Origin of the sequence: Pseudooceanicola sp. HF7 (assembly GCF_011806405.1) — a bacterium.
In the GTDB taxonomy this organism is placed as follows: Bacteria; Pseudomonadota; Alphaproteobacteria; order Rhodobacterales; family Rhodobacteraceae; genus Pseudooceanicola.
The window spans coordinates 1-56,406 of the sequence record NZ_JAATOW010000015.1 but is presented as its reverse complement, the minus strand read 5'-3'; the positions used below and the strand labels follow the sequence as shown (position 1 = coordinate 56,406).

The following is a 56,406-nucleotide window of genomic DNA, read 5'->3' as shown; positions in this document are numbered from 1 at the left end:
CCTGACCACGGAAAGTGCGCCTGAGCTCAAGATGCGTGCCCGCGAAGCCGGGGCAACGGGCTGGATCGTCAAGCCCTTTGATCCAGCCAAGCTGGTCAAGGCGCTGCAGATGGTAGCCGGATAGGAGGGGCAAGAGATGTCCGATCAGAATGACCCGATGGCGGAAATCCGCGCCTCTTTCTTCATTGAATGCGAAGAACTTCTCGAGGCGTTGCAGGATGGCCTGCAGGAGTTGGACGACGGTTCCGAAGATCCTGAGACGATCAACGTCGTCTTCCGTGCGGTTCACTCCATCAAGGGCGGCGCCGGGGCTTTCGGCCTGGAGGCTCTGGTCCGGTTTGCCCACCGCTACGAAACGGTGATGGATGAGGTCCGCAACGGCAACATGCATCCTGACAGCGAGGCGATGAAACTATTCTTCCTCGCCGCGGACCATCTGTCTGACCTCGTCCGTGCCTGTCGCGATGAAACGCCCCTGCCCGAGGCCACCAGCGAAGAGCTGCTGGAACGTCTGGACGCCTTGCTGGGCGAACATGGCGTGGAAGAAGAGGAAGAGGCAGACGATTTCCAGCCGCTTGGCATGGGTATTTCCCTGGACCTTCCCGACCTCGACGCAGAGCCAGAAAGCTCGCTGGCCCATTACACCATCCGCTTCAAACCGGATCAGGAGCTTTTTGCCACTGGCAATGAGCCACAGCAACTGCTGCGCAATCTCTGCGGCCTCGGCGAAGCGAAAATCAGTTGCGTCACCACGGAGCTTCCCAACCTCGAGAGCCTCGCGCCTGAGACCCCCTATGTCGAATGGCTGATCGAACTGGATACCGAGGCCGCCGAACCTGAAATCCGCGATATCTTCGAGTTTGTCGACGGTCTTTGCACGCTTGAGATCACCTGTGTTTCCGGACCTTCTGCAGAAGATGCCGGGGACACGGGCCCAGACCTTCCGGATGCTCCCAGCCTGGAAGCGACCGCCACTCCGGATGTCTCAACCACGCCTGCAGCCGCGGAAGATACCCGAACCAAACCCGAGGATGCGCCGGATAAGGTCGTTACCCTCAAGAAAGACGATCCAGCAAAGGAACCAGCAGACCCGGAGGCGAAAAAGGCCGCGCCCCCTGCGGCGAAATCCGTCGTGCGAGTAGATCTTGAACGGATTGAGCGTCTGGTGAACCTTGTTGGCGAGCTTGTCATCAATCAGGCCATGCTCTCCCAAAGCCTGGACGAAGCCGGTCTCTCTCCGCATTCCGATGCGATGAACGGACTTGAGGAATTCCAGCGCCTGACCCGCGACATCCAAGACTCGGTCATGATGATCCGGGCACAGCCGGTCAAATCTCTGTTCCAGCGCATGTCTCGCATCGTGCGGGAATCCTCTGCAGCGGTTGAGAAAGAGGTGCGCCTGGTCACGGAGGGCGAGGCAACTGAAGTCGACAAGACGGTGATCGAGCGGCTATCGGATCCACTGACGCACATGATCCGGAATGCCGTCGACCACGGGCTGGAGCCGACGGAGGCCCGCCAGACGGCCGGCAAGTCCAAGGCCGGCACCGTTACCCTGACCGCCGCGCACAGATCAGGGCGCGTGATCATCGAAGTCTCCGATGACGGCGCCGGTATCAACCGCGAGCGTGTCCTGGAGAAAGCCGTGAGCAAGGGGCTCGTCGCACCGGATGCAAATCTATCGGACGGCGAAATTGATAACCTCCTATTCTTGCCAGGCTTTTCTACGGCAGCTCAGGTTTCCAGCCTTTCCGGACGCGGCGTCGGCATGGACGTCGTCAAGACATCGATCCAGTCGCTCGGTGGGCGGATTTCCATCACATCCGAAAAGGGAAAGGGTACGACCTTCTCCATCTCCCTTCCCCTGACCCTCGCGGTACTGGACGGGATGGTGGTCAACGTCGCCGGCGAGACCCTGGTGCTGCCGCTCAATGTCGTCGTGGAGACCCTCTCTCTCGGCCCGGACGATGTGCAGATGCTTCGCCCCGGCTCCTACGTTGTCCGGGTGCGAGGAGGCTTCGTGCCGCTCTACGATCTTGGCGTCATGCTTGGATACCGGGCGCATCGCAAAACGGATGCTGGTGCCATTGTCCTTCTGATCTCCCTGGAGGATGGCAGCCGCGCGGCCTTGGTGATCGACGGCATCCAGGATCAGCGACAAGTCGTGATCAAAGGGCTTGACGACAGCTTCTACCGTGCGCCCGGCATTGCCGCAGCCACGATCCTGGGCGACGGACAGATCGCCCTCATTCTCGACCCGGCCGACATTATTGCAGGAAGCGGCCATCCGCGCGGTGCGGATCTCATGCTCTCGGAAAGGAAGATCGCAAATGAGTGATCAGGCACAAACCAATGACCTGGAGCTGCTTACGTTTCGAGTGGCAGACCAGGAATATTCGCTCGACATCATGTCCGTACGCGAGATCCGCGGCTGGACAAGGACAACCCCCATGCCGCATGCGCCCGATTTCATGCGGGGCGTGATCAACCTTCGTGGCACTGTCCTGCCGGTGATGGACCTGGCCCGCCGCCTCAATCTGCCGTCCCAGGAAACCAACGACCGCAATGTCATCATCGTCGTCAAGCTGCAGGGAACATTGACCGGACTGCTCGTCGACGCCGTGTCAGACATCGTGGCAATCACCGAAGATGATCTGCAGATTCCGCCCGATATCTCCTCCGACCCCTCGCTTTCTGTCGTCCGGGCTCTGACCGTCATTGATGACCGCATGATCCGTGTTCTGGATCTTGCAGCTGTCGTCCCTAATACCAGCGACGAGGCTGCATGACCACGAGCGCAAGCGATACTGCGGGGCAGGTAATGGACAAGAAGTCCTTTGCCGCCATCGCTGCCCTGGCGAAGGAGGAAGCCGGACTTGTCCTGCCGGAAGGCAAGATGACGATGGTGCAGTCGCGCCTTCGCAAGAGGCTGCTGGCTACCGGCCAGGCAAATTATGACAGCTACTATCGCTTCGTCTCTTCTGCGGACGGCGCGTCGGAACGGCGGCTCATGATCTCGGCCCTGACCACCAACGTGTCCCATTTCTTCCGCGAGTCACATCACTTCGACATGCTGAGGACTAAGGTGGTGCCCCTGCTCTTGCAAAAGGCCCGGAACGGGCAGCGGGTAAGGATATGGTCCGCCGGCTGCTCTAGCGGTCAGGAACCTTATTCAATCTCCATGTGCCTGCACGAGGCGGCGCCGGAACTGACCAGCCGCGACGTTCTGATCCTGGGCACGGATATCGATCCGGCGATCCTGGAAAAGGCCGAAGCGGCGACTTACAATGACCAGCAAGTAAGCGGAATACCCAATGAAATGCGCTCTAAGTACCTTGAGCCGGATGGCCGCGGCCAACATCGGGTGAATGCAGAGATCAAGCGCATTGTCCGGTTCCGGGAACTCAACCTCCTGAGAGACTGGCCCATGAAAGGGCAATTCGACGCGATCTTCTGCCGGAATGTCGTCATCTACTTCGATGCCGCCACACAGGCTTCCCTGTGGCCCCGCTTCCGGCAGCACATCACCAAAGAGGGCTGGATCTTCCTAGGCCATTCGGAGCGGATTTCCGATTCCGCCCTCCACCTCTTCGAACCAAACGGAATGACGGCATATCGAGCAGCCGGTTCCGGATCGTCTGCAATCAAAAAGGATTGAGTGAATGGCCCTGAGAGACCAGATCAGAATCATGGTTGTGGACGATATGTCCACAAGCCGCGGGTTGATCACCCAGGCGCTGGACGCATTCGGCATCCGAAATGTTGCCTCCACCTCGGACGGACCATCTGCGCTGAAAGCGCTGGAAAGCACACCGGTCCACCTGGTAATTTCAGACTTCAACATGCCCGAGATGGATGGGCTTCAGCTGCTTCACCAACTGCGCAGTGGGGCCAAGACCAAGGGTGTTGGCTTCATTCTGATCACCGGCAAGGCCGACAAGGCGATCATCGACAAGGGCAAGCAGCTGGGCATGAACAATTTCCTCAAGAAGCCGTTTGAGCCGAATGATCTGCGTGCTTGTATCGAGGCAGTCGTCGGGCGGCTCTGACATGGTTGAAGGCAAGCCCCAAGAAGGCCCAGAACCAGGGGTCGATCGAATAGAGATAACCGCCCCAGAAATGGTGACGGTTCTGGCAGGCCAGGTCTCCAACCTCCGTGGACTGACCACAGGCTTGGAAGAGGCATTGTCTTCCTCCCTATGCTCCTGCAGCCCGCTCACGGAGGGAGCCTTCGTAACCTTTCAGAGGATTGATTACCTCCGTCAGGCCCTCAAGGATATCGAGGGGCTATTGAACCAGTTCGGGCCAAACATGGACTGGCGGAACAAGGACGCCATAACCTACGACGCCTTTGCCCAATCAGTGGATATGGGCGATTCCATTGAAGGCTTTGTCGGCAAGGGACGCCCCCCCCAACTGCGAGACATGGCGCCACCGCCGGAACCCGACACCGACGCCGGCGAACCCGACCTCTGGTAGTTCATCGTCTTCCGCGTCCCCTGCGCGGCAGACGAGATGATATACTAAACGTGCCAGCTGCCTTTCGGCTTCAGGTCCCGAACGCACTTACCGTTCCAGGTCTTGCATAGGTTGGCTCCACAGAAACAGTTGGGCTAAAACTCCCCACTAGTAGCCTACTGGATCTCAGCATTTCGAGTATCGTCACCCTCAGCTCTCCCGCACGCTACCGATGTCCAATTAACCCCCAAAACATCAGGCCAAGCTAAACCGCTATTGATACCTACATGTGCCCTCCAGCCGCGCCATCTTAAGAGTATAGCATAACTCCACCTCAGCCCTGGTTAGCCTTTCGCTCGACAAACAGGCATCTAAAGGTCTACATCACACCCGGTGGATAAAATGCTAAATTCCGTTAACAGATGGCTCCGCGCCAGTAAGGCGCGCGACGGCGAAGTGTTGATCGTTTCTTCGGGAGGGTCCGCGTCATGATGCGGCGCGAATACCTAGAAAAATTGACCAATGCGCAAAGCATTGAAGAGCTCTGGACAATCCATTGCGCGAAGATGGCCGACTATGGTTTCGACCGGCTTCTCTATGGATTCACCCGCTATCGCACTGCCACCTCCCTTGGTGACCCGGAAGATTTCGTCATCCTGACCAATCACCAGCAGGAGTACCGCGACGCCTTCCTTGGCAAAGGGCTGTATTTCCACGCCCCAATGGTCAAATGGGCGCTTGAAAACGAAGGCGCTTGCTCTTGGCGTATCCTAGCGGAAATGACCGCAAGCGGTGCGATCACGGAGTCCGAACGCCGCGTGATAGACTTCAACCGCTCCATGAACGTCACTGCCGGCTATTCGATCTCTTTCAAGTCGATCTCGCCACGGACCAAGGGCGCCATCGCCCTGACGGCACGCCCCGGCCTCAGCCAGGACTCGGTGGATGCCATGTGGGCGGAGAATGGGCGCGACATCGTCATCATGAACAATGTCGCCCACCTGAAAATCCTGACCCTACCCTACTCTGGGCCAACACGTGAATTGACACGTCGCCAGCGCGAGGCCCTGCATTGGGTCGGGGATGGCAAGACAACCCAGGACATCGCGCTTCTCATGGGCCTCACGGCTGCGACTGTTGAAAAGCACCTGCGCCTGGCGCGGGAAACCCTGAACGTCGAGACGACCGCTCAGGCCGTTCTGAAGGCTGCCTTCCTGAATCAGATGTACGTCCTGGACGCTTGATCGGGCGACCGTCTGCAAAGCACTCTTGTAAACTTCTGTCAAAAACAGCCCCGCGCTTGAAAGTTCTGCGCACTTCAGGGCTGTTTCGACACAACTATTTTCGAGCAATGCCCGAAAAGGTTAGGAAAACCTTACTTTTTGGCCTGATTTTCACCCAAGGTAAGGATTCCCATACTTTCGGTCAGACGCAAGAAATTACATTCTAAGGATGTTCCGTGAGTGGTGGCATTTAGGCCATGGAACAGCGGCCCGGACCCCTGGCGATTAGCAGGCAATCCGCGGTCGACCGGGTAACCGGACGCCGACCTGTCGATGTATTTCTCCATCGTCGGGTCGGTACTCAGGACAAAAGTCTTTCCATCCCCAACTGAAGGGCTTTTCGTTCTTCGGCGGTGTCAGTTGTCCCGGCTGGCACCGCCCCCCTTCCTTCACCTATTCGGACCCACGCCAACCAGGCCTTTGCCAGGGCACCTGCTCAGCACTTTTGGGCGGCGGGAAATGAGCTTGGGAGCCAAGACAAATACCCACGCGGGCGACCGACCCCGCCGATAGGCGTGCTGACTTTCGCCGCTTCCCTGCACCCGCCCTCCTTTGGCCAGCTTCGTCCATAGAGGGCTCGACTCTCAGACACAGCGCCACCGTCAAACCGGCTGCCGAGACTGGCACCTAAAGATCCCAGAACCCACTGACCCACTGACCCACACGAAAAAAGGGCCGGGAAAATCCCGGCCCTTTCAAAACGAATAGGTTGAGAAAACTCAGCCCTGAGCGGCTTTTGCCACTTCAGCTGCGAAGTCTTCCTGAACCTTTTCAATGCCTTCGCCCACTTCAAGACGCACGTATCCGACGATTTCGACCCCGGCTTCCTTGGCGGCGGCTTCCACCGTCAGATCGGGGTTGATGACGAAGGCCTGGCCCAGAAGCGTGACTTCGGACAGGAACTTCTTCATCCGGCCCTTGATCATGTTCTCGATGATGTTCTCGGGCTTGCCGGATTCACGAGCTTGCTCGGTCAGGACGGAACGCTCACGCTCCACCAGCGCCGGGTCCAGATCGGCTTCGCCGAGGGAGGCTGGGTTGGCAGCGGCGATGTGCATCGCAACCTGGCGACCGAAGGCTTCGTTGTCGCCTTTCAGAGCAACCAGAACACCGATCTTGCCCATGTTGTCGGCCGCGGCGTTGTGCACGTAGGCCACAACCTGGTCGCCTTCGATGGAAGCCATCCGGCGCAGGGTCATGTTCTCGCCGATGGTGGCGATCTTGTCGGTGATCAGGGTCTCGACGGTTTTGCCGTTGACCTCGGTGGTCTTCAGCGCGTCCAGGTCGTCAGCGCCGAGTGCGGCCTGAGCGATACCGGCAACCATTTCCTGGAACTCGGCGTTCTTGCCGACGAAGTCGGTTTCCGAGTTCACTTCCACGGCAACGCCCTTGCCACCTTCCACTGCGACGGCAACAAGGCCCTCTGCGGCGGTACGGCCAGCTTTCTTGGCGGCTTTCGCCAAGCCCTTGGTGCGCAGCCAGTCAACGGCGGCTTCGATGTTGCCATCGGTTTCCGTCAGGGCTTTCTTGGCATCCATCATGCCTGCGCCGGTCATCTCGCGCAGTTCTTTAACCTGTGCAGCAGTGATCGCCATGGGGGATCTCCTTCGGTCTGAAATAGGGTCCGGCCGCGCCTAGCACGCAGCCGGTGACATTTCTGTAACGCGATCCCCTAAGCCGGGGATCGCATCGCAAGCTCCGGGCCTCAGGCCTGGGCGGGGGCTTCTTCTGCGACGGCTTCTTCTTCGATGCCGTCAACCAGTTCACCCACGTCGACGCCTGCGGCGCCGAGCTGCGCGGTCATGCCGTCGATTGCTGCGCGCGAAGCCAGGTCGGTGTAGAGAGAGATGGCGCGCGCCGCGTCATCGTTGCCCGGGATGATGTAATCGATGCCGTCGGGCGAGCAGTTGGTGTCGACGATGGCGACAACCGGGATGCCCAGCTTCTTGGCTTCTGCGATGGCCAGCTGCTCTTTCTTGACGTCGATGACGAAGAGCAGGTCGGGAATGCCGCCCATTTCACGGATGCCGCCCAGGGAAGCCTGCAGCTTGGCCTGTTCGCGTTCCATCCCAAGACGCTCTTTCTTGGTCAGGCCTTCGGCGCCGCCTTCGAGCTTCTCATCGATTTCCTTCAGACGGTTGATCGACTGGGAAACGGTTTTCCAGTTGGTCAGCGTGCCGCCCAGCCAACGGTGGTTCATGTAGTACTGCGCGCATTTCTCGGCGGCTTCGGCGACGGGCGCGGAGGCCTGACGCTTGGTGCCGACGAAGAGCACACGGCCGCCCTTGGCGACGGTGTCGCGGATGACGGTCAGAGCCTGGTCCAGCATCGGGACGGTCTGCGTCAGGTCAAGGATGTGAATGCCGTTGCGCGCGCCGTAGATGAACTCGCCCATGCGGGGGTTCCAGCGTTGCGTCTGGTGGCCGAAGTGAACGCCAGCTTCAAGCAGCTGACGCATGGAGAACTCGGGAAGAGCCATGGTCTTTTACCTTTCCGGTTTACGCCTCGGCGGGGGTGAGAAACGAGTGTTTCAACCGGTGGACGCATGAGGATGTCTCCCCCATAGGCCCGAACCCCACCTGCGGATTGAATGGCGGTCCTTTATAGGCGGGTTGCGGGGAATGCAAGCGACTTTGCCAAAATAGGTAGAATTGGCCGGGCAAGGCAGATCACCCTTCGCCATCGTCCGGCGGCTGGTGGCAGCGTTGAAGCACGCGTGGCCCGATGGTTACAGCCCGGACGTCCCTTGTTGAAGGCAAAGTGTTCCGGCGCACGCTGCGCAGACAGAGCCAAGGTCGCATTTTTGTTGCGCCGGTGGGCGCTTCGGTCAAAAAGACCTCATGGAAAAAGACAACAAGATCCTTTGTATCGGCGCGGTGCTCTGGGACATCATCGGACGCTCGGCCAGTCATATGCGGCAGGGCTCCGACGTGCCGGGCCGCATCACCCGCCTGCCCGGTGGCGTGGCGATGAACATTGCCATGACGCTCGCCAATTTCGGCATGAAGCCCGTCCTACTGACGGCTATCGGCCAGGACCCGGAGGGCGATGAGCTGGTCAATGCATGTGCCGACCTGGGCATGGACGTCGGACATATCTATCGCTCCGAGGATCTGCCGACGGATCGCTACATGGCCGTCGAGGGCGCCAACGGCTTGATTGCCGCCATAGCGGACGCCCATTCCTTGGAGGCGGCGGGACGCAAGATCCTGCGCCCGCTCATGGACGGGTCGCTGGGCAGCGAAGCGGCCCCCTATCAGGGGCTGGTGGCCCTGGACGGCAACCTGACCCGCCCCCTGCTGGAAGAGATCGCCGCCGCGCCCGCCTTTGCCCGAGCCGATCTGCGCGTGGCCCCGGCCTCTCCGGGCAAGGCAGAGCGCCTGATCCCCTTCCTCGCCCATGGTCGCGCCCTGCTTTACGTGAACCTGGAAGAGGCCGGCTTGCTTTGCCAGAAGGAATTCGCCACCTCTGAAGAGGCCGCAGAGGGCCTTCTGGAACGCGGCGCCTCACGCGCCCTGGTCACCGCTGGGTCGGGCCCGGCCTGCGACGGCTCTGCAGAGGGCTTGATCTGTCTTGCGCCGCAAGAAGTCCTGGTGACCCGCGTGACCGGCGCCGGGGATACCTTCATGGCCGCCCACATCGTAGCCGAAGCCCAGGGAGCCGGGCGCGAAGAGGCCCTGTCCCGCGCCCTGCGCGCCGCTGCACGATATGTCTCCGGAGAAACCGCGCTTTAAGACCATGAAGGTCTGATGGCCCCATGAAAGAGATGACGAAATCCGAAAGTCGCGTCATTGGCCGTCAGGGACGGCCCAAGGCCGGCGCGGCTTACCTGACGCGAACCGTCTCCGGGTCGCCCGACGGGCGCAAGTTGACCACCCTTGGGACTCCGCCCTAAACATGGTGCGACCTGCGGCAGATATGGACAGAGACCTAGCCTGATCCGTGCGTTGCGCGGAAATCCCTTCCTTCTGCCATTGCCGGAGAGACCCGCCGCGCCTACCTTCCAAACGCACATGATCTGAACAGGACCAAGGATGAACGACCCCTTGCAGGACACTTCCAGCCATCAGAGACCCGGCGTTTTTGCCCGGCTGCGATCGTCCTTTCTGACGGGGATCGTCGTTATTCTGCCGGTCAGCCTGACCCTGTGGCTGTTCTGGACCGTCCTTGGCTGGTTCGACGGCTTCGTCCTGCCGCTGGTGCCCGAACGCTTCAAGCCGGAGCAATACATCGGGATCAACCTGCGCGGCGTCGGGATCATCTTCTTCCTTGTCTTCACCATCCTCGTCGGCTGGCTTGCCAAGGGTCTGATCGGACGCTCGCTGATCCGCTACGTGGAAAGCGTGGTGGACCGGATGCCCTTCATCCGCTCCGTCTATTCCGGGGCCAAGCAGATCGCAGAAACGGTCTTTGCCCAACAGGACCGCAGTTTCGACCAGGCCTGCATGGTTGAATATCCGCGCAAGGGGATCTGGGCCGTCGGTTTCATCTCGACCGAGGCCAAGGGCGAGATCGATTCACGCGCACAGACCGGGTCCCGCCTGCTGTCGGTCTTTGTGCCAACCACGCCCAATCCCACCTCAGGCTTCCTGCTGTTCTTCCCGGAAGAGGACGTCATTCCGCTTGATATGTCGATCGAGGACGCGGCGAAGCTGGTGATCTCCGCCGGGCTTGTCTATCCGCCGCACAAGGGTGTGACGCCCCTGCCCGACCAGCCGGAAAGCGCACCGGACCACGCCGCGCAATAGGCGATCAGCTGAACATCTCTACCATGTCCAGCGTCGACCGCTGGCCCAGGTCCGCCTTGTGATCGGTCAGGAACTTCTCTGCCGAGGCGCGGCCCGCCTGTTTCAGGGAATTGAGCAAAAAGCCGTTGGGGAACATCTTTGTCACCATGCTCAGGTCCAGCATGACTTCATCGTCAGAGATCATGTGGATCAGGACCTTCTTCTTTTCATGGGACGTGACCCGGCCTTCGTCGATCAGGCGCTGGACGTATTCGATCGCGCGCAGCTCGCGCAGGAGCGATGAGTTGAAGCTGATCTCGTTGATCCGGTTGTGGATCTCGTTGGGCAGCATTGGCAGTTCGTCTCGCTCCAAAGGGTTGATGCTGACGATCAGCACGTCATTGGGCAGGTCGCTGCGGAACAGCGGGAAGATGGCCGGGTTGCCACTGTAGCCCCCGTCCCAGAAGGCTTCCTTGCGGCCTGAGCGCTCATCGTAGAACTCGACCGCGGTGAAGACAGTGGGCAGGCAGGCCGAGGCCAGCAAAACATCGGTGGTGACTTCCGCGTTGTCGAAAACGCGGATCTTGCCGTCCCGGACCTTCGTCGCGCAGATGAACAGGTCCGGCCCGTCAGAGCTGCAGACCGAATCGAAGTCGAACTTCTCGACAATGGGGCGCAGCGGGTTGCGGTAGAAGGCGCCAAGCGCATAGGGCGTGGTCATGAGGCTCAGCATGTCAGAGACCGTCCCGGCGTAGGACAGCTCCATCGAGCGGCTCACGTGCCAGGGCATCGCGCCTGGGAAAGTCGCGGTCATCCAGCGCAGCATGTTGCTGTCCTCCACCGCGCCCATCTGCGCCCAGAAGTCATCCAGCGCGTCGCGCGCGCCCTGGCGGCCATCCTTCACCCAGCCGGCCTTGAGCGCCGCGGCGTTCATTGCGCCGGCAGAGGTGCCGCTCATGGCGGCGATCTCTAGATCCTCTTCCTCAAGCAGGCGGTCCAGCACGCCCCAGGTATAGGCCCCATGCGCGCCGCCGCCCTGAAGCGCCAGGTTGATCCGGGTCACCGCCTTTGCATCCGCGGCCTTCGCGGGCTTGCTGCCTGCGCCAGGCAAGACCGCATCCTGCGCGGGTTTTCCCTTGGCGTCGGCACCGGGGATGGGGGTGGGATCCACCACCGGGTCCACGTCGCGCCCTGCATCCGATGAGCCGTCCGATTTGTCAGCTGCCATGGTACTTCCCCGCAAGATTTCAAAGAATGGCCCGGCCCCCAGGCGGGGCCGGGTCCGGGATCATTCTGCCGTCCAGCCGCCATCGGCGCTGAGCGTCGTGCCAGTGATCTGCGAGGCCGCATCCGAGCACAGGAAAATCGCCATGCCGCCGATCTGCTCCACGGTCACGAATTCCTTGGAGGGCTGCTTGGCCAGGATCACCTTCTCGATCACCTCGTCCTCGGACATGTCGTATTCCTTGGCGGTATCGGGGATCTGCGCCTCCACCAGCGGGGTCAGCACGTAGCCGGGGCAGATCGCATTGGCGGTGATGTTCTCTTTCGCGGTCTCAAGCCCGACCGTCTTGGTCATGCCGACGATCCCGTGCTTGGCGCTGATGTAGGCGGATTTGAAGGGGCTGGCGCGCAGACCATGGGCAGAGGAGATGTTGATCACCCGGCCCCAGCCCGCCTTGCGCATCATCGGCAGGGCCGCGGCGGTGGTGTGGAAGGCAGAGCTCAGATTGATCGCGATGATCGCATCCCATTTCTCTACCGGGAATTCGTCGATCGGGGCCACGTGCTGGATCCCGGCGTTGTTCACCAGGATGTCACAGGCGCCGGCCTTCTCGATCAGGGCCCGGCACTGATCGCCCTTGGACATGTCCGCCTGGATGTAGCGCACCTCTGTGCCGAATTCCTTGGCCATATCCGAAGCCAGCTTGTGATCTTCCTCGTTGTCGGTGAAGGAGTTCAGGATGACCTTCGCCCCCGCCTTCGCCAGTTCCCGCGCCACGCCGAGCCCGATGCCCGAATTCGATCCCGTCACGATGGCCGTCTTGCCGCTCACACTCATGGTCACTCTCCTTCTCACGCCCGGACTGCCCGGGTTTCCCGGCGGGCCATTGTCCCCCGCCAGTGACATGTAGACCGTAAGACAGAATTCGCCGCAGTGCAGCGCAGATTTTTGATCTTAAGTGAGAAAGCGCGACTGGTCTTTGCCCGCGCCGTTGTGCATGTCCGGCAAACACGATTCCGTGACCGATTCTCAATACAGCGGCGCATTGTTTCAAGGGCAGGAAAATGGCGCGATAGCCCGAAAAAAAACGCCGGCACGAAGCCGGCGTTCAGTTATTGAGGCAGGTTTCATACAGGCAAGAAACCTATCGAGCAGTGCCTTCCTTATAAGCCTTTCGCGGCTCTCATGAAAGCTAAAAGTTTGAAATAGCGTGAATCCGTGGTTAGGGTTCCTGCCAAGAAAACAAGGTCAGAGCAGGAAAAGAGGACCGATGAAGCAGGAAATGAAGCGCCCTAAACGGCGCAGGACGCTGCCCCTTGCACTCTCGGCAAGCCTGCTGCTTGGGGTCTCGATTCTCACACAATCGGCTGCGGCAGAGCCTTCTCATGGCATCTCTATGTATGGAGAGCCTGCCTTGCCACCGGATTTTGTGTCCCTGCCCTACGCCAATCCCAAAGCGCCCATTGGCGGCACGCTGGTGGATGGCAATACCGGCGGCTTCGACAGCCTCAATCCCTTCATCCAGAAAGGCACCCCGCCCTGGCAATTGCGCTTCCTGACCCACGAAAGCCTGATGGTGCGCAATTACGATGAACCCTTCGCGCTTTACGGGCTGTTGGCCGAATCGATTGAGACCGATCCGGACCGCACCTGGGTGGAATTCACCCTGCGCCCGGAGGCCAGGTTCTCGGATGGCAGCCCTGTCACCGTGGAAGACGTGATCTGGTCCTACGAGACGCTCGGAACCGACGGCAATGCCCGCTACCTGAGTCTTTGGCAGCAGATCGAGAGCATCGAACAGACCGGTGAGCGAAAGCTGCGCATCACCTTCAAGACAGAGAACCGTGAACTTGCGCTGATCGCCGGCCTGCGCCCGATCCTCCAGAAGGCGCAATGGCAGGACAAGGAGTTTACCGACTCCGGCCTGACCACCGTGCCCATCGGCTCCGGCCCCTACGTGATCGACAGTTTCACCGCCGGGCGCAACGTCGTGCTCAAGCGCAATCCCGATTACTGGGGCAAGGACCTGCCCGTGCGCCAGGGTACCAGTAACGCCGAAACCTACCGGATCGAGTTCTACGGCGATCAGAGCGTGCTGTTCGAGGCTTTCAAGGCCGGTGGCCTGTCCTACCTGCGCGAATTCAACGCAGAGAAATGGGCGCGGGATTACGATTTCCCGGCGGTCGAGCGCGGCGATATCATCAAGACAGAGATCCCCTCGGAGCGGCCCTCGGGCATGACGGGCTTCGTGATGAACACCCGCCGCGCGCCCTTTGACGATATCCGCGTCCGGGATGCGCTGCTCTGGGCGTTCAACTTCGAATACGTCAACGAAACGGTTACCGGCGGACGCCAGCCGAGGATCAGCTCCTACTTCTCTGGCTCGCAACTGGCGATGCAGCCAGGTCCCGCCGAAGGCCGGGTCAAGGCGCTGCTTGAGCCCTTTGCCGACAGCCTTCCCCCCGCCGCGCTGGATGGCTACACGCTGCCCGAAGGCGACGGATCGGCGCGCAACCGGCGCAACGTGGGCCGGGCGGCGGAGCTGCTAGCAGAGGCCGACTGGACCGTTCAGGGCGGCACGCTGAAGAACGCCGAGGGCCAGCCCTTCCGGATGGAAATCCTGCTGTCCCAAGGGGATCGGCAGAACCAGTCGATTATCGATATCTACCTCAACGCGCTCTCCAGGCTGGGCATCACCCCGACGATCACCACCGTGGACAATGCCCAGTACGAGATGCGCCTTGTCGATTTCGACTTCGACATGACCGTCATCCGCCGCCAGCTCTCTCTTTCGCCCGGCAACGAGCAAAAGCTCTACTGGGGCTCGGAGCAGGCCGACCAGCCGGGATCGCGCAACCTGATGGGCATGAAGAGCCCGGCTGCGGATGCCATGATCGACGCCATGCTGACCGCCCGCAGCTCGGAAGATTTCACCGCCGCCGCCCGGGCGCTGGATCGCGTGCTGACCACCGGTCGCTACGTGATCCCGCTGTTCACCTATGACGTCGGCCGGATTGCCCATGTGAAGGACCTGACCTGGTCCGGCAAAGTGCCGATCTACGGCGACGGGGTCTACTTCATGCCGGAAACCTGGTGGTTCTCCAGCGCGGAATGAGAGGCACGACATGCGCGGTGCAAATTGTTCGGCGCAGATTAATCCCTTGAGCAGGCAGAGGCAGGGAACAAGCACCCGCCCCTGCCCGTTGACCTTTCAGGAATGAAAGGAGACCGCCATGCAATGGAGCGCAATCACACGCTACTGGAGCGCCTATGTCCCGGCCGTCATGCAACGCTGGCCCGAGACCAGCGAGGAAGACCTGCTGAGCCTTGATGGATCGGAAGATGCGCTGACCGGCTATCTCATCAAGTTGACGGGCCGCCCGGCCGAGGACATCCGCGATGAGATCGCCGAGTGGCGCACAGGCGCAACCCCCGCAGATATCCGCATGGATGAAGCCGAGGATATGCGCAATATCGAGGCCTCCGGCCGCTACCTGCCTGAAGGCGAAGACGTCTATGATGACGACCGGAGCTTTGGGGATGACGCGCCGGCGGATCCGCCCGTGGGGCGGAGCGGCTGAGAGACGGATCTGGCCAACGCGCGGGCTGAGAGGGTCCGATGCCTCCGGCGGGAGTTTTTCGGCAAGAAGAAGGAGAGACCGTGCGCCTGGATTTCGGCGCGCGGTTTTTTCTTTTGATGGGAGGGGGGCTCAGGCGAGCGAGGTCACCCAGAGGATGGTCGCGTCATCTTCGCTGACCGAGATCACGTTGTGGCCCATGGAGGCGTCGTAATAGGCGCTGTCGCCGCGCCGCATCTCGATCGACTCGTAGAATTCCGTGTAGAGCCTTATCACGCCGGTCAGCACGTAGAGGAACTCTTCCCCGTCGTGGCGTACCCAGCCGTCGAATTCCTCCATCGAGCGGGCCCGGATGCGGGCGCGGTAGGGAAGCATCTGCTTGCGAGTGAGGTTGGCGGCGAGGAGGTCGTGTTCGTAGGTCGCGGTTGCATGTGCCTGCCCATCGCCCGCGAGCGTGAGGCTGAGGCGCCCGGTCACCTGGTTGGCGCGGGGCGGCGTGAAGAGCTGGGGAATGGAAATATCGAGCCCCGTGGCCAGTTTCTTCAGCGCCTCGTAAGTGGGCGACATCTGCCCGTTCTCGATCTTGGAGAGGGTCGAGCGGGCCAGGCCCGCTTTTGCCGCGGCCTGTTCAAGCGTCCAGTCGCGCGCGCGGCGCAAATCGCGTACGCGCGAGCCGAGGTCCAGGGGCTGGGCCTCTGGCGTTTCGCCTGTTTCGCGGGCGATGCGGATCAGCTGGCGGGGGTCGGTCTCGCTCATGGTGAATGGCTATAGGCAGAGGCGTGGGCAGGCGCAACTGCTGCCTGCCTTGCCCATGGGGCGCCGGGGGCTTAGCAAGGGGGAATGCTGTCCGTGACCGAACCTGGCCCCAACGCGCCCTGCCCCCGCCCCTTCAACCTGGCCGCTCATGTGCTGGCCGGGGCGCAGGGGCGTGCGGACAAGGTGGCACTGGCGGTCCTTGGCCTGTCGCGGGCGGAACGCTGGTCCTACGGGCGGCTTGAGGGGGCGGTGCGCGGGACCGCCACGGGGCTTTTGCAGGCGGGCTTCCGGCCCGGAGACATCCTGCTGATGCGCCTGGGAAACCGGGTGGATTTTCCCATCGCCTTCCTGGGTGCGATCGCGGCGGGCCTTGTGCCGGTGCCCAGCTCTGCCCAGCTGACAGCGCCGGAGGTGGCCGGGATGATCGCCCAGATCGCTCCCGCCGGGATCCTGCTGGGAGAGGGCATCGCCTGCCCCGCGACGGAGCTGCCGGTGCTGGACCAGTCCCGCCTGGCCGGGATGCGCGACATGCCCCCCGCCGATTACCACATGGGCGATCCGGATCGGCCCGGCTACATCGTCTTTACCTCTGGCACCTCCGGCCGGCCCCGCGCGGTGGTGCATGCCCATCGGGCCATCTGGGCGCGTCGGATGATGATCTCGGACTGGTACGACATGGGCGAGAGCGACCGCATCCTGCATGCGGGAGCCTTCAACTGGACCTTCACGCTGGGCACCGGGCTGATGGATCCCTGGACCTGCGGTGCCACCGCCTTGATCCCAGCAGAGGGCCTGGGGCCAGAGGCGCTGCCGCTGCTTCTGAAGCGCCATGAAGCGACGTTGTTTGCCGCGGTGCCCGGCGTTTTTCGCAAGATCCTGCAGGCCCATCCCCGCATCGACCTGCCCCGGTTGCGCCATGGGCTGACCGCCGGGGAAACCCTGCCGGAAGGCCTGCGCGAGGCCTGGAAGGACGCCAGCGGCACGGAGCTGCATGAGGCCTTCGGCATGTCCGAATGTTCCACCTTCATCAGCAGTTCGCCGCAAAGGGCCGCACGGCCCGGCTATATCGGCGCGCCGCAGCCCGGACGGCGGCTGGCCCTGCTGGATCCTGATGACCCCACCCGCGGCCCCGTGGCGCGCGGAGACGAGGGGATCATTGCCGTGGGGCGCGACGACCCCGGCCTGATGCTGGGCTATCACGGCGCAGAGGCGGAAACGCAGGCGCGCCTCTGCGCCGGTTGGTTCCTGACCGGGGACCTGGGCTGCATGGCACTGGACGGGCAGATCGCCTACCGCGGGCGGGTGGATGACATGATGAACGCCGGCGGTTACCGGGTCTCTCCGCTTGAAGTCGAGCAGGCGCTCTGCGATCTGCCGGGGATCACGGAGCTGGCCGTCACCGATATCGAGGTGAAGCCCGGCGTGCGCGTGATCATGGCCTTTTACACCGGGCCTGCCGCACTGGAGGAAGCCCCCCTGCGGGAGGCAGCCGCGGCGCGGCTGGCCCGCTACAAGCAACCCCGCGCCTGGCATCACCTGCCGGATCTGCCGCGGAACCCGAATGGTAAACTCAAACGCGGAGCGCTCAGGGCGTTCCGGGAGCCTCTTGATGACCGTCAAACTTGATATCCTTTCCGATCCGATCTGCCCCTGGTGCTATATCGGCAAGACCCAGCTGGATCGCGCCCTGGCGCAACGGCCCGCGCATCCCTTCGTGGTCGAATGGCATCCCTTCCAGCTGAACCCCGAGATGCCGCGCGAGGGCATGGGGCGGCGCGAATACCTGGTTGCCAAGTTCGGCGAAGACGGGGCCGACACGACCTACGGGCAGATCGCCGACCATGCCCGGAGCCTGGGGATCGAAGCCGATTTCGACGCGATCACCCGCACGCCGAACACGCTGGACGCCCACCGGCTGATCCACTGGGCGGGGCTGGAGGCGGTCCAGGGGCCGGTCGTCGACGGGCTGTTCCGGGCCAATTTCGTCGAGGGGCGCGATATCAGCCAGCATGACGTGCTGGCCGATGTGGCCGACCAGGCGGGGATGGATGCCTCTGTCGTACTGCGCCTTCTGGCGACCTCGGAAGACGAGCAGATGATCCGGGACCGCGATGCGCATTCGCGCAAGATGGGCGTGACCTCCGTTCCGACCTTCATCGTGGCGCAGAAACATGCCGTGCCCGGGGCGCAGCCGGTCGATCTTTGGCTGAAAGTGATGGATGAGATCATCGCCCAGCTGGCCGAGGAAGAGGCGGCGGGCGAGGAGGCGGCGCCGAAGGAGTGAGGGCGCGCCAGGCCCTGAGCGGGGCCTCCGGCGGGAGTTTTCAGGCAAGAAGAATGAGCTGGTGCCGCCTTTGTTCCAGAGCTGGGGCGCCGGCTTCGCCTGTCTGCAGGGGGTGGCGGGCGGTGCAGAAACGCACAGACGGTTCCGCGGGGCGCGGGCGCGCGGCGATATGGTCTTGAATCGAAAAAGCTGCTAGCGGCAGGCAATTCTTTCGAAAGGACCCTTCATGACGCGGAAATTGCATCCGGTGGAATTTGTTGCCCTGATGGCGATGATGATGGCGACCGTGGCCTTTTCCATCGACTCGATGCTTCCCGCGCTTGGCGACATGGCCGAAGAGCTTTCGCCGGACAATTTCAACAATATCCAGCTGGTCCTGTCCTCTTTCATGATCGGCATGGGGGCGGGCACGCTGTTCACCGGCCCGCTGTCGGACCGGCTGGGCCGAAAGTCCGTGATGCTGGGCGGGGCCGCGATCTATATCGCCGGGGCCCTGCTGGCCTGGCGGGCGGAGACGCTGGAGATGCTGATCATGGGGCGGGCCCTGCAGGGGCTGGGGGCCGCCGGTCCGCGGGTCGTGGCCATTGCCATCATCCGGGATCTTTATGCCGGGCGCGAAATGGCGCGGCTGGTCTCTTTCGTGATGATGGTCTTCACGATCTTTCCCGCCCTGGCGCCGCTGCTGGGCAGCTTCATCATCAGCCACGGCGGCTGGCGCGGGCTGTTCCTGGCTTTCTTCGCCTTCTCCGCGATCTCTTCGCTCTGGTTGATCTTCCGGCTGCCGGAATCCCTGCCCAGGGAGCGCCGCCAGCCCTTCCGCCTGTCCGGCTTCCGCCATGCCATCCGCGAGATGTACGCGATCCCGATTGTCCGGTCCTCCATCCTTGTGCAGATCATGGTCTTTTCCATGATGTTCATCACCATCAGCTTGATCGAACCTGCCTTCGAGCAGGTCTTCGACCGGGGCGAGCAGTTCCCCTACTGGTTCTTCGGGCTGGGCCTGATGGCGGCGAGCTCTTCCATGGTGAACGCGATTTTCGTGGGCAAATACGGGATGCGCAAGATCATCACCCTGGCGGTCGGGGTCTTCCTGGTCTTCAGCCTGGCCATGCTGGCGGTGATCCTGTCGGGCTACAGGGGGCCGGCCTATTTCTATATCTACCTGGCCTGGCAGGCGACCGTCTATTACCAGATCGGCCTGACCGCCGGGAACCTGAACGCCCTGGCGATGGAACCCCTGGGCCATATCGCGGGTTTCGCGGCCTCCGTGATCGGGGCGGTCTCGACCGTCTCCGCAGCCGTCCTGTCCACGCTGATCGCGCAGACCTTCAACGGATCCCTCCTGCCGCAGGTGCTGTCATCCACCGTGCTGGCCGCGCTGGCCTTCGTGCTGATGCTGCACATGAGAAAGCTGGACCGCGTCCGCGACCAGTAAGGACCGTAACCGGGCTGAAGAGTGAGGCGCGTTCCGCCGGGAGCGCGCCTTTTTCGTGCAGCGCCCCTGCCCCGGGTCCAAAATGCCGCAGGTTTTTTCGGTATACAATTGTATGCACCCTATTGTGCTAACTCTTGGTTAGTCTATGCAGGGGCAGAACATCCCCATCCCCGCGATTCCCGGCCTGTGCCGGCGTGACCCTCGAAGGAGGCCCCATGACCAAGATCAAGGTAGAGAACCCGATCGTCGACATCGACGGCGACGAGATGACCCGCATCATCTGGGATTTTATCAAGAAAAAGCTTATCGAACCTTACCTGGACATCGACCTGCTTTATTACGACCTTGGGATCGAGGAACGCGATCGCACGGATGACCAGATCACCGTGGACGCGGCCGAGAAGATCAAGGAAGTGGGCGTGGGCGTGAAATGCGCCACGATCACCCCGGATGAGGCGCGGGTGGAGGAATTCGGCCTCAAGAAGATGTGGAAATCGCCCAACGGCACCATCCGCAACATCCTGGGCGGCGTGGTCTTCCGCCAGCCGATCATCTGCCGCAACGTGCCCCGCCTGGTACCCGGCTGGACCTCTCCGATCGTGGTGGGGCGCCATGCCTTCGGGGACCAGTACAAGGCCACCGACTTTACCTTCCCCGGTGCCGGCACGCTGACGATGAAGTTCGTCGGCGAAGACGGCACCCTGATCGAGAAGGAGGTCTACCAGGCCCCCTCTGCCGGGGTGTACCAGGCGATGTACAACCTGGACGAGTCGATCATCGACTTCGCACGGGCCTCCCTCAACTACGGGCTGAACCTGGGCTGGCCGGTTTACCTGTCGACCAAGAACACCATCCTCAAGGCCTATGACGGCCGCTTCAAGGACCTGTTCCAGAAGGTCTACGAGGAGGAATTTGCAGAGAAATTCAAGGACGCGGGCATCTGGTACGAACACCGGCTGATCGATGACATGGTCGCCTGCGCGATGAAGTGGAACGGCAAGTTCGTCTGGGCCTGCAAGAACTACGACGGCGACGTGCAGTCCGATACGGTCGCGCAGGGCTTTGGCAGCCTGGGGCTGATGACCTCTCAGCTGATGACGCCGGATGGCAAGATCGTGGAGGCAGAGGCAGCCCATGGCACCGTCACGCGCCACTACCGTCAGCACCAGGAAGGCAAGGCGACCTCGACCAACTCCATCGCCTCTATCTACGCCTGGACCGGCGGGCTGAAGCACCGCGCGAAGCTGGATGAGAACACCGCGCTGATGGGTTTTGCCACCACGCTTGAGAAGGTCGTGGTGGAGACGGTTGAGAGCGGCTCCATGACCAAGGACCTGGCGCTGCTGGTGGGCCCCGACCAGGGTTGGCTGACCACGATGGGCTTCCTTGAGAAGGTGGACGAGAACCTGAACAAGGCACTGCGGGGCTGAGCGAGCCACCTGGCAAAATGCACGAAGGGCGCGATGGATCGCGCCCTTTTTCGTTTGGCTGGCAGGGTCTTGGCGGCGCGCCTCAGTGCAGGCTGGTCTTGGAAAAGACCTGGATCACGATGATGCCGCCCATGATCATCCCCATCCCCAGCAGGGCCGCCAGGTCAAGCTTCTGGCCGAAGACGATGAAGGCGATGAGCGCGATGAAGACGATGCCCATGCCGCTCCAGAGCGCGTAGACCACGCCCACGGGCATGGAGCGCAGCGTCATCGAGAGCAGATAGAACGAGGCGCCATAGGCCAGCACCACCAGCACGGAGGGCCAGAGCCGCGTGAACTGCTGGCTGGCCTGCAGCGCCGTGGTGCCGATCGTCTCTGCGATGACGGCGAGAACGAGGGAGATATAGACTGGCATTTCAGACCCTTGCGAATTGATCTTCAGGTTGCGACGTACCAATCCTTGCGGTGATTGATGGCGATGACAAGGTTCACGATCACGGCGCCCAGCAGGGACCAGATCAGCATGTCGAAGGGAAGCACGAAATAGGCCGCCACGAAGAGGCAGGCATCGAAGCTGAGCTGCGTCCAGCCGGCGCGGAAGCCCGTCTTTTCCTGCAGGTAGAGCGCCAGGATGCCGATCCCGCCCAGGGAGGCCCCGTGCCGGAACAGCGCCAGCAGGCCCGATCCGGTGATCGTGCCGAAAATCACGGCGCCGGTCCAGGGCGTCAGGAAATCAAAGGAAACCTGGGTCTTGAGCCAGTTGGACAGGACGGACAGCAGCGCCACGGCGATGAAGGTCTTGACCGTGAAGCGCCAGCCCATGCGGCGATAGCCGAGCCAGTAGAAGGGGATGTTGACCACGAAGAAGATCGGTCCGAAGTCCCAGCCCGTGACGTAGGAGATCAGCACGGCCAGCCCGGCGGTCTGGCCGGTGATCAGGCCAAGGTGGGTCAGGATGACGATGCCGAAACCGGCCATGAAGGTCCCGAAGAACAGGCCCTGCGCATCTTCTAACGGGGAGTGGCCCGCCTTGGGCGCAACGGTATCTTTCATGGGGAAACCCTTGGAAAACTTGGCGTTTCGGATGCTCTATCCGGGCCAATAGACAGGGTCAATCTGCGATGTAGCGATCCGGGCGGTGGTTGAAGGCGATCACCCCGTTCAGGATCACGGCCCCGAACAGCGAATAGAGCACGACGCGGGTGTCGAACAGGAAATAGGCCAGCGCGAAGAGCACCGCATCCACGAGGAGCTGCACGTAGCCCGCGCGAAAGCCGGTCTTGTCCTGGATCAGCAGCGCCACCACGCCCAGGCCCCCCAGGCTGCCCTTGTGGCGGAAACAGCCGAGCAGGCCGAAGCCCGTCAGCACGCCGAAGATCACCACCCCCAGGACCGGGTTGAGGTATTCAAAGGCCATGCCCAGCGGAATGTAATCCACCGCAACGGAAAGGACCGTGACGCAGAAGATTGATTTCAGGGTGAATTCCGCCCCCAGCCGTTTCCAGGCCAGGACGTAGAACGGCATGTTGATCACGAAGAAGACCGGCCCGAAGGCCCAGCCCGTCGCGTAGGAAATGATCAGCGCCAGCCCCGCGGTCTGCCCGGTGATAAATCCCAGGGAGGTCAGGAAGACCAGCCCGACAGAGGCCGTGAGCAAGGCGATGAAGAAGCCCTGCACGTCCTCCCATGGCGTATGGCTCTGGCGGAATTCGCTTGGGATCGTGAAGGGGGATGGCATTGGCCGCTCCATTTTGGGTCAGCATTGCTTACATTCTAACCCGCGCTTCAGGCGGGGGCCAGCGGTTTCACCGAGTGGGGCAAGGCGGCGTGGCATTTGGCGCCTGGTTAAGCGGATCTTGCCACGGCGGGCGGGCAAATGGCGTGCCAATTCTACGAATCGGCGCCGGAACCCCAGGTTAACAAGGGCCGGAGGTCAAAAATCCGACGTCTGTATCGCGTCGGTTTTACGTCGGTATCACGTCGGTACTCGTGTCGGTATTTGCCCCGATTAACGCTGCGTGCGGCGACCGGCCCCGTGCAGGCGTGCCCACGCTCATCGCCGGAGTGCGCGCGAAACCGTGATGGAACATCCCGGCGGGGGGCGTCGTTTGGGCTGCAACGGGGTCAGAGACTGGCCCCCGACACTCAAACACAAGCGAAAGGAGTCTCTCATGGCTGATATCGCACAAGCCCGTATCCTGATCATGTCCACCAACGGTTTCGAACAAAGCGAGCTGGAAGTGCCCCGCGACAAGCTGCGCGGCACCGGCGCGACCGTTCACGTCGCCACCCCGGACGGCAAGGCCATCCGCGGTTGGGATGACGGCAACTGGGGCCAGGAGGCCGAGGCCGACCTGCGCATCGCGGACGTCGACGTTGCCGATTACGACGCCGTCGTCCTGCCGGGCGGGCAGATCAACCCCGACATCCTGCGGACCTTCCCCGAGGCCGTCGAAGCGGTGAAGAAGTTCCACAACGAGGGCAAGGTGCTGGCCGCCATCTGCCACGGTCCCTGGATGCTGGTGGAAGCCGGCGTCGTGGACGGGCGCGAGGTGACCTCCTACCCCTCCATCAAGACGGACGTGATCAATGCCGGCGGCAAGTGGCGCGATGAGACGGTCGTCTGCGACCGGGGCATCGTGACCTCGCGCAACCCCGGTGACCTTGAGGCCTTTGTCGAGAAGATCATCGAAGAGGTCACGGAAGGCCGCCACAAGCGCGACGCTGCCTGAGGCTGGCGTTTGGCCCGGTCCGAAAGGACCGACGCCGAAACGAACCGGGCCTGACTGGTCTGAAAAAGGAAAGCCCCGCCATGCACTGGCGGGGCTTTTTCTTATCCGGATCGAGTTAGTCGCAGGTCGCGCCGACAGCGCGGGGCACACCCAGCGCCCCTGCCCGGCTTACGTCAGCCGCTTGATCAGGCTGGAGGTATCCCAGCGCTGGCCGCCCAGTTTCTGCACGTCCTTGTAGAACTGGTCCACCAGCGCAGTGACCGGCAGGCTGGCGCCGATCTCATCCCCGGTGGAAAGGCAGATGCCAAGATCCTTGCGCATCCAGTCGACGGCGAACCCATGGTCGAACTCATCGGCCAGCATGGTCTTGTGCCGGTTGGCCATCTGCCAGGAGCCCGCGGCCCCCTGGGAGATCACGTCGACAACCGCTTCCCCGTCCAGGCCCGCCTTCTGGCAGAAATGCAGCGCTTCGCTGAGGCCCTGCACGAGGCCCGCGATAGCGATCTGGTTGCACATCTTGGTCAGCTGGCCCGCGCCGCTTTCGCCGAGGCGCCGGCAGATCTTGGAATAGGCGGCCATGATCGGCTCCGCGGCGGCATAATCGGCCTCATCCCCGCCACACATGACGGAGAGCACGCCGTTTTCCGCCCCTGCCTGCCCACCGGAGACCGGCGCATCCACGAAGCCCAGCGCGGCCTCCTTGGCGGCAGCGTAAAGCTCTTCCGTGACCTTGGCGGAGACGGTGGTGTGATCGACCAGGCAGGCGCCGGCCTTCATGCCGGAAAAGGCGCCGTCCGGGCCGGTGCAGACCTGGCGCAGGTCATCATCGTTGCCGACGCAGGTCATGACGAAATCCGCCCCTGCCACGGCTTCGGCGGGTGTCTTGGCGAAGGCGCCGCCGTGCTCTGCCACCCAGGCTTCTGCCTTGGCGGTGGTGCGGTTGTAGACCGTCACCTCATGGCCGGCCTTCACGAGGTGGCCCGCCATCGGTGCCCCCATCACTCCCAATCCCAGAAACGCGACTTTCGCCATGGCTCAATCCCTTGTATTGCTGCAAACGCAAGACCTTGTGGGCGCCAGAACGGCGAAACGCAAGGGCACGGGGCTAGAAGGAAATCGAAATGCGCACCATCTTCCGCTGGCTTCTCCGGGTTGCCGGAGGAATGGTCATACTGGCCGTGATCGCGACGACGGGCGTGTATTTCCTGGCTGCGAGGTCCCTGCCCGACTATGACCGCGAGGTCGAGGTGGCCGGTCTTGGCGCCCCGGTCGAGATCATCCGCGACAATGCCAATGTGCCCCATATCTTCGGCGCGCGGGACCGCGATGTCTTCTTCGGGCTGGGCTATGCCCACGCGCAGGACCGCCTGTGGCAGATGATCACCCTGCGCCGTACCGTGCAGGGCCGCCTGTCGGAGCTTTTCGGGCTGCGCACCGTGGAAGTCGACAAGCTGATGCGGCGCTATGATCTTTATACCGCTGCCATTGCCTCTGTTCAGGATCAGACGCCGCAGGCCAGCCGGGCGCTGGAAGCCTATGCAGAGGGCGTGAATGCCCGCCTGAACGAGATCAACCGCGACAGCCTGGGCCGGGGTGCGCCAGAGATGTTCCTGTTCGATGTCCCCGTGGCCCCCTGGCAGCCCGCCGATTCCATTGCCATTGCCAAGCTGCTGGCCGTGCAGCTCTCCGGCCAGCTTTCCACCGAGGTCGAGCGCGCGCGGGTGTCCCTCGCGCTGCCCGATCCCAAGATGATCGCCGATATCCTGCCCGATGCGCCGGGCAGTGCGATCCTGGACCTGCCGGAATATGCCGCGCTGATGGATCGCCCCATGAGCCACCGCTCTGCCCGGGTGCTGCCGGGCTTCACGCACTCGGGTCTGCCGGACACCGGGCTGGACCCCTTCCCGGAGCCGGGCATGGCCGGGGCCTCCAACGCCTGGGCGGCGGCGCCGACGCGCTCTGCCTCCGGGGGGACGCTGCTGGCCAATGATCCCCACCTGGGCTTCACCGCCCCCACGGCCTGGTACCTGGCGCGGCTGCAGCTGCAACAGGGCGGCGTGATCGGCGGAACCATTCCGGGGATGCCGCTGGTGCTGGCTGGGCGGTCGCAGTTCGTCGGCTGGGGGCTGACCTCTTCCTACCTGGATGACCTGGATGTCTACATGGAAGAGATCAACCCGGCCAACCCGGAGCAGTATCGCGGCCCCGATGGCTGGGAGACCTTCCGCACGCGGCGCTCGATCATCACGGTCAAGGATGGCGATCCGCTGACCATGACCCTGCGCTGGACCGACAATGGCCCGGTGCTGCCGGGCAGCCATTACCACCTGGAGACGGTGACCCCCCCGGGGCATGTTGCCTCTATCGCCTGGACGGCGCTGTCGCCCGATGACACCTCGGTCTCGGCCGGGCTGGGGCTGATGTATGCGCGGTCTGTCGATCAGGCGATCCGGGCCGGGCGGCTGCATGTTGCCCCGTCCCAGAACCTGATGCTGGCGGATGCGGGCACCATCGGGTTCAAGATGATCGGCAAGGTGCCGGACCGCGACGCCGCCCATGACAGCCAGGGGCGCATGCCCAGCCTTGGCTGGCGGCAGGAGAACCGCTGGAAGGGCTTCCAGCCCTATGAGAACAACGTAGAGTCCGTTGCCCCCGTTGGCGGCATCCTGGGCAATACCAACAACAAGATCACCGATCGCCCCTTCCCCGACAATGTCAGCGCCTCCTGGGGGGATACCCAGCGCATCCACCGCTGGCGGCGCCTGATGCAAAGCCGGGAGGTTCATACCCGCGACAGCTTCATCGAGGCGCAGCTGGACACGGTGTCCTTCACCGCGCGCTCGCTGCTGCCGCTGATCGCGCGCGACCTGTGGTTCACCGGCGATCCCGCGCCCGAGGGCACGCAGGAGCGCCTGCGCCAGGATGCGCTGACCCTGCTGGCCGAGTGGAACGGGGAGATGAACCAGCACCTGCCCGAGCCGCTGATCTATGCCGCCTGGCTCTCTGCGCTGCAGGACCGGCTGATCCGGGACGAGCTGGGCCCGCTGGCGGATGATTTCACCCACGTGGATCCGGTCTTTATCGAGCGCGTCTTCCGCGACATCGACGGCGCCGGGCGCTGGTGCAACGTGATCCAGTCCGCCGCGACGGAGAGCTGCACGGATATCGCCCGCCAAAGCCTGGACGCGGCGCTGATCTGGATCTCTGAACGCTACGGCGAGAACCTGGAAAGCCTGCGCTGGGGCGATGTGCACCAGGCGGCCCAGGATCACCCGGTGCTGGGGGATATCCCGATCCTGCGCTACTTCGTGAACATCCGCCAGGATACCTCTGGCGGGGACAACACTCTGATGCGCGGGCTGACCAAGGGCTATGGGTCCAATCCCTTCCTGAACGTCCATGGCGCGGGCTATCGCGGGGTCTATGATTTCGCCGATCCCGACAGCTCTGTCTTCATCATATCCACCGGGCAGAGCGGGCATCCGCTGTCGCGCCACTACGATGACCTGGCCCAGCTGTGGAGGCGGGGCGAATACATCCCCATGTCGCTGGACACCGCCCTGGCCCGTGCCGCTGCCGTCGGTATCACCCGCCTCACGCCCGCCGGGCGCTAGGGGCGCGAAAAGCGCGATCACGCCCGTGCCCGGGACCGTGACTTGCCAAGCGCCCTCACAGCGACAGATGCTGTGGGGGCGATTTTTCCATCCGGGCACCGGGCCTCTGGCTTCCCTCATGGGCGGCCTGCCCGCACCACCTGCCCAGACACGGCGCCCAGCGAGCATCAACAGAAGGACCAGATCCATGCAGACACTTCCCCTTGGCCGCAGCGGCCTGACGACCTCGGCCGTGGTCTTCGGCGGCAATGTGCTGGGCTGGACCGCGGATGAGGCCATGTCTTTTCGCCTGCTGGACCGCATGTACGAGGCCGGGCTGCGCACCATCGACACGGCGGATGTCTATTCCCGCTGGGTGGACGGCCACCAGGGCGGCGAAAGCGAGACCGTGATCGGCAAGTGGTTCGCTGCCAACCCGTCAAAGCGCGACGGCGTGACGCTGATCACCAAGGTCGGCTCCGACATGGGCCAGGGTCACAAGGACCTGAGCGCGGGCTGGATCGCCAAGGCGGCAGAGGACTCTCTTGCGCGGCTCCAGACAGAGGTGATCGATCTTTACCTTTCCCACTGGCCCGACGAGCGCACCAGCGATGAAGAGACCCTTGGCGCCTTCGAGAGCCTCCTGAAGGCCGGCAAGATCCGCGCCATCGGCACGTCGAACCGGGACCTGTCCCAGATGAAGCGCGCCGCCCAGGCCGCGCAGGAGGCCGGGCTGCCCCGCTACGAGGTGCTGCAGAACGAATACAACCTGCATGAGCGCGCCGGCTTCGAGGGCGAGCTGGCCGATTGGTGCCAGGCAAACGAGGTGGGCGTGATCACCTATTTCTCCCTCGCGTCTGGCTTCCTGACCGGCAAATACCGCGACCCGCAGGCGGTCAGCGGCAGCCGCGCCGGGATGGTCAAGCGCTACATGGACGATCGCGGCATGGCGATCCTGTCCGCCATGGACGGCGTGGCCGAAGAGACCGGCGCCAGCCATGCAGAGATCGCCCTGGCCTGGCTGCGCCAGAAACCCGGGGTCAGCGCCCCCATCGCCTCTGCCACCAGCGAGGCGCAGCTGGAAAGCCTGATCCGCGCCGCCGACCTTGTCCTGCCGGATGAGGCCATGGCGCGGCTTGACGCCGCCTCTGCCGGTCAAACAGCCGAAGGCTGAGCCCCGGGCGCGGCATTTTCCCGGCGCGCCAGCCGCGCCGGGGAATTGAATTGACCCCCCTTTCCTCCTCTGCCATGCAGGGCTTTCAAGAACAGCAGGATCTCTGGCATGAAGGTCATCATCTGCGGCGCCGGGCAAGTCGGGTGGCAAATCGCAAGGCACCTTTCGGGCGAAAAGAACGATGTCACGGTCGTGGACAACAACCCCGACCTCGTCCGCCGCGCCACCGATACGCTTGATGTGCAGGGCATTGCCGGCTTTGCCTCATACCCCGACATCCTGGACCGCGCGGGCGCACGGGACGCGGACATGATCATTGCCGCGACCTTCTCTGACGAGGTCAACATGGTCACCTGCCAGGTGGCGCATTCGGTCTTTTCCGTCCCCCGCAAGATCGCCCGGCTGCGTGCGCGCAGCTACCTGGAAGCGATCTATTCCGATCTTTACCGGCGCGATCACATGCCCATCGACGTGGTGATCAGCCCCGAGCTCGAGGTGGCCGAGGCCGCCCTGCGCCGTCTGGCCGCGCCCGCCGCCTTCGACGTGGAGCAATTCCTGGGCGGACAGGCGCAGCTGCTGGGCATCCAGATCGATGACGACTGCCCGGTGGTGAACACCCCCCTGCGCCAGCTGACAGACCTGTTTTCCACCCTGCGCGCCATCGTCGTGGGCGTGCGCCGCGACGGGCGGCTCTTTGCGCCCGAACCCGGCGACCAGATCTTTGCCGGGGACGATTGCTATGTCTGCGTCCATACCGAGGACGTGTCGCGCACGCTGGAGGTTTTCGGCAAGACCAACCGCATGCAGGAGCGTGTCGTGGTCGTGGGCGGGGGCAACGTGGGCCTGACCGTCGCCAAGACGCTGGAAGAAAAGGCCCGCCGGGTCCGCACCAAGGTGATCGAGAAGAACCGCAAGGTGGCCGAACGCGCCGCCGATGCGCTGGAGCGGACCATCGTGCTGAACGGCGACGGGCTGGACAGCGCGCTGCTGGCGGAGGCCGGGATCGGCCGGGCGGATGCCATCCTGTGCGTCACCGATGACGACAAGACCAACATGCTGACCGCCGTACGCGCCAAGTCGCTGGGCTGCCCCATGGCGATCGCGCTGATCAACGATCCGACGCTGATCCCCCTGCTGGGGCCGCTGGGCATCGACGCCTATATCAACCCGCGCGCCACGACCGTGTCCTCGATCCTGCGCCACGTGCGCCATGGCCGGGTGCGCGGCGTCTATTCCATCGGCGATGCCGAGGCCGAGGTGATCGAGGCCGAGGTCCTGTCGACTTCTCCCATGGCGGGCAAGCCGATCCGCGACATCGACTTCCCCGAGGGTGTGCTTGTGGGCGCCGTGATGCGCGAGGGCGAGGTCAAGCGCCCCTCCGGCAACATGGTCATCGAACAGGGCGACACGGTGGTCCTGTTCGCGCTCAGCGACGATGTCCCCGAGGTGGAGCGCCTGTTGCAGGTCTCCATCGATTACTTCTAGGATCCTCGCGGGATGGCCAGGTCCTCTCCCCTGCACAAGCGCCTGGAAGGGATGCCGCTGTTCCTGGTCCTGTTCCTGGGATTGTCGCTGTCCATGATGGTGCCCGCCCTGGTGGCGGTGGTGCAGGAGCATTTCTCCATCGCGCGCAGCTTCTTCTACACGTCGATCCTGGGCACCACGCTGGGGGTGCTGGTAACGCTGGCGCGCGGCACGCGGCCGGTGCTGCTGACCGGGCGCGCGGATCTTTACGCGCTGCTGTCGCTTTTCGGGGCCTTCCTGCTGCTGCCGCTGCTGCTGGCAGTGCCCTTTTCCGAAAGCCTGCCCGATACGCGCTACCTCAATGCCTATGCCGAGATGGTGTCGAGCTTCACCACAACGGGCATGTCCTTCTATGAGCCGCAACGCCTGGCCGCGCCCCTGCATCTGTGGCGGGCGCAGGTGGCCTGGATGGGCGGCTTCCTGATCTGGGTGGCGGCGGCCGCCGTCATGGCCCCCCTGTCCCTGGGCGGCTTCGAGGTCACGGCCGCGGGGCGCGAGATGGGCGAAACCCGGATCGACCGTTTCCAGCGCGCCGGCGTCATCCGCCGCATGATCCGCGGGGCCGAGCAGCTGGGCTTGGTCTACGTGGGCCTGACGGGCACGCTCTGGCTGCTGCTGCTGGTCGCGGGGGATACCCCGCTGGTGGCGCTGATCCACGCTATGTCCACCCTGTCGACCTCTGGCATCTCGCCCGGCGTGGGCACCCATGTGGCAGCCTCTGGCGTGGTGGGGGAAATGGCGATCGCGCTGTTCCTGATCTTCGCCATCTCGCGCGTGACCTTCTCTTCGGACACGGTGACGGCCAAGATCGGCCTGCACCGCGATCCCGAGATCCGCATGGGCGCGGCGCTGGTGCTGGTGGTGCCGGTGCTGCTGTTCCTGCGCCACTGGATCGGGGCCTTCGACGTCAAGGCGGGCGAGGATTTCGCCATGGCGCTTTCGGCCTTCTGGGGCGCGCTGTTCACGGTGCTGTCCTTCCTGACCACGACGGGCTGGGAATCCATGCACTGGGACACGGCGCAGGATTGGTCGGGCCTGGCGACACCGGGGATGATCCTGATGGGCGTGGCGATGATCGGCGGCGGCGTGGCGACCACGGCGGGTGGCGTGAAGCTGCTGCGGGTCTATGCGCTTTACCTCAATGGCCGCAGGGAGCTGGACCGGCTGGTCCATCCCTCTTCCGTCTCCGGCTCAGGCACGGCGGGACGGCGCATCCGGCGGCACGGGGCGTTTCACGCCTGGGTCTTCTTCATGCTCTTCGCCATCTGCCTGGCCGCGGCCATGTCCCTGCTGGCCCTCTTCGGGATCAATTTCGAGGATGCCACCGTGCTGGCCGTCGCCGCGCTGTCCAACACGGGGCCGCTGACCGTGCATGGCGCGGTGGACCCGATCGACCTGTCGCTGATCGACGGGCCGGCCAAGCTGGTGCTCTGCGCCTTCATGATCCTGGGCCGGCTGGAGCTGCTGGCGATCATTGCCCTGTTCAATCCCGATCTGTGGCGGGATTGACCTAATCCCCCTGCAAATCCGCGGAATGCGCATATCGGGGGTGGAAGTTTCGCCTTAGGACTTTCATATTGGCTTTCAAGACCCGATGGAACAAAGCCGCAGCTGGCAAGAAGAAGAAAAAAAGGCATAACAAGAATGGCTTCCGACAGACAGAACCTTCAGGACGCATTTCTCAATCACGTGCGGAAGACAAAGGTCCCGGTGACCATCTTCCTGATCAACGGCGTGAAGCTTCAGGGTGTCATCACCTGGTTCGACAATTTCTGTGTCCTCTTGCGCCGTGATGGCCAGGCACAGCTGGTCTACAAACACGCCATCTCGACAATCATGCCATCTCAGCCTATTTCGCTATATGAAGGCGAAGAAAACAACTGAGAGAGATAGGCCCCGAAATTGATAGGCCATGAGGCTGCGCCAACGCGCGCCTTTGTCATACACCCCGATCTGCGGCGCCAGGAACGGCGCCATGCCCCGGAATATGCGCTGGAAGAGGCCAAGAGCCTTGCCCTGGCGCTGCCGGGGCTGGAAGTCGTGGGGGCAAAGGTCATCCCGCTGTCCAAACCCGTGCCGGCGACCCTGTTCGGGTCCGGCAAGGTGGACGAACTGAAGGAAATGTTCCACGACGCGGAGGCAGAGCTGGTCCTGGTGGACGGCCCGCTGACCCCCGTGCAGCAACGGAACCTGGAAAAGAAATGGAAGGTCAAGATCCTGGACCGGACCGGGCTGATCCTTGAGATCTTCTCGGATCGGGCGCGCACCCGTGAAGGTGTGCTCCAGGTCGAGATGGCCGCACTTGGCTACCAGCGGACCCGGCTGGTCCGCGCCTGGACCCACCTGGAACGTCAGCGTGGCGGTCTTGGCTTTGTCGGCGGTCCCGGCGAAACCCAGATCGAGGCCGACCGGCGTGCCATCGACGAACAGCTCGTGCGCCTGCGGCGCCAGCTTGAGCGCGTGGTCAAGACCCGCGAGCTGCACCGCTCTGCCCGGGCCAAGGTGCCCTTCCCGATCGTGGCGCTGGTGGGCTACACCAACGCCGGGAAATCGACGCTGTTCAACCACCTGACCGGGGCCGACGTGCTGGCCAAGGACATGCTGTTCGCCACGCTCGATCCCACCATGCGGCGGGTCAAGCTGGACACCGGCGCAGAGGTGATCATGTCCGATACGGTGGGCTTCATCTCTGACCTGCCGACGCAGCTTGTCGCGGCCTTCCGCGCCACGCTGGAAGAGGTGCTGGAAGCGGATGTGGTGCTGCATGTGCGCGACATCGCCCATCCCGAGAGCGCAGAGCAGAAGGCCGACGTGGAAGACATCCTGTCCGACCTGGGCCTGCCCGAGGACGTGCCGGTGATCGAGGTCTGGAACAAGATCGACCTGCTTGATCCCGAGGACAGCGCCGCCATGCATCTGCGCGCCGAGCGCGAAGAGCATATCCGCGCCATCTCTGCCGTGACCGGCGAGGGGCTGGAGGCACTGGTGACGGAGATCACCCAGACGCTGGACAGCGCACGCCACCGCGAGACGGTGACCCTGCCGTTCAGCGACGGCAAGCGGCGCGCCTGGGCCTACAAGGAAGGCATCGTCCTGGACGAGCGTCAGACAGAGGACGGCGTAGAGCTGGACCTGCTGTGGACGGCCACGCAAGCATCGCGTTTCGCCCACCTGTGATCGCGCTTACGCGCTGACAAAAAGCCCCCGCCGGAGCAATCCTGCGGGGGCTTTTTTATTTTATAAGAATGGGTTGCTATGCATTCTTAATTCAACGCATTAGCTCGCCTTGCTCTCGGCCTTCTTTTCCCAGCGCCCGCTTTCCTCTGACCAATAGACCGCTGCGCAGCCGGCATCGGTCAGCCCCTTCCACTGGGTCCGGGCATGGGCCGTGGCCTGGGTGTCATTGCCATCGAAGAAGATGCAGGCGCGGTTCAGCGGCGCGATTTCTGCCGGGGTCAGCTCTGCCCCGTCGATGGACATCAGGCACTGGGGATCATTGGCCGGCTGGCCCAGCGTCAGCAGGATCGGCTGAAGTTCGGGATGGGGGTTCTTGTCCTGGCCATGGGGCAGGAAATCCTCTTCCCGGCCCTGCCAGAGCTTCAGGTCCAGATCGTCCAGGCGGTCCGCCTGCCGGCCCCGCACGGCCACCCGCCAGCCGGCTTGCAGCGCGCGGGGAAGAAGCGCGCGCAGCGCCTCTTCCGTGGTGGAGCGCGTGAGGTGGTAGAAATAGACCTCGGCCATGTGTCGATCAGCCCTCGAAGCCGTCGGCGATGAGCCGGTTCAGCGCCATGACGCCCCAGCCCGTGGCACCGGCCGGCGCAGTGGCCGTTTCAGTCTTGACCGAGGCGACGCCGGCGATGTCGAGGTGAATCCAGGGCGTTTCCTCCTTGACGAAGCGCTTGAGGTATTGCGCGGCGGTGATCGAGCCCGCGGGCCGCCCACCGACGTTCTTGAGATCCGCGATCCGGCTTTTCAGCTGGTCGTCGTAGGCCTGGCCCATGGGCAGGCGCCAGGCGCCCTCGCTTTCTGCTTCTGCGGCCTTGAGGAAGGCGTTGCACAGCGGATCGGAGTTGGAGAAGACGGCGGCGTTCTCATGGCCAAGCGCGATGATGCAGGCCCCGGTCAGGGTGGCCAGGTCGATCATCGCCTTGGGCTGGAAGCGTTCCTGCGTGTACCACATGACGTCGCAGAGCACGAGGCGGCCTTCGGCATCGGTATTGATCACCTCCACCAGGTCGCCCTTCATGGATTTGACCACGTCGCCGGGGCGCACGGCATTGCCCGAGGGCATGTTTTCCACCAGCCCGACAAGGCCGACGACATTGGCCTGGGCCTTGCGCAGCGCGAGGGTCTTCATCACGCCGGAGACGGTGCCGGCGCCGCCCATGTCCATGGTCATGTCTTCCATGCCGGCAGCGGGCTTGAGGGAAATACCGCCGGTGTCAAAGACGACGCCCTTGCCGACCAGCGCCAGCGGGGCATCGCCCGCATTGCCGCCGTTCCACTGCATGACGACCACCTTGGAGGGGCTGTCAGAGCCCTGCCCGACGCAGAGCAGCGCGCCCATGCCCAGCTCTTCCAGCTTGTCCTCGTCCAGTACCTCGACATCGACGCCGAGCTCCTTGAGGGCCAGCAGTTCATCGGCAAAGGCGGTGGTGGTCAGCACGTTGGCAGGCGCATTGACCAGGTCACGGGTGAAGAGCACGCCCTGCACAACGGCGTCCAGCGCGGCAATATCCGCCGGGGGCTTGGCGCACATGACGGTGACGGCCCCCTTGGGCTTGGCCTTTTCGGTCTTCTGCGCGTCGTAGTCATAGGCGCGCAGCTTGAGGCCCAGCGCCAGCTCTGCCGGGGCGTTCAGGTTGGCGGTGAGCAGCAGCAGCCCCTCTTCGCCCAGCAGCTTGGCAAGCTTCGCGCCGGTCTTGCGCAGCAAGGCGCTGTCGGCGCGGCGCGGCAGCAGCACCACGTCCAGCGCCTCGGCCGCCAGGCCCTGGGGCATGGCCAGGGTCACGATGTCACCGGCCTTGCGCTTGTCAAAGCTGTCAGCCTCCACCAGGCGGGCAAGCGCCCCCTTGGTCAGGCGGTTGACACGCCGGGCCACCGCCGAGAGGCTGCCTTCGGGATCGACGACGACGGCCACGCGGCCCGCCTGGGCGGGGATCTGCTCAAGATCGGTTTCGGCAAACGAGAGGGCGACGGGATCGGTCACGGGCAAGCTCCTATAGTCACGACGCAAAATGGCGTCTCATGCAGCGGGGCCACGCGGGCCCCGGATTTGCGCGAAGGCTATCCTCCTGTCCGGAGTTTGACCAGATTGCAGTTTTTTCCCGCGCATAGAGCCGCTAGACTTGTCCGAACGTCCGGCCCGGTGCAGGAGAGGGCCAAATCACGAAGGGGAACAGATGGCGCGATTCGACAGATACCTGCTGTCGCAACTCCTGATGCTCTTCGGCTTCTTCGCGCTGGTGCTGGTGGCGATCTACTGGATCAACAGCGCCGTCCGGCTGTTCGACCAGCTGATCGCGGACGGCCAGTCCGCCTGGGTCTTCCTGGAGTTCACAGCCCTTACCCTGCCCAACGTCATCCGCATCACCCTGCCGCTGGCGGGGTTCGCGGCGGCGGTCTATGCCACCAACCGGCTGATGTCGGACAGTGAATTCGTGGTCATGCAGGCAACGGGCTTTTCGCCCTGGCGGCTGGCGCGCCCGGCGCTGGTCTTCGGGCTGATCACGGCGGCGATCATGTCTGCCATGACCAATTTCCTGGTTCCGCTCAGCCAGGAGCAGATCGTGCTGCGCAACCGCGATATCGCCGCCAATGTTACCGCGCGCCTGCTGACGGAGGGCAGTTTCCTGCATCCCGTGAGCGGCATCACCGTCTACATCCGCCAGATCGACGAGGACGGCACGCTGAACGACCTGTTCCTGTCCGATCGCCGGGTGGCCGACCAGCCGCAGACCTATACCGCCGCCCAGGCCTATATCGTGAATGCCAACGAGGATCCCGAGGGCCGCCCGCAGCCCAAGCTGGTCATGGTCAACGGGCTGGCCCAGGACCTGGACCAGGAGACGGGCCTGCTGTTCACCACCCATTTCCAGAACTTCTCCTACGATCTGGGCAGCCTGGTCGATACCTCCGACTTCCGCGTGGTCTCCATCCGCAACCTGCCCACCTGGACGCTGCTGGCCCATCCAAAGGCCGCCGCCGAGCTGACCGGAGAGCGCCTGGGCTGGGTCGTGCAGGAGGGCCACGGGCGGATCACCCAAGCGCTGCTGTGCGTCGTGGCCGCGCTGATCGGCTTTGCCGGCTTGCAGGTGGGCGGCTACAGCCGCTTCGGGGTCTGGCGCCAGATCGGCATGGCGGTGCTGCTGCTGGTGGCGGTCAAGTTCATCGAGGGGCTGGTGATCGACCCCGTGCGCAAGGACCCGGTGCTCTGGACCCTGCTCTACCTGCCGGCCGCCCTTGGGATGGCCGTCTCAGGCGTGCTGCTGTGGTGGGCGAGCCGCGCGCGGCGGGTCCGTGACCGGGCCTTCCCGACCGATCCGGGCGATGGCGCGGAGGCCCCTGCATGATCCTGGATTTCTATTTCGCGCGCCGTTTCCTGCGCAGCTTCTTCGGCCTGCTGACGGTGCTGTTCATCTTCACCGCGCTGCTCGACATGGTCGAACAGATGCGCAAGCTCTCCACCGTCGACGTGCCGCTACCCCGGATCCTGGGGCTGGTGATGCTGAACGTGCCCAAGGGGCTGTACGACATCCTGCCGCTGGTCATGATCCTGGGCTCCATCGGGCTGTTCATGGGGCTGTCGCGCAGCTCTGAACTGGTGGTCACGCGGGCCTCTGGCCGGGCCACGCTGCGCACGCTGCTGTCGCCCGTGGTCATGGCCTTCCTGCTGGGGGTGCTTTGCGTCACCATGCTGAACCCGATCGTGGCGGCGACCTCCAAGCGCTACGTGGACCTGTTTGAAACCTACCGCTCCGGCGGGGCCGACAGTTTCTCTGTCTCTGCCGAGGGGCTCTGGCTGCGCCAGGGCGGCGCCGACGGGCAGACGGTGATCCGCGCCGCCCGTGCCAACCCGCAAGCCACGGAACTTTACGACGTGACGATGATTCCCTACGGGCCCGAGCGCGGCGGCCCCACCCGCCGGATCGAGGCTGCGACGGCCCAGTTGATCCGTGGTGCCTGGGCGCTGGAACAGGTCAAGATCTGGCCGCTGGACGATGGCATCAACCCCGAGGCCGGGGCGCGCCGCTTGGCCGCCTATTCGCTGCCCTCTTCCCTGACGGAGGAAAGCATCCGGGATTCCTTCGGGGATCCGTCTGCCATCCCGATCTGGGAACTGCCCGCCTATATCCGCGATCTGGGCGAGGCCGGCTTTTCCGCGCGCCGCCACGCGGTCTGGTTCCAGATGGAGCTGGCCCGGCCCATCTTCCTGGTGGCCATGGTGCTGCTGGCGGCGGCCTTCAACATGCGCCATGCGCGCTCCGGCAAGACCGGGCAGTCGGTGCTGGCAACGATCCTGCTGGGCTTCACGCTTTACTACATCCGCAATTTCGCCCAGGTGCTGGGGGAATCCGGCCAGATCCCGGTGATGCTGGCCGCCTGGGCCCCGCCGGTGGCTTCGGTCCTGCTGGCCCTGGGCCTGGTCCTACAGATGGAGGGCAGCTGAATGCACCCGCTACGTCCCCTCCGCCGCCCGATCCTGGCGCTTGCCCTGGCCGGCCTGGTCCCGCTGAGCCCGGCGGCCCTGGCCCAGACCAATGGCGCAGAGACCACGCAGAGCCAGCTGCAGGGCACCGCCGCGCCGGCCATGCTGATCGCGGATCGCGTCTACCTGGACGGGCCGGGCAAGCTGGTCGCCGAGGGCAATGTGGAGGCGCTGCGCGATGACCTGCGCATCCGCGCGCGGCGCATCAGCTATGACCAGGCCACCGGTGCGCTGAGCATCGAGGGGCCGATCACCCTGACCGGCACCGGCGAACAGGCAGAGGCCATCGTGCTGGCCGACAGCGCCCAGCTGGACGGCGATTTCCGCAACGGGATCCTGACCAGCGCGCGCATGATGCTGGGCACCCAGGTCCAGCTGGCCGCGCGGCAGATGGCGCGGGTGGATGACCGCTACAACCAGCTTTACAAAACCACGGTGTCCTCCTGCAAAGTCTGCAATGACGGCAAGCCGCCGCTCTGGCAGATCCGCGCGCAGCGCGTGGTGCATGACGAGGACGCCCGGCAGCTTTACTTCGATCACGCCACCTTCGAGATCTACGGGCTGCCGGTCTTCTACCTGCCCTACCTGCGCCTGCCCGATCCCACGCAGGAGCGGGTGACGGGCTTCCTGTTCCCCACGATCAAGCGCAATTCGCAGCTGGGGACCGGGCTGAAGATGCCCTATTTCATCACCCTGGGTGAGACCCGAGACCTTCTGCTGACGCCCTATGTCTCTGGCGTGACGAAGACGCTGGAGTATCGCTACAGGCAGGCTTTCGGCAATGGCGCGCTGTCCTTCTCTGGTGCGTTTTCCAAGGACACGCTGGATGATCGCGACCTGCGCGGCTACGTGCAGACCGCCGGCACCTTTTTCCTGGACCGGGACCTGGTGCTGCGGTTCAACATCGCCGCGATCAGCGACGATGCCTACCTGTCCGATTACGGCTATTCCGACACCGACCGCCTGAAGAGCGAGATCGCGCTGAGCCGCGCCAAGCGCGATGAATGGATGCGCGGCGCCCTGGTGCATTACCACACCCTGCGCGAGACCGAGGAAAACGCCACCATCCCATCGATCATCGGCGAGGTGGAATACGAACGGCGCTTCTTCCCCGAAACCATGGGCGGCGAGTTCCGCCTGGGCCTGCAGGCGCATTCGCATTTCCGCTACTCGGACGACAACACGGACGGCAGTGATCCCGACGACATCACCGACGGCCGCGATGTCAGCCGGCTGAACGTCATGGCGGACTGGCGGCGCAGTTACACCCTGCTCGCGGGCCTGCGGGCCGAGGCCATGGCCGGTCTTGCCATCGACAGTTTCCACACCGTGCAGGACAGCGTGCTGCCGGAGCGCCAGACCGGCGTCGTGCCGATGACCGCCGTGACCCTGCGCTGGCCGCTGCAGCGCGTGGACGGGCGCGGCGCGGTCACCATCATCGAGCCGGTGGCCCAGCTGGCCTGGTCCGGCGGAACCGCGCTGAACGTGGCCAACGACGAAAGCACGCGCACGGAGTTCGACGAGGGCAACCTGCTGGGGCTGACGCGCTTTGCCTCTCCGGACCGACGCGAACATGGCTGGCGCGCGGCCTATGGCGCGACGATCAGCCAGTACGATCCCTCTGGCTGGAGCTCGCGGCTGGTGCTGGGCCAGATCGTGCAGGATGATCCCGACCCCTCCTTCAACCAGTCCTCCGGACTGACGGGCACCTATTCCAACCTGCTGGTCGCCGGCCAGATCCAGGCCCCCAACGGCTGGTCCCTGAGCGGGCGCGGCCTGTTCGACAACGGCCTTTCCGTCACCAAGACCTCTGCCCGGGCGGGCTGGGTGAACGAGCGCGCGGCCTTCGGGGCGACCTATGTCTGGCTGGGCCCGGACGAGGCGGTGGACCGTGCTTCGGTCATCTCCGAATGGACCGTGGATGGCAGCTATCGCTTCAACGAGAACTGGGAAGTGGACGGCAACATCCGTTACGACGTCGCCTCGGATTCGCCGGCCACGGCCGGGCTGGGCGTGACCTGGTCGAACGAATGCGTGGACGTGACCATCGCGGCCTCCAAGAACTTCACCTCCTCTTCGGTGGTCACGCCCTCCACCGATATCAGCTTCACCATCGGGTTGCGGGGCTTTTCCGCGCAGACAAGCTCTGCCAGCTACGCGGGCGGTTGCAGGAACTGATTGAGACCGCGGGGCAATCGGACTAGACAGGAAACGATCCCCCGCCCGCGCCGCCATGCAGGCCATGGCGCGCACCCCCGGGGCAAGACCGCGAATGCGTCAAAGAACCAAGGGATGCCGGCCAGGGCATCCGAAGACAGGCAACTGGATTAGGCAGAGAAGATGACCGTGACGATCCGTCCGAATTCCCGCACGACCGGAGCCGCCGGCCCGACCCTGCGGCGCACCCTTACCGCCCTCACCCTCGTGCTGACGCCTCTTGCCCCGGTGCTTGGCCCCGTGCTGGTTCCGGCGACCGCGGTGGCAGTGCTGCACCCGCAGGCCGCGGCGGCGCAAAGCTTTTCCCCGGTGATCCGCGTCAATGACGAGGTCATCACCGCCTATGAGCTGGACCAGCGCACAAGGCTGCTGAGCGTGCTGGGCGGCACGGGCGATCCGGCAGAGCTGGCGCGCGAGCAACTGATCGACGACCGCCTGAAGCTGGCCGCGGCGCGCAGCGCCGGGATCAATCCGGGCCCTGACGAGGTCGAGGCCGGCATGGCTGAATTCGCCGGGCGCGGCGGCATGGGCACCGAGGAATTCGTCGCCGCCCTGGCCCAGGCTGGCGTGGCGCGCGAGACCTTCCGCGATTTCGTTACCGCCGGCACGGCCTGGCGGCAGGTCGTCCAGGGCCGTTTCGGCAGCAAGGTCCAGATCTCTGAAGACGAGGTCGACCGCGCGATCGAAACCCAATCCCGCCCTGGCGGCGTCAGCGTCCTGCTGTCCGAGATCTTCATTCCGCTGCAGCCCGATCCGGCCCGGGCCGAGGCATTGGCGCAGCAGATTTCGCAGATCAGCACGACCGGTGCCTTTTCGGAGGCCGCCGCGCAATATTCCGCCGCCCCGACCCGCACTTTGGGCGGGCGCGTGGACTGGATGGATCTTTCGACCCTGCCCGGCCCGCTGCAAAGCACGCTGATGTCCATGGCACCGGGGGACGTGACCGCTCCGCTGCCCGTCGAAGGCGCCTTTGCGCTGTTCCAGCTGCGCGCCATCCAGGAAACCGGCGCGCCGCAGGTGACCTATTCGGCGGTGGATTACGCGATGTACTACGTGGATGGGGCGAACACCGAAGCCGGCCTGAAGCGCATGGCCCAGGTCACCCAGGAGGTCGACACCTGCGATGACCTTTACGGCGTGGCCCATGGCCAGCCGCCGGCGGTGCTGGATCGCCAGACCGTACCCACCGGCCAGGTGCCGCGCGACGTAGCGCTGGAGCTTGCCAAGCTGGACAAGGACGAGGTCTCCACCAACCTGCGCCGCAATGGCGGGCAGACCGGCGTGGTGCTGATGCTCTGTGGCCGGGTGCCCAGCGGCGCCCCCTCCGCAGACGAGATCGACCGCGCGCAGATCGTCTCTGGCCTGCAGAACCGTCGCCTGGCCTCCTATGCGGATGGTTACCTGGCGCAGCTGCGCTCCGAAGCGCGGATCCTGGAGTAATCATGGCCGGTATAGATGGCCTGCCCCCGCTGCGTGAGGTCATCACCCAGCACGGTCTGTCCGCCCGCAAGTCACTGGGCCAGAACTTCCTTCTGGACCTGAACCTGACGGCGAAGATCGCCCGTCAGGCCGGGGATCTGACAGGCTGCGACGTGCTTGAGATCGGCCCGGGTCCGGGCGGTCTGACCCGTGGCCTGCTGGCCGAGGGCGCGCGCAAGGTGCTGGCAATCGAAAAGGACCACCGCTGCCTGGCGATCCTGGAAGAGGTCGCCGCCGCCTACCCCGGCCGGCTTGAGGTGATAGAGGGCGACGCGCTGGAGGTGGACCCGCTGGCCCACCTGACGCCACCGATCCGCATTGCCGCCAACCTGCCCTATAACGTCGGCACGGAGTTGCTGGTGCGCTGGCTGACGCCGCCGGAATGGCCGCCCTTCTGGGAAAGCCTGACGCTGATGTTCCAGCGCGAGGTGGCAGAGCGGATCGTGGCCACGCCCGGATCCAAGGCCTATGGCCGGCTGGCGCTGCTGGCCTCCTGGCGGACAGAGGCGCGGATCGCGATCTCTCTTCCGCCCGAGGCCTTCACCCCGCCGCCCAAGGTCAGCTCTGCCGTGGTCCATCTGACCGCCCTTGCAGAGCCGCGCTATCCCGCCGATCCCCTCGTGCTGGAGCGCGTCGTTGCCAAGGCCTTCAACCAGCGGCGCAAGATGCTGCGCTCTGCGCTGAAGGGCATTGCGCCGGATCTTGAGGATCGCCTGCTGGCCTCTGGTATCCAGCCGACCGACCGTGCCGAGACCGTGGGGCTTGAGCAGTTCTGCGCCCTCGCGCGCAATATCGCCGCCGGCTGAGGCTTTTTCCAACCCGTGACATTTGGCGCCCGGGGGGCCTTGCCCCCCGAGGCAAGGCGGGGTCTCGATGGCCCCCCCGTCTTGCCTGCCCGCCGGGAGATTACCCCGAAGGCAGAGGCGGTGAAAAGAAAGACCGAGAGAAAAGAGAAAGGGCGGCCCCGGGGCCGCCCTTTTCGCATCTTGTCCCGCCTGTCTGGGCCCGGGTGTCTGAACCGGGGCCCGTTCAGGCCGGAATCTTATTCCGCAGCGGTCTGGGGCGCGCCATCGCCGGAAGGGGCCTCGCCAGAGGCGTCATCCTTGGCGGCTGCGGGCTCTTTCTTGCGGGGCGCGCGTTTGCGCGGCGCGGGCTTCGGCTTGGCCTCTTGCTGGTCGGCGGATTTGCTTTCCGGCGTATCCACCAGCATGGAGTCCTCTTCGCCCGAGGTCGTGTCGATCACATCATCGGTCGGGGCCTGCTTGGCGCGCGACTGGCGCTTGGGCTTGGGGGCCATGGCGTCATCGCCGGAGCCTTCGGCATTGCGGCGCGCGCGGGGTTTGCGCGGCTGATCGCCGGAGCCATCCGCGGGCTTGTCATCGGACTTGTGGCCCGATGCGGCCTGCGCGGGCTGGTTCTGGCCGTTGTTGCCACCGCCGTTACCACCGTTGCCGTTATTCTGATGGCCGTTGTTCGAGCTGCCATTGTTCTGGCCGCCGTTACCGCCGTTGCCATTGTTCTGGTTGCGGGATTGATCGCCCTGGCCATCGTTGCCATTGCCGCCGTTGTTGTCCTGGCGCGCGGCGCGCTCCCGGTCCCGTTCGGCCTGACGCTGGCGGTTTTCCTGTTCCTGCTGCTCGCGGTGACGGTCCTGTTCCCGCTGGGCTTCGCCCAGGAGGCGCAGGTAGTGCTCCGCATGCTGCTGGAAGTTCTCCGTGGCCACGCGGTCCCCGGAAAGCTGCGCATCGCGAGCGAGCTGGTTGTACTTGTCGATGATCTGCTGCGGCGTGCCGCGCACCTTGCCCTCCGGCCCCGACGAATCGAAGACGCGGTTGATGATGTTACCGACGGACCGGTTGCGGGACTTGTTCCGCGAACGTGATTTCGAAGATCTCATAAGGTCTGCTGTCCAGCCTTGTTAGCATGATTGCCGTCGTACCCCAGCGGCGCCTCATTGCGCCTTGTGCGTAATCGCCTAGAGCGGGTCTTTTCGCCTTGAGCGAGGGGTCGGCTCCTGTCTGGCTTGGTATCCGGGGGGAGCGCTGTATATCGAGCATCCGCGTCCCGGATACCTCGAATAAACATGTCACCAGGCGAATGACAAGGGATATCTGACAGTTTTAACCAGATTGCCCTGTTTTCGCGCCGATCCGCGCCTTGCGGCCACGGACCACCCGGTCCCTTCCATCAAGGTCGTGACGGATGGAGACATCTTCAAGCCCATGCTGGCGGAATATTTCGCTGACGGCGGGTCCCTGCTGCCAGCCGATCTCTACCATGAGCCAGCCACCGGGGGTCAGGTGATCGGCGGCGCCGGCGGCGATCTCTCGGTATGCAGAGAGCCCGTCCCCACCGGGGGTCAGGGCCATCTGCGGCTCCCAATCGCGGACCTCGGGGCTGAGCGCGTCCATCTCGCTGGCGCTGATATAGGGCGGGTTGGAGACGATCAGGTCGAACTGCCCGTCAATGGCGCAGAACCAGTTGGACTGGCAAAGCTCTAGCCGTTCCAGGACGCCGGTGGCGGCCGCATTGCGGCGGGCAACCTCAAGCGCCGGGGCGGAAAGGTCGCTGGCCAGGCCCTTTGCCTGCGGACGCTCGGCCAGCAGGGAAATCGCGATGGCCCCGGAGCCGGTGCCAAGGTCCAACAGCCGCGTGAAGGGTTCTTCCAGCGCCTGCGCGACAAGGGTCTCTGTGTCCGGCCGTGGGTCGAGCACATCCGGCGTGACGATGAAATCATGCCGCCAGAAGGCGCGCCGGCCGATGATCTGGCTGACGGGCTGGCGGGTCAGGCGGGCGGCGATGGCGGCTTCGAAACGCGCGGCGACATCCTCTGGCAGCGGATCCTTCAGGACGCCCATCAGGGCGTAGCGCGGGACACGATCCCCGAAGGCATAGGCGATCAGGGCCTTGGCATCGCCCCGCCCGTTGTCGATCCCGGCATCTTCCAGCTGGCGGCCGGCGTCCGACATCCGGGCAAAGCCCGTCTCCGGCGTGCTCATCCCTCGGCCTCCGCCAGGAGGGCCGCCTGGTGATCGGCGGTCAGCGCGTCGATGATCTCGTCCAGGTCGCCCTGCATCACCTGGTCCAGCTTGTAGAGCGTCAGGGTGATGCGGTGATCGGTCATGCGGCCCTGGGGGAAGTTGTAGGTGCGGATCCGTTCGCTGCGATCGCCCGAGCCGACCTGCGCCTTGCGGTCCGCCGCGCGCGCGCTGTCTGCGCGCTGGCGCTCCAGGTCGAACAGCCGGTTGCGCAGCACCTGCATGGCGATGGCGCGGTTCTGGTGCTGGGATTTCTCTGACGAGGTCACGACGATCCCGGTGGGAATATGGGTGATCCGCACGGCGCTGTCGGTGGTGTTCACGTGCTGCCCGCCCGCGCCCGAGGCCCGCATGGTGTCGATGCGCAGGTCATTTGGATCAATGCGGATATCCACATCTTCTGCCTCCGGCAGCACGGCCACGGTGGCGGCAGAGGTGTGGATCCGCCCGCCGCTTTCCGTGCTGGGCACCCGCTGGACCCGATGCACGCCGCTTTCGTACTTGAGCCGGGCGAAGACGTTGTCGCCCTTCACCGCCGCGGTGACTTCCTTGATGCCGCCAAGCTCGGTCAGCTGCTGTTCGACGATCTCCAGCTTCCAGCCGCGTGCTTCGGCGTAGCGCTGGTACATGCGCAGCAGGTCGCCGGCGAAAAGCGCGGCCTCGTCGCCCCCCGTTCCGGGGCGGATCTCTATCATGGCGGGGCGCGCATCGGCGGCATCGCGCGGCAGCAGCGCCAGTTGCAGGGCGTGCTCCAGCTTCGGCAGGCGGGCGCGCAGCTGCGGCAGCTCTTCCTCTGCCAGGGCCGCCATTTCGGGATCCTCGAGCATCGCCTCGGCCTCTGCCAGGTCCCCCTGGAGGGCCTGCCAGTCGCGCACGACCTCTACCACGGGTTTGAGTTCGGCATATTCGCGCGCCAGGGCAGCGTAATCGCCGCTGGCCTCGGCCATCGCGGCCTCGAGGTATTCGTATCGGCCCGTGATGCGGGCAAGCCGGTCTTCTGAGATCATGCGTTCCTGTCTCTCATCAGAAGGCTTTGGTCAAGGCCGCCGCCATGATAGGCTGGGCCATGGACCTGAAATGCCTTGCCATCCTGTTCCTGATCCTGCCTGGCGCGAGCCGCGCGCAAGACGGCGCCGTGCCGGTCGAGGTCCAGGCCAACCAGTCCGGCCCGCTTTACCCGCATCTGCCCGGGGTCGAGTGCTACTGCACGGATCGTGACGGCGCACGGGTGGAAATGGGTGAGATCCGCTGCCTGGATGTGGGCGGCCGGCAGTTCGCCGCACAATGCCAGATGTCGCTGAACGTGCCGATGTGGCGCGAGGTGGAGGGGACCTGCGTCGGGATGTGAGCGGGTGGAGGGGGCCAGCCCCCTCGGGCCTGCGGCCCTCACCCCCGAAGTATTTTCGGCCAGATGAAGAGGGTCCCTGTCGTGGGGCATGCGCCCGCCCCAGAGCGCGTCGCGGGTTGGGCGGGTGCACGCCGTGCTCGGGACGCGGGCTGCCTAGCCCCGGCGCGTCCAGGCCCAGAGGCAGAGGATCTCCATCGCCACATGGGCCCCGGCCACGGCGGTGGCGCCGGTAGTATCGAAGGGTGGAGAGACCTCCACGATGTCGCCGCCCTGGAGGTTCACGCCGGCAATGCCGCGCAGGATAGCCGCGGCCTGGGCAGAGGTCAGACCGCCCCAGACAGGCGTTCCGGTGCCGGGCGCATAGGCCGGGTCGAGGCAGTCGATATCGAAGCTGAGGTAGGCCGGGCGGTCACCGACGATCTGGCGGATCTTCGCGGCCACGGCGGCATTGCCGGTCTCATGCACCTCTGGCGCGTCGATGATGTTCATCCCCATGTCGCCGTCGAGGTTCACCGTGCGGATGCCCACCTGAACGGAGGTCTTGGGGTCGATCAGCCCCAGCTTGATCGCCTTGTAGAACATCGTCCCGTGGTCGATCCGCTCCATGTCGTCATCGACCCAAGTATCGCTGTGCGCATCGAAGTGGATCAGCGACATCGGCCCGAACTTTTCGGCGTAAGCCTTTATAATCGGGAAGGAAATATAATGATCCCCGCCAAGCGCGATGGACGCCGCGCCTTGGTCGAGGATGCTGCGGATGTGCTGTGTCAGGGTTTCGGGGAAGTCGGAGACCTTGGCATAGTCGAAGGCCAGGTCGCCGTAATCGGCCACGGCGAATTCGCCCAGCGGATCGAAGCCCCAGCCATAGGGCGGATCATAGGGCTGCAGGGTCGAGGCCTCTCTGATCGCGCGCGGGCCCAGGCGGGTGCCGGTGCGGTTGGTGACCGCCTGGTCGAAGGGAATGCCGGTCACGGCCACGTCGATCCCGGACAGGTCCTTGGTATAGCGTCGCCGCAGGAAGCTGGTGGCGCCACCGAAGGCGTTCTCGAAGCTGGCGCCTTTTACATCGTCCCGGGTAAAGGCCTGATCCACCTGGGTTTTCGCGTCTTCCAATGCCATGTCAGCTCTCCTCTTGCCCGGTCTTCAGGGGCTGTGCGGTTTCGACCAGTCGGGCAAAGAAGGAGGCGCCGACCGGGGCGATACTGTCGTTGAAATCATATTCGGGGTGATGGACCGGCGCGGTTGCGCCCTGGCCCAGGAACAGGAAGGCCCCGGGGCGGGCGTTCAGCATGAAGGAGAAATCCTCGGCCCCCATTTCCTTGCCATCGTCCCAGAGGACCTCTCCCGAGATCGTGCGGGCGACGTCTGCGGCGAAGGCGGCCTTTTCGGGGTTGTTCACCGTGGCCGGGTACCAGCGTTCATAGATCAGCTCTGCCTCGACCCCGTAGGCGGCGGCCTGGCCGGCGACGATGGCGCGCAGGCGCTCTTCCACAAGGTCCTGAACGGCGGGGTCGAAGGTGCGCACGGTGCCGTTGATATAGGCGGTCTCGGGCACGACGTTTTCCGCGCTGCCGGTGTGGATCTGGGTGACGGAGATCACCAGGTCATCCAGAGGATCGGCATTGCGCGTGCCGATGGTCTGGATCGCGGAGACGATGCCGATCACCGCCGGGATGGGATCGCGGGTAACATGGGGCGTGGCCGCGTGGCCGCCGACCCCGCGGATGTGGACATGCAGCGTATCGACGGCGGCCATCAGGGGGCCGGGCACGGTGCGGAAGGTGCCCTCTGGCAGGCCCGGCGCGTTGTGCAGCGCATAGACCTGGGTGATGTCGAAGCGGTCCATGATGCCCTCTTCAACCATGCGCCCGCCACCGCCGCCGTCTTCCTCTGCCGGCTGGAAGATCAGCGCCACGCTGCCGGAAAAGTTACGCGTTTCCGATAGGTAGCGGGCCGCGCCCAGCAGCATGGTGGAATGGCCGTCATGCCCGCAGGCATGCATGCGCCCCACCGCGCGCGAGGCATGATCGACCCCGCTGCGTTCCTGCATCGGCAGCGCGTCCATGTCCGCGCGCAGGCCGATCGTCGGCCCCGGGGCGCGGCCGCGGATCAGTGCGACGATCCCGCTGGTGGCGATGCCCTCGTGGATCTCGTCCACGCCGAAATTGCGCAGGCGGTCGGCAATGAAGTTGGCGGTCTTGTGGCATTCGAAGCCCAGTTCCGGGTGGGCGTGCAGGTGGCGGCGCCAGCCGGTCATGTCCGCTTCGAAGGCGGCTATTCGATTGATGACAGGCATCGTCATTTCCTTGCTGAGCATCGGGTCCGGATCCCGGGGGTCAGCGCACTTTGCTGAGAAGCCCGCGAGGTTGCAAGGGATCGCGCGTGGGCAGCCGCTGCGGAAACCGGTCCTTTTTGCAGGCGGGGAACTGAGACGTGAGCACTGGACGGGCTGTGGACCTGATCTGACTGATGTGGTGCCTTGCGTGGTCACAGGCTGCGAGAGATCCGATTGGTTAGATCACGCCCCGGGAGACTCGAAACGACCTATATTCAGATACTTATGTCGTTCTCTTAACGGAAAGGTATCTGCAAGTTCGCGCGCTGAGCCTATCCACGATGGAAGCCGGCGCAGCGAGAACGCCGCAAAAGTTCCCGAAGCACACCGATGGCGAGCAACTCAAGGGGCTTTTTCGTTGCCGCCCGCTCCCAGCGTTGCTAGCGCTTGCACATGAGTGACCTGCTTGATGACACCCGCCCCGAGGCCCAGATGGGCCGCCTTCTGGAAATCATGCGCCGGCTGCGCGATCCGCAGAGCGGCTGCCCCTGGGATATCGAGCAGGATTTCGCCTCCATCGCACCGCATACGATTGAGGAAGCCTACGAGGTCGACGATGCGATCAAGCGGGAAGCCTGGGGCGAGCTGGAGGGCGAGCTGGGCGACCTGCTGTTCCAGGTGGTGTTTCACGCCCAGATGGCCGGAGAGGCCGGGCATTTCGATTTTCAGTCCGTCGCGGGCACCGTGGCGCAGAAGATGATCGACCGGCATCCGCATATCTTCGGCGATGAAAGCCGCGACAAGAGCCCTGAACAGCAGACCGCGGATTGGGAGACGATCAAGGCCGCCGAACGGGCGGCAAAGTCCGAAAACCGGGTTCTGGACGGTGTGGCGCTTGGGCTGCCGGCGCTGATGCGGGCGGTGAAGCTGCAGAAGCGCGCCGCGCGGGTCGGCTTTGACTGGCCGGAGATCGGCATGGTTGTCGACAAGATCGCAGAGGAATCCGCCGAGCTGATCGAGGCGCGCGATACGCTCACCCAAAAGGAAGTGGCCGAAGAATACGGCGATCTGCTGTTCGTGATGGCCAACCTCGGGCGTCACCTGAAGGTCGATCCGGAAGAGGCGCTGCGAGCTGCCAATGACAAATTCTCCCGCCGTTTCAACGCCGTGGAGGACGCCTTGAAAGCAGAGGGGCGCCATCCGCAAGAGAGTACCCTGGAAGAAATGGATGCGCTCTGGGACGCGGCGAAGCGGCGCGAAAAAAGTTCAGCTTAAATCCGGCAGAAATTGTCAGGATTTCGCCAAGCTTTTCAGGCTGATACTCCGCACAGCTGACCTGACCAAATCGTCAGCTTCCCTGGTCCGCATTCCTGACTGTATCTATCAGGCTTGACCCTGACGGCAGAAGCGTTTTTGACTGCCGCTCAAAATCAGGAGGATCCAGATGACGAAAATCCACGCAACCGCCCTGCTCGTCGCCGCAAGCCCCATCCTGGCCAGCACCGCCCAGGCCGAGGAAGTGAACCTTTATTCCTATCGCCAGCCCGAGCTTGTCGCTCCGCTGGTCGAGGCCTTCACGGAAGCGACCGGGATCGACGTGAACGTCGCCTTCCTGGAACAGGGCATGGTGGAACGCCTGAAAGCCGAGGGTATGCGCTCTCCGGCGGACTTGGTTCTGACGGTGGATATCGCGCGGCTGTCGGCCATCGTGGATGCGGGCGTCACCCAGGCGGTCGACGACGCCGTGCTGGAGGAGTCGGTGCCCGCCAACCTGCGTGACCCGGAAGGCCATTGGTGGGCCCTGACGACGCGCGCGCGGATCGTCTATGCCTCCAAGGAGCGCGTGGGCCCGGAAGAGGTCACCACCTACGAAGACCTTGCGGACCCGAAATGGGAAGGCCGGATCTGCATGCGCTCTGGTACGCACCCCTATAACGTGGCGCTTACCGCGGCCTACCTGCATCACCACGGCGAGGAAGCGACCAAGACCTGGCTGACCGGTCTGAAGAACAACCTGGCGCGCAAGCCGCAGGGCAACGACCGCGCCCAGGTGCGCGCGATCTGGGCGAGCGAATGCGACCTGTCCATCGGCAACACCTACTACCTGGGCAAGATGCTGGCGGATCCCGAACAGAAGGAATGGGCCGACAGCGTGAACCCCGTCTTCCCGGTCTTCGAGGAAGGTGGCGCCCATGTGAACGTCTCTGGCATCGCCATGACGAAGGCCGCCCCGAACAGGGAAAATGCCATCAAGTTCATGGAGTTCATGGTCTCTCCTGAAGCGCAGGAGATATATGCCGAGGTAAACTATGAATACCCCGTCGCACCGGGTGCGGAGCCTGCGCCGCTGGTGGCGGGCTGGGGCGACTTCACCGTCGACCCGGTTGACCTGGCAGAATTGGCCGCCCTGCGCCCGGACGCGCTGCGCCTGGTCGAGGAAGTGGACTTCGATGGCTGAGGGGCATTTCCCCACGGCACCGGGGCCTGCCCCGGCATAATTTCGGCAAGACGACTGGCGCGGGGGATTTCCTCCGCGCTTTTCACGTTCGGGGCATGGACAAGGCCCCGGGCGCGCGGCAGGGTCGCGGCGGAATTTCGAAGGAACGAACATGGTACGCAAGATCATCATCGACACGGACCCCGGCCAGGACGACGCCGTGGCCATCCTGCTGGCGCTGGCAAGCCCGGAAGAGATCGAGGTTCTGGGAGTGACCGCCGTGGCCGGGAACGTGCCACTGCACCTGACCCAGCGAAATGCGCGGATGGTCTGCGAGCTGGCCGGGCGGTCCGACATGAAGGTCTTTGCAGGCTGTGATCGCCCGATGGTGCGCCCGCTGGTGACGGCCGAACATGTCCATGGCCAGACCGGCCTGGACGGTCCTGTCCTGCCGGAGCCGACCATGCCGCTGCAGGACAAGCATGCCGTGGATTTCATCATCGAGACGCTGCGCGCCGAAGAGGCCGGCGCGGTGACGCTTTGCGTGCTGGGGCCGCTGACCAATATCGCCATGGCCTTCCAGATGGCGCCCGATGTCGTTGAAAAAGTTCAGGAGATCGTCCTGATGGGCGGCGCCTACTTCGAGGTGGGCAACATTACCCCGGCGGCAGAGTTCAACATCTACGTCGATCCCCAGGCGGCGGCTGTGGTCTTTGCCTCTGGCGTGCCCATCGTGGTCATGCCGCTGGACGTGACGCACAAGGTGCTGGTGACCAAGGCCCGCGCCAATGCCTTCCGCGATCTGGGCAATACCTGCGGGCCGGTCGTGGCCGAGATGACCGATTTCTTCGAGCGTTTCGACATGGAGAAATACGGCTCTGACGGGGGGCCGCTGCATGATCCCTGCGTGACGGCCTACCTGCTGAAGCCGGAGCTGTTCACGGGCCGCCAAATCAACGTGGAGATCGAGGTCGCGTCAGAGCTGACGCTTGGCATGACCGTCGCCGATTGGTGGCGCGTCTCTGACCGCGCGCCCAATGCGACGTTCATGGGGGACGTGGATGCGGACGGGTTCTTCGACCTGCTGAATGAACGCCTGGCCCGGTTGCCCTGATCTGCCTGGCGGGATGAGGGGGATCTGAGCGGTGCCCCTCATCCGATCGGGGCTGCGGGCTGGCAAAATCGCCCCGGCGCCCCTAGATCTGTGTCATGGACCAGACCCTTGCTTCCCAAAGCCCCGAAGGCCCGTCGATCCCCTTCGACAACAGCTATGCCGCCCTGCCGCAGGGTTTCTATGCCCGCAGCGATCCCAGGCCTGCCACGGCGCCGCGCCTGCTGGCCTTCAACGCGCCATTGGCAGAGGCCCTTGGCATCACCGGACTTGAGGACCGCGCGGCGCTGGCCCAGGCCTTTTCCGGCAATCACCTGCCAGAGGGCGCAGAGCCCCTGGCACAGGCCTATGCCGGGCACCAGTTCGGGGGCTTCTCGCCCCAGTTGGGGGACGGCCGCGCGCTGCTGATCGGAGAGGTCATGGGGCGTGACGGTCACCGGATGGACCTTCAGCTAAAGGGCTCCGGCAGAACCGTCTTTTCCCGCAACGGCGACGGGCTGGCCGCCATCGGGCCCGTCTTGCGCGAGTACCTCGTGGCAGAGGCGATGCAGGCGCTTGGCGTGCCCACCACCCGCGCCCTTGCCGCCGTGGCCACCGGCGACCGCGTGCAACGCGAAGTCGGCCTGCCCGGTGCGGTGCTGACGCGGGTTGCCTCGTCTCACCTGCGGGTCGGCTCCTTTGAATATTTCGCCGCACGGCAGGACCGGACGCGGATGCAGATGCTGCTGGAGTTCGCCATCGCGCGCCACGATCCCGGCGCCGCGACGCCGCTCGACTTCCTGAAGGGCGTGATCGCGCGGCAGGCGGACCTGGTAGCGCAGTGGATGTCCATCGGCTTCATCCACGGGGTGATGAATACCGACAATACCACGATTTCCGGTGAGACCATCGACTATGGCCCCTGCGCCTTCATGGATGGCTACCACCCGGCCACAGTCTATTCCTCGATCGACCGGCAGGGGCGCTATGCCTACGAAAACCAAGCCAATATTATTCCCTGGAATATGGCGCAGCTGGCCTCTTCCCTGCTGCTGCTCGAAACGGATACCGAGGCCGGTATCGCCGCCTATACAGAGGCCGTGAATGCCATGCCCGGGTTGATCCAGGCCGCCTGGCTGAACCGCTTCGGCGCCAAGATCGGCCTGTCCGAGCCGAGCGAGGCGGATCGCGCCCTGATCGAAGAACTGCTGGCGCTGATGACCAACCAGGAGGCGGATTTCACCAATACCTTCCGCGGGCTCGCCGATGGCACCGCCGCCGGCGAATTCAGCGACCCGGCCCCCTTCCGGGACTGGGAGCGCAAATGGCAGGCCCGTCTTGAGCGCGAGGGCGACCCCCAGGCGCTGATGCGGGCGACCAACCCGGCGGTCATTCCGCGCAACCATCGCGTCGAAGAGGTGCTGGCAGCCGCCACCGCGGGCGACATGGCACCATTCGAGGATCTTTTCCGGGTTCTCCAGACCCCCTTCACCCTGGCAGAGGCGGATGCGGCCTATGCCAAACCGCCGCGACCGGAGGAGGAAGTGCAGGCCACCTTCTGCGGCACCTGAGCGGTTCTCTGCGGCGCGGGGTCGCGGTCACGCACCTGTGCGCCGCTTTGCTCTGGTCAGGCGGGCAAAGCCGTGCATCATCAGGGACATGAGCACATCTTTCCGGATCGTCAGTTACAACCTGCAGAAATGCGTCGGCCTGGACCTGCGCCGCAACCCGCGCCGCAGCCTTGAGGTGATGCAGGACACGGGGGCGGACCTTGTTGTCCTGCAGGAGGCAGACAAGCGCCTGCCGCCGCGCCCCACGGCCCTGCCCCATGACATGATCGAGGCCGAGGGCTGGGAGATCCTGCCCTTCGGCGTGCCCGGCGGCTCCATCGGCTGGCATGGCAACGCGATGCTGATGCGGCCCGGCACCGACATCATAGAGACGTCGCATATCGACCTGCCGGGGATCGAACCGCGTGGGGCCATCCGTGCCGATCTGGAGACCGCCATCGGGCGGCTGCGCGTCGTCGGTGTGCACCTGGGCCTTGTGGCTCGGTCGCGCCGCCAGCAATGCGCTGCCCTGCGCCGCTGGATGGAACGCCTGCCCCCTTGCCCGACGGTGGTGGCCGGAGATTTCAACGAATGGGGATCCGGCAAGGATCTGCGGGCAGAGCTGCATCCGGTGCGCCTGCTGCCCTCTCCGCCCAGCTACCCAGCGATCCGGCCGGTTGCCTCGCTTGATCGGTTCGCCATTACCAAGGATCTCAGCGCCGGGCCGATCCGCCCGCATCGCGCCCAGCCGGCGCGCATCGCCTCGGATCACCTGCCGGTGCTGGTGGATCTGCAACGCCAGATGGGCGCTGGACGATAGCAACCCGCAGGCCACCATGGTACTGGCAGGGAAATCCCTTTCCCGTCGGTTGTTTCCATGAACCTTCTCCAGATTGCATCGCTTCTTATCGTGCTGGCCGCCAGCTTCGGCACGATCAACTATTTCGTCCTCAAGCTGCCAAGCTCCATCGGGATCCTCCTGGTCGCGCTTCTGAGCTCCATCACCATGTTGGGCGTGGACCAGCTTGTGCCGGACCTGGGCCTGGCCGACCAGGTGCGCCACGTCGTTACCGGGATCGATTTCTCCGAAGCGCTCATGGAAGGCATGCTGGGGCTGCTGCTCTTTGCCGGGGCGCTGCACGTGAAAGTGTCCGACCTGAAAGAGGAATGGGCCGTCGTGTTGATCATGGCGACCGTGGGCGTGGCGCTGTCCACCCTGCTGGTGGGCCTGGGTTTTTCCTATGTCACCGGGATGCCGATCCTGCTGGCGCTGATCTTTGGCGCCGTGATCGCGCCCACGGATCCTGTTGCGGTGCTGGGCGTGCTGCGGGCCGCGAACCTGGACAAGCGGCTGGAAACCAAGATCGCGGGGGAAAGCCTGTTCAACGACGGCGTGGGCTACGTGGTCTTCCTGGTGCTGGTGGGCATCGCCTATCCCGCCGCGTCCGGCGGGCATGGCGCAGAGGCCGGGAACACCTACCTGGAGGCCGGCCGGTTGTTCCTGCAGGAAGCGGGGGGCGGCGCGGCCCTGGGGCTGGTGCTGGGCTTCATCGTCTTCCAGATCATGCGCCGGATCGACGATCCCTCGCTTGAGGTTCTGATCACCCTGGCGCTGGCCTTCGGTGGCTATGAGCTATGCGTGGCGCTGCATGTCTCTGCGCCGATCATGGCGGTCTGTGCGGGCCTGCTGATCGGCGATATCGGCACACGCCATGGCATGTCCGAAACCACGCAAAAATACGTGGAGGCCTTCTGGCACCTGATCGACGAGATCCTGAACGCCGTGCTTTTCCTGCTGATCGGGTTCGAGGTCTTCGCCGTGCAGCTGAACAATGATTTCATCCTTCCGGCCATTCTGGCGATCCTGCTGTCGCTGGGCGCAAGGCTCATTGCCGTCACCCTGCCCGTCCTCGCCCTGTCGCCTGTACGCAGCTACGTCAAAGGCACCATACCGATCATGACCTGGGGCGGGCTGAAGGGCGGGATCTCTGTCGCGCTGGCCCTGTCCCTGCCCGACAGCGAATGGAAGCCGCTGATCCTAACGGTGACCTATTGCGTGGTGATCTTCTCCATCCTCGTGCAGGGGCTGACCATCGCGCCGCTGTCACGCCGGGTGGCAGACCCGCAGCCCGTGGACCCGGAGGGCTACTGACATGCGCTGGATCGTCCTGCTGCGCGCGGTCAACGTTGGCGGCTCGGGCAAGCTGGCGATGGCCGAGCTGCGCGAAAGCCTGGCGCAAGGCGGCGCCGGCAATGTCGCCACCTACATCCAGAGCGGCAATATCGTGATGGATCATCCGCTGGAGACCCGGGAAGAGGTTGCCGACTGGACCGCTGCCCTGATCGAGCGGCACTTCGGTTTCCGCCCCGGCGCCATTGCCCTGACACCCGCGGATCTGGCCGGGGCCCTCCAGGCCGTGCCCTTTGCGCCTGAGGCCGATCCGAAGACCGTGCTGGTGCATTTCTGCGACCGGGCGCCGGATCCGAAAGCGCCGGAAGCCCTGGCGACGTACTGCACCAATGAAGAGCACTTGGAGCTGGTCGGGACCTGCCTGTTCCTGCACGCGCCCAACGGCATCGGCCGGTCAAAGCTGAACGGCCGGATCGAGCCCGCGCTTGGCTGTTCCGCCACCGCGCGCAACCTCAATTCCCTGCGCAAGATCCAGGAACTGGCCTGACCCCGCAAGCTGCAAGGCCGGGTGGACGCTTGCCACTTCTGGCAAGCTGCGAGACAAGACAGTGCTCCGGGAGGGGGCGCCTGTGAGGAGAGGCAGAGAATGACCCATCGTTCAGACATCATCCGTGCGGTCATCTGGATGAGCGGGGCTGTCGTGTCTTTCCTGACCATGTCGCTGGCAGGCCGCAGCCTGGGCGCACAGTTCGACACCTTCGAGATCATGACCTGGCGCAGCCTGACCGGCCTTGCCATCATGATCTGCGTCCTGACCCTTCGCCGCAGCTGGCAGCAGGTGACCTTTGACCGGATGGGCCTGCACCTGGCGCGGAACCTGGCCCATTTCACCGGCCAGAACCTTTGGTTCTACGCCGTGACGCTTATCCCGCTG

At 64.3% G+C, this 56,406-nt stretch carries 52 protein-coding genes and 1 pseudogene (1 of these 53 only partly in view); 36 read left to right on the top strand and 17 right to left on the bottom strand.

Translation table 11 applies throughout. From position 1 onward, the window contains the following. The 7 genes from HCZ97_RS10695 to HCZ97_RS10665 all read left to right on the top strand — a co-directional run. On the top strand, window positions 1-124 hold the end of the coding sequence (locus tag HCZ97_RS10695) for a response regulator (protein WP_167688710.1). 242 nt of this gene lie to the left of the window's left edge; only the last 124 of its 366 coding nucleotides appear in the window; its start codon lies beyond the left edge, outside the window; the stop codon is at window positions 122-124. A gap of 12 nt (window positions 125-136) precedes the next feature. Further along, a complete protein-coding gene (locus HCZ97_RS10690; RefSeq protein WP_167688709.1) occupies window positions 137-2,338 on the top strand; it encodes a chemotaxis protein CheA in 2,202 nt (733 codons plus the stop codon). Then, complete coding sequence (locus HCZ97_RS10685; RefSeq protein ID WP_167688708.1) at window positions 2,331-2,789, top strand: chemotaxis protein CheW; 459 nt, start codon at window positions 2,331-2,333, stop codon at window positions 2,787-2,789. The genes HCZ97_RS10690 and HCZ97_RS10685 overlap by 8 nt, the downstream gene beginning before the upstream one ends. Window positions 2,790-2,821: 32 nt before the next feature. Continuing rightward, on the top strand, window positions 2,822-3,658 hold the full coding sequence (locus tag HCZ97_RS10680; RefSeq protein WP_254871473.1) for a protein-glutamate O-methyltransferase CheR: 837 nt from the start codon (window positions 2,822-2,824) through the stop codon (window positions 3,656-3,658). Between the two features lie 4 nt (window positions 3,659-3,662). After that, entirely contained in the window at window positions 3,663-4,049 is a 387-nt protein-coding gene (locus HCZ97_RS10675; protein ID WP_167688706.1) for a response regulator, read from the top strand. Further along, a complete protein-coding gene (locus tag HCZ97_RS10670) occupies window positions 4,006-4,479 on the top strand; it encodes a hypothetical protein (RefSeq protein ID WP_217701766.1) in 474 nt (157 codons plus the stop codon). Before HCZ97_RS10675 ends, HCZ97_RS10670 begins: the two co-directional genes overlap by 44 nt. 467 nt (window positions 4,480-4,946) lie before the next feature. After that, window positions 4,947-5,702 (top strand): LuxR family transcriptional regulator, encoded by a 756-nt coding sequence (locus tag HCZ97_RS10665; protein ID WP_167688704.1) that lies wholly within the window; start codon window positions 4,947-4,949, stop codon window positions 5,700-5,702. Window positions 5,703-5,833: 131 nt separating this feature from the next. Here HCZ97_RS10665 and HCZ97_RS20450 read toward each other — a convergent pair whose 3' ends face one another. The 3 genes from HCZ97_RS20450 to rpsB all read right to left on the bottom strand — a co-directional run bounded on the left by HCZ97_RS20450 (window position 5,834) and on the right by rpsB (window position 8,220). After that, window positions 5,834-6,028, bottom strand: a complete 195-nt coding sequence (locus tag HCZ97_RS20450) for a hypothetical protein (protein WP_217701765.1) — start codon at window positions 6,026-6,028, stop codon at window positions 5,834-5,836. Window positions 6,029-6,460: 432 nt separating this feature from the next. After that, window positions 6,461-7,336, bottom strand: coding sequence for a translation elongation factor Ts (gene tsf / locus HCZ97_RS10660; protein WP_167688703.1), 876 nt, complete (start codon window positions 7,334-7,336; stop codon window positions 6,461-6,463). Window positions 7,337-7,446: 110 nt separating this feature from the next. Continuing rightward, window positions 7,447-8,220 (bottom strand): 30S ribosomal protein S2, encoded by a 774-nt coding sequence (gene rpsB / locus HCZ97_RS10655; RefSeq protein ID WP_167688702.1) that lies wholly within the window; start codon window positions 8,218-8,220, stop codon window positions 7,447-7,449. Window positions 8,221-8,581: 361 nt separating this feature from the next. Here rpsB and HCZ97_RS10650 point away from each other — a divergent pair, with 361 nt between their 5' ends. Both HCZ97_RS10650 and HCZ97_RS10645 read left to right on the top strand, forming a co-directional pair. Beyond that, on the top strand, window positions 8,582-9,475 hold the full coding sequence (locus tag HCZ97_RS10650; RefSeq protein ID WP_167688701.1) for a PfkB family carbohydrate kinase: 894 nt from the start codon (window positions 8,582-8,584) through the stop codon (window positions 9,473-9,475). A gap of 300 nt (window positions 9,476-9,775) precedes the next feature. Then, entirely contained in the window at window positions 9,776-10,489 is a 714-nt protein-coding gene (locus HCZ97_RS10645) for a DUF502 domain-containing protein (protein WP_167688700.1), read from the top strand. A gap of 4 nt (window positions 10,490-10,493) precedes the next feature. Here HCZ97_RS10645 and HCZ97_RS10640 read toward each other — a convergent pair whose 3' ends face one another. Together HCZ97_RS10640 and HCZ97_RS10635 are read right to left on the bottom strand one after the other, a co-directional pair. Further along, on the bottom strand, window positions 10,494-11,696 hold the full coding sequence (locus tag HCZ97_RS10640; protein ID WP_167688699.1) for a patatin-like phospholipase family protein: 1,203 nt from the start codon (window positions 11,694-11,696) through the stop codon (window positions 10,494-10,496). 60 nt (window positions 11,697-11,756) lie between these two features. Then, window positions 11,757-12,530, bottom strand: coding sequence for a 3-hydroxybutyrate dehydrogenase (locus HCZ97_RS10635; protein WP_167688698.1), 774 nt, complete (start codon window positions 12,528-12,530; stop codon window positions 11,757-11,759). A gap of 445 nt (window positions 12,531-12,975) precedes the next feature. Here HCZ97_RS10635 and HCZ97_RS10630 point away from each other — a divergent pair, with 445 nt between their 5' ends. Next, window positions 12,976-14,808 carry an extracellular solute-binding protein gene (locus tag HCZ97_RS10630; protein WP_167688697.1) on the top strand — a complete coding sequence of 611 codons (1,833 nt, stop codon included), beginning with the start codon at window positions 12,976-12,978 and terminating at the stop codon, window positions 14,806-14,808. Between the two features lie 118 nt (window positions 14,809-14,926). Next, window positions 14,927-15,274 (top strand): hypothetical protein, encoded by a 348-nt coding sequence (locus HCZ97_RS10625; RefSeq protein WP_167688696.1) that lies wholly within the window; start codon window positions 14,927-14,929, stop codon window positions 15,272-15,274. 129 nt (window positions 15,275-15,403) lie between these two features. Here HCZ97_RS10625 and HCZ97_RS10620 read toward each other — a convergent pair whose 3' ends face one another. Continuing rightward, the gene (locus HCZ97_RS10620) at window positions 15,404-16,027 is read right to left on the bottom strand and encodes a helix-turn-helix domain-containing protein (RefSeq protein WP_167688695.1); all 624 of its coding nucleotides are present in this window, start codon (window positions 16,025-16,027) and stop codon (window positions 15,404-15,406) included. A gap of 84 nt (window positions 16,028-16,111) precedes the next feature. Between HCZ97_RS10620 and HCZ97_RS10615 the strand changes: the two genes are divergently transcribed. The 4 genes from HCZ97_RS10615 to HCZ97_RS10600 all read left to right on the top strand — a co-directional run bounded on the left by HCZ97_RS10615 (window position 16,112) and on the right by HCZ97_RS10600 (window position 21,176). Continuing rightward, on the top strand, window positions 16,112-17,653 hold the full coding sequence (locus HCZ97_RS10615; RefSeq protein ID WP_167688694.1) for a class I adenylate-forming enzyme family protein: 1,542 nt from the start codon (window positions 16,112-16,114) through the stop codon (window positions 17,651-17,653). Then, window positions 17,637-18,311, top strand: coding sequence for a DsbA family protein (locus tag HCZ97_RS10610; RefSeq protein ID WP_167688693.1), 675 nt, complete (start codon window positions 17,637-17,639; stop codon window positions 18,309-18,311). The genes HCZ97_RS10615 and HCZ97_RS10610 overlap by 17 nt, the downstream gene beginning before the upstream one ends. 226 nt (window positions 18,312-18,537) lie before the next feature. After that, the gene (locus HCZ97_RS10605; protein ID WP_167688692.1) at window positions 18,538-19,746 is read left to right on the top strand and encodes a multidrug effflux MFS transporter; all 1,209 of its coding nucleotides are present in this window, start codon (window positions 18,538-18,540) and stop codon (window positions 19,744-19,746) included. Between the two features lie 215 nt (window positions 19,747-19,961). Continuing rightward, window positions 19,962-21,176: an NADP-dependent isocitrate dehydrogenase gene (locus tag HCZ97_RS10600; RefSeq protein WP_167688691.1), complete on the top strand. Its 1,215-nt coding sequence runs from the start codon at window positions 19,962-19,964 to the stop codon at window positions 21,174-21,176. A gap of 82 nt (window positions 21,177-21,258) precedes the next feature. On the opposite strand, the gene HCZ97_RS10595 is transcribed toward HCZ97_RS10600, so the two are convergent. The 3 genes from HCZ97_RS10595 to HCZ97_RS10585 are packed head-to-tail and all read right to left on the bottom strand — an operon-like array spanning window position 21,259 to window position 22,914. Next, entirely contained in the window at window positions 21,259-21,591 is a 333-nt protein-coding gene (locus HCZ97_RS10595; protein ID WP_167688690.1) for an SMR family transporter, read from the bottom strand. A gap of 23 nt (window positions 21,592-21,614) precedes the next feature. After that, window positions 21,615-22,229 carry a YitT family protein gene (locus tag HCZ97_RS10590; RefSeq protein WP_167688689.1) on the bottom strand — a complete coding sequence of 205 codons (615 nt, stop codon included), beginning with the start codon at window positions 22,227-22,229 and terminating at the stop codon, window positions 21,615-21,617. 58 nt (window positions 22,230-22,287) lie between these two features. Then, window positions 22,288-22,914: a YitT family protein gene (locus tag HCZ97_RS10585; RefSeq protein WP_167688688.1), complete on the bottom strand. Its 627-nt coding sequence runs from the start codon at window positions 22,912-22,914 to the stop codon at window positions 22,288-22,290. 433 nt (window positions 22,915-23,347) lie between these two features. Between HCZ97_RS10585 and HCZ97_RS10580 the strand changes: the two genes are divergently transcribed. After that, a complete protein-coding gene (locus HCZ97_RS10580) occupies window positions 23,348-23,908 on the top strand; it encodes a type 1 glutamine amidotransferase domain-containing protein (RefSeq protein ID WP_167688687.1) in 561 nt (186 codons plus the stop codon). A gap of 168 nt (window positions 23,909-24,076) precedes the next feature. Here the strand turns inward: HCZ97_RS10580 and HCZ97_RS10575 are convergent, their stop codons facing one another. After that, a complete protein-coding gene (locus HCZ97_RS10575; RefSeq protein WP_167688686.1) occupies window positions 24,077-24,940 on the bottom strand; it encodes an NAD(P)-dependent oxidoreductase in 864 nt (287 codons plus the stop codon). A gap of 89 nt (window positions 24,941-25,029) precedes the next feature. Here HCZ97_RS10575 and HCZ97_RS10570 point away from each other — a divergent pair, with 89 nt between their 5' ends. The 6 genes from HCZ97_RS10570 to hflX all read left to right on the top strand — a co-directional run bounded on the left by HCZ97_RS10570 (window position 25,030) and on the right by hflX (window position 33,376). Beyond that, the gene (locus tag HCZ97_RS10570) at window positions 25,030-27,522 is read left to right on the top strand and encodes a penicillin acylase family protein (protein WP_167688685.1); all 2,493 of its coding nucleotides are present in this window, start codon (window positions 25,030-25,032) and stop codon (window positions 27,520-27,522) included. 187 nt (window positions 27,523-27,709) lie between these two features. Then, the gene (locus HCZ97_RS10565; RefSeq protein ID WP_167688684.1) at window positions 27,710-28,675 is read left to right on the top strand and encodes an aldo/keto reductase; all 966 of its coding nucleotides are present in this window, start codon (window positions 27,710-27,712) and stop codon (window positions 28,673-28,675) included. A gap of 108 nt (window positions 28,676-28,783) precedes the next feature. After that, window positions 28,784-30,160 (top strand): Trk system potassium transporter TrkA, encoded by a 1,377-nt coding sequence (gene trkA / locus HCZ97_RS10560; RefSeq protein ID WP_167688683.1) that lies wholly within the window; start codon window positions 28,784-28,786, stop codon window positions 30,158-30,160. Window positions 30,161-30,172: 12 nt separating this feature from the next. Beyond that, window positions 30,173-31,708, top strand: a complete 1,536-nt coding sequence (locus tag HCZ97_RS10555) for a TrkH family potassium uptake protein (RefSeq protein WP_167688682.1) — start codon at window positions 30,173-30,175, stop codon at window positions 31,706-31,708. Between the two features lie 135 nt (window positions 31,709-31,843). Then, window positions 31,844-32,083, top strand: a complete 240-nt coding sequence (hfq, locus tag HCZ97_RS10550) for an RNA chaperone Hfq (protein WP_167688681.1) — start codon at window positions 31,844-31,846, stop codon at window positions 32,081-32,083. 21 nt (window positions 32,084-32,104) lie between these two features. Further along, the gene (gene hflX, locus HCZ97_RS10545) at window positions 32,105-33,376 is read left to right on the top strand and encodes a GTPase HflX (protein ID WP_167688748.1); all 1,272 of its coding nucleotides are present in this window, start codon (window positions 32,105-32,107) and stop codon (window positions 33,374-33,376) included. A 99-nt stretch (window positions 33,377-33,475) separates the two neighbouring features. Here the strand turns inward: hflX and HCZ97_RS10540 are convergent, their stop codons facing one another. Continuing rightward, on the bottom strand, window positions 33,476-33,940 hold the full coding sequence (locus tag HCZ97_RS10540; protein WP_167688680.1) for a DNA polymerase III subunit chi: 465 nt from the start codon (window positions 33,938-33,940) through the stop codon (window positions 33,476-33,478). A 7-nt stretch (window positions 33,941-33,947) separates the two neighbouring features. After that, window positions 33,948-35,408 carry a leucyl aminopeptidase gene (locus tag HCZ97_RS10535; protein WP_167688679.1) on the bottom strand — a complete coding sequence of 487 codons (1,461 nt, stop codon included), beginning with the start codon at window positions 35,406-35,408 and terminating at the stop codon, window positions 33,948-33,950. Window positions 35,409-35,601: 193 nt separating this feature from the next. On the opposite strand from HCZ97_RS10535, the gene lptF reads away from it, so the two are divergent. The 5 genes from lptF (at window position 35,602) to rsmA (ending at window position 42,409) form a co-directional block, all read left to right on the top strand. After that, entirely contained in the window at window positions 35,602-36,771 is a 1,170-nt protein-coding gene (gene lptF, locus HCZ97_RS10530) for an LPS export ABC transporter permease LptF (RefSeq protein ID WP_167688678.1), read from the top strand. Further along, window positions 36,768-37,868, top strand: a complete 1,101-nt coding sequence (gene lptG / locus HCZ97_RS10525; protein ID WP_167688677.1) for an LPS export ABC transporter permease LptG — start codon at window positions 36,768-36,770, stop codon at window positions 37,866-37,868. Before lptF ends, lptG begins: the two co-directional genes overlap by 4 nt. Beyond that, window positions 37,869-40,085 carry an LPS-assembly protein LptD gene (locus tag HCZ97_RS10520; RefSeq protein WP_167688676.1) on the top strand — a complete coding sequence of 739 codons (2,217 nt, stop codon included), beginning with the start codon at window positions 37,869-37,871 and terminating at the stop codon, window positions 40,083-40,085. It begins immediately after the preceding gene. A 162-nt stretch (window positions 40,086-40,247) separates the two neighbouring features. Further along, complete coding sequence (locus HCZ97_RS10515; protein ID WP_167688675.1) at window positions 40,248-41,564, top strand: peptidylprolyl isomerase; 1,317 nt, start codon at window positions 40,248-40,250, stop codon at window positions 41,562-41,564. Between the two features lie 2 nt (window positions 41,565-41,566). Beyond that, window positions 41,567-42,409, top strand: a complete 843-nt coding sequence (gene rsmA, locus HCZ97_RS10510; RefSeq protein WP_167688674.1) for a 16S rRNA (adenine(1518)-N(6)/adenine(1519)-N(6))-dimethyltransferase RsmA — start codon at window positions 41,567-41,569, stop codon at window positions 42,407-42,409. 236 nt (window positions 42,410-42,645) lie between these two features. Here rsmA and HCZ97_RS10505 read toward each other — a convergent pair whose 3' ends face one another. From HCZ97_RS10505 to prfA, 3 genes are all read right to left on the bottom strand, one after another. Further along, window positions 42,646-43,500 (bottom strand): DUF4167 domain-containing protein, encoded by an 855-nt coding sequence (locus tag HCZ97_RS10505; protein WP_167688673.1) that lies wholly within the window; start codon window positions 43,498-43,500, stop codon window positions 42,646-42,648. 223 nt (window positions 43,501-43,723) lie between these two features. Continuing rightward, window positions 43,724-44,602 (bottom strand): peptide chain release factor N(5)-glutamine methyltransferase, encoded by an 879-nt coding sequence (gene prmC, locus HCZ97_RS10500; RefSeq protein WP_167688672.1) that lies wholly within the window; start codon window positions 44,600-44,602, stop codon window positions 43,724-43,726. Beyond that, a complete protein-coding gene (gene prfA / locus HCZ97_RS10495; protein WP_167688671.1) occupies window positions 44,599-45,648 on the bottom strand; it encodes a peptide chain release factor 1 in 1,050 nt (349 codons plus the stop codon). Before prfA ends, prmC begins: the two co-directional genes overlap by 4 nt. A gap of 128 nt (window positions 45,649-45,776) precedes the next feature. Here prfA and HCZ97_RS10490 point away from each other — a divergent pair, with 128 nt between their 5' ends. Next, the gene (locus HCZ97_RS10490; RefSeq protein ID WP_368484358.1) at window positions 45,777-45,989 is read left to right on the top strand and encodes a hypothetical protein; all 213 of its coding nucleotides are present in this window, start codon (window positions 45,777-45,779) and stop codon (window positions 45,987-45,989) included. Window positions 45,990-46,142: 153 nt separating this feature from the next. Here the strand turns inward: HCZ97_RS10490 and speB are convergent, their stop codons facing one another. Both speB and HCZ97_RS10480 read right to left on the bottom strand, forming a co-directional pair. Beyond that, window positions 46,143-47,108 (bottom strand): agmatinase, encoded by a 966-nt coding sequence (gene speB, locus HCZ97_RS10485; RefSeq protein ID WP_167688670.1) that lies wholly within the window; start codon window positions 47,106-47,108, stop codon window positions 46,143-46,145. Between the two features lies 1 nt (window position 47,109). Then, the gene (locus HCZ97_RS10480) at window positions 47,110-48,285 is read right to left on the bottom strand and encodes a M20 aminoacylase family protein (protein ID WP_167688669.1); all 1,176 of its coding nucleotides are present in this window, start codon (window positions 48,283-48,285) and stop codon (window positions 47,110-47,112) included. Window positions 48,286-48,717: 432 nt separating this feature from the next. Between HCZ97_RS10480 and mazG the strand changes: the two genes are divergently transcribed. The 8 genes and pseudogenes from mazG to HCZ97_RS10440 all read left to right on the top strand — a co-directional run. Then, the gene (gene mazG, locus HCZ97_RS10475; RefSeq protein WP_175581703.1) at window positions 48,718-49,539 is read left to right on the top strand and encodes a nucleoside triphosphate pyrophosphohydrolase; all 822 of its coding nucleotides are present in this window, start codon (window positions 48,718-48,720) and stop codon (window positions 49,537-49,539) included. Window positions 49,540-49,708: 169 nt separating this feature from the next. Then, window positions 49,709-50,722: a Fe(3+) ABC transporter substrate-binding protein gene (locus HCZ97_RS10470; RefSeq protein ID WP_167688667.1), complete on the top strand. Its 1,014-nt coding sequence runs from the start codon at window positions 49,709-49,711 to the stop codon at window positions 50,720-50,722. Window positions 50,723-50,873: 151 nt separating this feature from the next. Next, on the top strand, window positions 50,874-51,815 hold the full coding sequence (locus HCZ97_RS10465; RefSeq protein ID WP_167688666.1) for a nucleoside hydrolase: 942 nt from the start codon (window positions 50,874-50,876) through the stop codon (window positions 51,813-51,815). A 95-nt stretch (window positions 51,816-51,910) separates the two neighbouring features. Further along, window positions 51,911-53,362 (top strand): YdiU family protein, encoded by a 1,452-nt coding sequence (locus HCZ97_RS10460; protein WP_167688665.1) that lies wholly within the window; start codon window positions 51,911-51,913, stop codon window positions 53,360-53,362. A gap of 88 nt (window positions 53,363-53,450) precedes the next feature. Continuing rightward, a complete protein-coding gene (locus HCZ97_RS10455) occupies window positions 53,451-54,161 on the top strand; it encodes an endonuclease/exonuclease/phosphatase family protein (protein ID WP_167688664.1) in 711 nt (236 codons plus the stop codon). 57 nt (window positions 54,162-54,218) lie between these two features. After that, entirely contained in the window at window positions 54,219-55,493 is a 1,275-nt protein-coding gene (locus HCZ97_RS10450; protein ID WP_167688663.1) for a sodium:proton antiporter, read from the top strand. Window position 55,494: 1 nt separating this feature from the next. Further along, window positions 55,495-56,019, top strand: a complete 525-nt coding sequence (locus HCZ97_RS10445; RefSeq protein ID WP_167688662.1) for a DUF1697 domain-containing protein — start codon at window positions 55,495-55,497, stop codon at window positions 56,017-56,019. 99 nt (window positions 56,020-56,118) lie between these two features. Further along, window positions 56,119-56,406: pseudogene (locus tag HCZ97_RS10440) on the top strand (EamA family transporter); the annotation flags it as partial.

Coding starts and splice junctions, on each gene's coding strand:
- HCZ97_RS10480 (WP_167688669.1), bottom strand. CDS start 48,285: ATGCCTGTCATCAATCGAATAGCCGCCTTCGAAGCGGACATGACCGGC.
- HCZ97_RS10670 (WP_217701766.1), top strand. CDS start 4,006: ATGATCTGCGTGCTTGTATCGAGGCAGTCGTCGGGCGGCTCTGACATG.
- HCZ97_RS10600 (WP_167688691.1), top strand. CDS start 19,962: ATGACCAAGATCAAGGTAGAGAACCCGATCGTCGACATCGACGGCGAC.
- HCZ97_RS10555 (WP_167688682.1), top strand. CDS start 30,173: ATGGCCAGGTCCTCTCCCCTGCACAAGCGCCTGGAAGGGATGCCGCTG.
- HCZ97_RS10625 (WP_167688696.1), top strand. CDS start 14,927: ATGCAATGGAGCGCAATCACACGCTACTGGAGCGCCTATGTCCCGGCC.
- HCZ97_RS10635 (WP_167688698.1), bottom strand. CDS start 12,530: ATGAGTGTGAGCGGCAAGACGGCCATCGTGACGGGATCGAATTCGGGC.
- HCZ97_RS10540 (WP_167688680.1), bottom strand. CDS start 33,940: ATGGCCGAGGTCTATTTCTACCACCTCACGCGCTCCACCACGGAAGAG.
- HCZ97_RS10465 (WP_167688666.1), top strand. CDS start 50,874: ATGGTACGCAAGATCATCATCGACACGGACCCCGGCCAGGACGACGCC.
- HCZ97_RS10575 (WP_167688686.1), bottom strand. CDS start 24,940: ATGGCGAAAGTCGCGTTTCTGGGATTGGGAGTGATGGGGGCACCGATG.
- lptG (WP_167688677.1), top strand. CDS start 36,768: ATGATCCTGGATTTCTATTTCGCGCGCCGTTTCCTGCGCAGCTTCTTC.
- HCZ97_RS10580 (WP_167688687.1), top strand. CDS start 23,348: ATGGCTGATATCGCACAAGCCCGTATCCTGATCATGTCCACCAACGGT.
- rpsB (WP_167688702.1), bottom strand. CDS start 8,220: ATGGCTCTTCCCGAGTTCTCCATGCGTCAGCTGCTTGAAGCTGGCGTT.
- HCZ97_RS10470 (WP_167688667.1), top strand. CDS start 49,709: ATGACGAAAATCCACGCAACCGCCCTGCTCGTCGCCGCAAGCCCCATC.
- tsf (WP_167688703.1), bottom strand. CDS start 7,336: ATGGCGATCACTGCTGCACAGGTTAAAGAACTGCGCGAGATGACCGGC.
- HCZ97_RS20450 (WP_217701765.1), bottom strand. CDS start 6,028: ATGGAGAAATACATCGACAGGTCGGCGTCCGGTTACCCGGTCGACCGC.
- HCZ97_RS10445 (WP_167688662.1), top strand. CDS start 55,495: ATGCGCTGGATCGTCCTGCTGCGCGCGGTCAACGTTGGCGGCTCGGGC.
- HCZ97_RS10460 (WP_167688665.1), top strand. CDS start 51,911: ATGGACCAGACCCTTGCTTCCCAAAGCCCCGAAGGCCCGTCGATCCCC.
- HCZ97_RS10615 (WP_167688694.1), top strand. CDS start 16,112: ATGCTGTCCGTGACCGAACCTGGCCCCAACGCGCCCTGCCCCCGCCCC.
- HCZ97_RS10595 (WP_167688690.1), bottom strand. CDS start 21,591: ATGCCAGTCTATATCTCCCTCGTTCTCGCCGTCATCGCAGAGACGATC.
- hfq (WP_167688681.1), top strand. CDS start 31,844: ATGGCTTCCGACAGACAGAACCTTCAGGACGCATTTCTCAATCACGTG.
- HCZ97_RS10640 (WP_167688699.1), bottom strand. CDS start 11,696: ATGGCAGCTGACAAATCGGACGGCTCATCGGATGCAGGGCGCGACGTG.
- HCZ97_RS10590 (WP_167688689.1), bottom strand. CDS start 22,229: ATGAAAGATACCGTTGCGCCCAAGGCGGGCCACTCCCCGTTAGAAGAT.
- HCZ97_RS10680 (WP_254871473.1), top strand. CDS start 2,822: ATGGACAAGAAGTCCTTTGCCGCCATCGCTGCCCTGGCGAAGGAGGAA.
- HCZ97_RS10675 (WP_167688706.1), top strand. CDS start 3,663: ATGGCCCTGAGAGACCAGATCAGAATCATGGTTGTGGACGATATGTCC.
- mazG (WP_175581703.1), top strand. CDS start 48,718: ATGAGTGACCTGCTTGATGACACCCGCCCCGAGGCCCAGATGGGCCGC.
- rsmA (WP_167688674.1), top strand. CDS start 41,567: ATGGCCGGTATAGATGGCCTGCCCCCGCTGCGTGAGGTCATCACCCAG.
- HCZ97_RS10690 (WP_167688709.1), top strand. CDS start 137: ATGTCCGATCAGAATGACCCGATGGCGGAAATCCGCGCCTCTTTCTTC.
- HCZ97_RS10630 (WP_167688697.1), top strand. CDS start 12,976: ATGAAGCGCCCTAAACGGCGCAGGACGCTGCCCCTTGCACTCTCGGCA.
- HCZ97_RS10570 (WP_167688685.1), top strand. CDS start 25,030: ATGCGCACCATCTTCCGCTGGCTTCTCCGGGTTGCCGGAGGAATGGTC.
- HCZ97_RS10685 (WP_167688708.1), top strand. CDS start 2,331: ATGAGTGATCAGGCACAAACCAATGACCTGGAGCTGCTTACGTTTCGA.
- lptF (WP_167688678.1), top strand. CDS start 35,602: ATGGCGCGATTCGACAGATACCTGCTGTCGCAACTCCTGATGCTCTTC.
- HCZ97_RS10505 (WP_167688673.1), bottom strand. CDS start 43,500: ATGAGATCTTCGAAATCACGTTCGCGGAACAAGTCCCGCAACCGGTCC.
- HCZ97_RS10620 (WP_167688695.1), bottom strand. CDS start 16,027: ATGAGCGAGACCGACCCCCGCCAGCTGATCCGCATCGCCCGCGAAACA.
- HCZ97_RS10645 (WP_167688700.1), top strand. CDS start 9,776: ATGAACGACCCCTTGCAGGACACTTCCAGCCATCAGAGACCCGGCGTT.
- HCZ97_RS10610 (WP_167688693.1), top strand. CDS start 17,637: ATGACCGTCAAACTTGATATCCTTTCCGATCCGATCTGCCCCTGGTGC.
- prfA (WP_167688671.1), bottom strand. CDS start 45,648: ATGATCTCAGAAGACCGGCTTGCCCGCATCACGGGCCGATACGAATAC.
- HCZ97_RS10565 (WP_167688684.1), top strand. CDS start 27,710: ATGCAGACACTTCCCCTTGGCCGCAGCGGCCTGACGACCTCGGCCGTG.
- HCZ97_RS10605 (WP_167688692.1), top strand. CDS start 18,538: ATGACGCGGAAATTGCATCCGGTGGAATTTGTTGCCCTGATGGCGATG.
- HCZ97_RS10585 (WP_167688688.1), bottom strand. CDS start 22,914: ATGCCATCCCCCTTCACGATCCCAAGCGAATTCCGCCAGAGCCATACG.
- HCZ97_RS10650 (WP_167688701.1), top strand. CDS start 8,582: ATGGAAAAAGACAACAAGATCCTTTGTATCGGCGCGGTGCTCTGGGAC.
- HCZ97_RS10515 (WP_167688675.1), top strand. CDS start 40,248: ATGACCGTGACGATCCGTCCGAATTCCCGCACGACCGGAGCCGCCGGC.
- HCZ97_RS10665 (WP_167688704.1), top strand. CDS start 4,947: ATGATGCGGCGCGAATACCTAGAAAAATTGACCAATGCGCAAAGCATT.
- HCZ97_RS10455 (WP_167688664.1), top strand. CDS start 53,451: ATGAGCACATCTTTCCGGATCGTCAGTTACAACCTGCAGAAATGCGTC.
- HCZ97_RS10450 (WP_167688663.1), top strand. CDS start 54,219: ATGAACCTTCTCCAGATTGCATCGCTTCTTATCGTGCTGGCCGCCAGC.
- speB (WP_167688670.1), bottom strand. CDS start 47,108: ATGGCATTGGAAGACGCGAAAACCCAGGTGGATCAGGCCTTTACCCGG.
- HCZ97_RS10520 (WP_167688676.1), top strand. CDS start 37,869: ATGCACCCGCTACGTCCCCTCCGCCGCCCGATCCTGGCGCTTGCCCTG.
- trkA (WP_167688683.1), top strand. CDS start 28,784: ATGAAGGTCATCATCTGCGGCGCCGGGCAAGTCGGGTGGCAAATCGCA.
- prmC (WP_167688672.1), bottom strand. CDS start 44,602: ATGAGCACGCCGGAGACGGGCTTTGCCCGGATGTCGGACGCCGGCCGC.